This is a genomic window from Cytobacillus sp. SAFR-174 (assembly GCF_051964675.1).
Classification (GTDB): domain Bacteria; phylum Bacillota; class Bacilli; order Bacillales; family Cytobacillaceae; genus Cytobacillus.
The window spans coordinates 1-40,920 of record NZ_JBQCMZ010000034.1; the positions used below are offsets into that span (position 1 = coordinate 1).

Consider the following 40,920-nt stretch of genomic DNA (forward strand, 5'->3'; position numbering starts at 1 on the left):
TTCTCCATACATTCAAAACAGATAGTTTCATTTTTTTCATTATGGACTCCATTGAAGAATCCATCTAGACAGTATAGTTCTTTCCCGCAAACAGCGCAGCTGCCTACTAATTCATTCAATTTCAATCACTCCCCCTTTTTATTATTTGAGGGCTTCTCTTTTTTAAGTATATCGACATGCCGGACTGCCGTTAAGGCATTTTTTTATTTATTAGGCATGCTTATCCCAACAAATAACAGTATAATAAGAATTGCGTGAGAATAATTTGAGAGGAGTTTTTGAATGGCGTACCCGAGTACAAAAGAAACTATCAGCTTATTAAAAGAGATTGTTTCAATTCCGAGTCCTTCCGGAAATACAAATGAAGTGATTACATATGTAGAAAAGTTTTTGAACGAGCTTAATGTGGAAACGAAGCGCAACCGGAAAGGAGGGCTTATTGCCTCCCTTCCCGGAAAAGACGAAAATAATCACAGGATGCTGACTGCGCACGTTGATACTCTTGGCGCAATTGTTAAGGAAATAAAGCCCAGCGGACGGTTGAAGATTGATTTGATCGGCGGATTTAAATATAACTCGATTGAAGGCGAGTATTGTGAAATTGAAACATCATCAGGCAAAAAATTTACCGGCACTATTCTGATGCATCAAACTTCTGTTCATGTTTATAAAGATGCCGGGAAAGCTGAAAGAAACCAGGAAAACATGGAAATCCGCCTTGATGAAAAAGTACATAATGCAGAAGAAGTCTGTGAGCTGGGAATTGAGGTCGGAGACTTTGTATCCTTTGATCCTCGTGTGCAGACGACACCTGCAGGATTTATTAAATCACGCCATCTGGACGACAAGGCTAGTGTGGCGATCCTTCTTCAGCTGATTAAACAGCTGAAAGCCGATAACACTGAGCTGCCGTACACAACCCATTTCCTCATCTCAAACAATGAAGAAATCGGCTATGGCGGTAATTCCAATATCACGCCGGAAACGGTTGAATATCTGGCTGTGGATATGGGGGCGATGGGTGATGGCCAATCCACTGATGAATATACGGTATCCATCTGTGTGAAGGATGCAAGCGGTCCTTATCACTACGAATTAAGAAAGCGTCTCGTGCAGCTTGCCGAGGAAAATGGAATCGAGTACAAGCTGGATATTTACCCATTTTACGGCTCTGATGCATCAGCAGCCATCCGCTCCGGCCATGATATCGTACACGGCTTGATCGGCCCAGGAATTGATTCATCACATGCTTTTGAGCGTACACATGAGGATTCGATTGAAAATACGGCCAAACTGCTGTATCACTATGTACAATCTGAGATGATCATTTAAAAATAAAGAAACTGCACTCGAGTGCAGTTTCTTTATTTTCATTCAACTTCAGGCGGCCTCTTCCCTCTCTGAAGCTCCCAGATAGAAAGACCAAAATCCATTTGAAGATGAGGATAGTCCTTGAATTGTGTCCAATCCCCTCCCCATTTAAACCCCAGGTCCTTTGCTATTTCAACGACCTCCATCCAATCGGCCCTGCTATTGCCGTTGCCATCATAATTCATGTCCCAGATCACCTGGCCATCTACGGACATCAGTGCGAAATCAAGTGCCAGGCCAAAATTATGGTAGGACTCACCGCCTTTTGCATGGGTAACAATATTTCCCTCAGCAGTTCGGCCTTTTTCATATAAAGCATCCTGTTCTTCAATGCTTCTGAAATCCTGGGTGATGACTACGTTAATGCCTTTGTCGGCAGCCAAAGCAATAAGTTCCTCTTTCTTTTCAGCAACAAGAGGATGAAGTGCTGTAGGGGGCGGAACTTCTTCAAAATCTGCCGGCTTTAAGTATTGGTAAATGATCATCGCGAAAATGCTTGCTATTAAGATCGTCAGCAGCAGCCTATTTATTCTTTTTAACATACAAAATCAATCCTCAACCTTTATTTCCTGCTTAGTATTCTAGAATACTACAAAATAAAAAAGAGAATCCAGAATAATGGATTCCCTCAGCCTAAAAAGAGAAGCTTATGTCATTCATAGCCTTAAATGTTACATCTTGTTCTCTGAAATAAACAAATGCTTCAACTGTACATGTTCCTTTTTCCAATTTATCAAAATTTAAATGAAATTGATAAATGCCATCATTTTCTTCAGGATTAATGGATAAGGTGTTAATAGGCCTAATCCAAAACTCTCCTTTTTCATAACCTTCCTGAAGCCAATCGTCATTAGCATACTGCCAGCCCAGTGCTCCTTCTGTTCCCTGAACTGCCAATACTTCCACCATCTCCGGCGGGAGGATCTGCCCGCCAATTTCTACCTGAGCCGGGGGATTAACCCTAAGGCAGACAATCGGGTTATGAAGCGCCGCCGTACCCGTATTTTTAATGACGAGGTCTGTAATTAATGTATATTTTTCGTTGCTGGAATGAGGACGGATTGTATAATTAAAGTAAGCTTCTCCCTCAGCTTTTACCTGTGGCTTCACCTCAGCCGGGCGATTGTCTGGAGTTCTTTTTTGCTGCCGGTGTTTTTTCTTCTCAGACGTCCCGCTGCTGAAAAGCTCCACTACGGTTTCAAGCCCCACCCAGTTCAGCAGCTCACTGCTGCCGATAAAATGTTCCAGAATAGCAGCCTGCAGCTGTATTAGGAATTCTTCTAAACCAGTAAAATTGACTGGGATTTCACAGAAGATTGAAGGCCCGCCTTTATGTGGTGCTCCATCTGTTTTAAAAAAGACATATGGCCGGCTTGAAACTTTTTTCCTGCAATGCTTCTGAATAACCGGAATGATCTCTGATTTTTTGCATGTAATGACAATATTTTCACTATTGGTAAATTCCAAATGAACATGGAAAGCAGTTCCCTCGGACTCCTGCTGGTCAGTTTCAGTTTTAAGTACAATTCCTGAATTCTTCAGCAGTTCCTTCATCATAGATGACGTTTCCTGCAGCACATCTGAATCTTCCCCTCCTTCCATTGTCAGAAGAAGAATTTGATTTTTTTGAGGGTTATCAATGTATAGTGTTTTTTCTTCCCTTGACCAGGTCGTATCCAGCCCATGTCTGGAACAATATAAAATCAATGATGGCAAAGAGGAAAAATCAGCTGTTCCTTTTTCTTTACCCAGATACGATACATTCACTTTCATTCATATCACCTTTTTCCGTAGTTTCATTCCTTTCTCATTGTATGAGTTCAGATAGGATGGATATGACAAAACAACCCTTAACCTGCGCCGTTACCATGCTGCTTGCACAATCATATGATACAGAAAAAGATGTCAATGATTTTTGTAAGGAGTGAAGATTGTGTCGGCGACACCACAAGTGTCTATCATTTTCCCTGTCAAAAATGAAGGAGCGAATGTTAAAAGCACTTTAGATTCCCTGTTTTCAGTAAAAACCCCTATCCCATTTGAAGCTATTGTGGTAGATGATGCATCCACAGATGGATGCTGCAAATTCATAGATACCTATAAACATAAAGTAAAGCTTATTCATACAAAAGGAATTGGTGCTGCAAGAGCAAGAAACCTTGGCGCTGAACATGCTAAAGGAAAATACCTGGCCTTTTGTGATGCGCACTTGGAATTTGAACATTATTGGCTTGACGGGCTTATATTACCTCTTGAAAAGGGACGAACCGATGCTGTTGCACCGGCAATAGCGGCTATTGGAGATTCTAATTTTATTGGGTATGGCATGTCCCTGAGCCGTAACCTAAGAATAAAATGGAATAAAAAAAAGCGGGGATTATTTGATACAGCGATTATACCTGGTGGCTGTTTTATCATCACGAAGAAAGTATTTAATGAAATTGGAGGATTTGAAAAAGGCTTTAAAACCTGGGGCCATGAGGATGTGGAACTCTCCATCAGACTTTGGCTGTTTGGATACCGCTGCAGTGTTTTGCCCGAGGTCCGTATTCTCCATCTTTTCAGGAAATCACACCCTTATAAAGTTTCAAATGAAGAAGTTTCCTATAATCTTCTAAGAATGGCTTATTCACACTTCAATTATGAAAGAATTGAGAAATGCAGGAAATTAATTACTGGGGTAAGGCCGAGCTTAATTGAACAGCAAGTAAAACAAGACGGCGTTCTTAGACAGCGGCATAAATTTATAAAGATAAGAAAATACGATGATGACTGGTATTTTAGCAAATTTCGAATTCAATTTTAAGAATCCCGCAATCAGGATTCTTTTTTTTCTGGCCTCATTCAATCATGTCACTAGTCTATCTTTTATGCCGGTGGGTAGCAAACCATACATACCTTGTTTAATAGCCATATATTAAATAAGAATAAATATAAAAAATAGGTGATGACATCATGAAACTATGTGTAATGGGATTAGGCTATATCGGCTTGCCTACTGCTGTCATGTTTGCAGAACATGGACTGCAAGTTCATGGAGTGGATATAAACCCAGAGGTAACCAAATTACTCAATGAATATAAAGCTCATATTGAAGAACCAGGTCTGCAGGATAAATTAGTTAAGGTAATGGAAGAAGGAAAGCTGACTGTATCAACATCTCCTATTGAAGCAGATGCATATATTTTGGCAGTCCCGACACCCCTGACTCCTGACAAAAAAGCAGATTTAACTTATGTTTACTCTGCCTGCAGCTTAATTTTGCCTTATCTAAAGAAAGGCTCATTAGTTATTTTAGAATCTACCGTGCCGCCTGGGACCGTAGAAGATATCTTAATCCCCATCCTTGAGAAATCAACCTTTAAAATAGGAGACGAAATATTCGTTTCTCACTCCCCTGAAAGAGTACTGCCAGGGAAATTATTCGAAGAACTCTTAAATAATGATCGAATCGTCGGTGGAATTAATGAAGAATCGTGTCTTCGCACCGTTTTTTTATACAAGCATTTTGTTAGAGGGAATATTTATATGACAGATGCCAGAACAGCAGAAATGGTAAAACTGATTGAAAACACCTATCGCGATGTAAATATAGCGCTAGCAAATGAACTCGCTATTATTGGAGAAAAATACGGAATCAATATGCTGGAAGCCATTACTCTTGCAAATTATCATCCAAGAGTAAATATTCACGCCCCTGGCCCAGGTGTTGGAGGACACTGCATCGCTGTTGATCCATGGTTCATTATCGAACAAGCTCCCAATGAAACAAAATTAATAACAGCAGCAAGAGAAATTAATGAAAGCATGCCAGACCGAATTGTGAATTTAATAGATTCAGCTACACAAGGCATACAATCTCCTATTATTACTTTATTGGGGTTGGCTTATAAAGGAAATATCGACGACCTCCGTGAGAGTCCTGCCCTGATCATATATGATAAAGTTCGCAAAAAAGGCTATGACATTAAATGGCATGATCCATACGTACAAAAAGAGCTGGAAGGAAAATGCGGTACCATAGAGGAGGCAGTTAATGGGGCTGATTGTGTGGTTATACTGACAGACCATAATTTATACAAATCCACTGATTTTGATACCCTGTCACATCTCTTCAAGACACGTATTATTGTAGATACACGCAATATTGTTAACAAACACGCCCTTAACGAGAAAGGATTTAAATGTCTGCAAGTCGGAACACCCATACCCTAAAGAGGATATTGAAGGAGGCATAGAAATGGCAATAAACTTGAAAGATCTAAGAGTTGCCTGCATTTTAGACGAATTCTCATATGAATGCTTCAAACATGAATGCACTTTGATTAAATTCGGGCCCAATGACTGGAAAAAAACTTTAACCAGAGAGCGCCCGCATTTCCTTTTCGTCGAATCTGCATGGAGAGGAAATGATTCCAGCTGGCAATATAAAATCCGTGGATTATCTAAAGAAATTATCAGCCTGGTGGAATGGTGCAAGAAAAATAATATCCCAACTGTTTTTTGGAACAAAGAAGATCCTGTCCATTTTGATAACTTTATCCAGACTGCTAAGCTATTTGACTATGTATATACAACGGATGAAAATATCATCCCAAAGTATAAAAACGAGCTATCACATACTAATATTTATACTCTTCCTTTTGCTGCCCAACCCCAAATCCACAATCCCATTTCTAGGTCAAAACATAAAAATAAAAATATTTGCTTTGCCGGGAGCTATTACGGAAATCAGCACCTGGAAAGGACAATTGATATGGAGAATATGCTCAGTATCTCCAGTAAATATGGTTTAGATATTTACGATCGAAATTACAGTATAAGAAATTCTCCGTTTAAATATCCTGGTAAATTTCAGAGGTATGTAAAAGGCTCTCTTCCATATTACAGACTTATTGAAAGAAGTAAATCTTACAAAATATGCCTAAATGTCAACACTGTCAAAGAGTCACCTACCATGTGTTCAAGGAGAGTATTTGAGCTATTGGCTTCAGGCGTATATGTCATTAGCAACTATTCAAAAGCAGTCGAGCATTACTTTAGCGATATTGTGTATGTAGCACAAGATCAATTGTCATTATCTCAGGGAATTGAAAAAGCATTAAATAATTCAAATTGGAGAACTAAAAAGGAGCTGCAGGGAATCCGGAATGTGCTGGAACACCATACGTACTCTCACCGCCTCTATACTATCGCCAAAAATTGTAAACTGCGTGTAAAGCCACTGACAATTCCCAGGATTAAAGTATTCAGCCTGGTAAATACGTACAGGGAGGCTATTAATACAATAAATTCTTATAAAAGACAAAAATATAAATATAAGGATCTAACATTATTTATTCCCTCAAACAGTATCAATCAATCCATCAAAACATTGGCCAAAGAGAACGATATTAATTTGATTATTAGAAAAGGAACCAATATTCAACTATCTAGTTATGCCAAGGATTATGAATATGTTTCTTATATGAGCTGTACAAATTATTATGGACCACATTTCTTAACAGACTTAGTGAACGGACTTAAATATTCAAATGCACCTATAATAGCGAAAAACAGTTACTTTGAATTAAATGATAAGGGTTCCTTACAAATTAAAAATAATGGCAATTCATTTTTCAAAACATTAAACAATTCTGCATTCATTATACCCACTTCCATCATTAGAAATAAGAATATATTAGTCAGTGATTTTCTAAATTTAGGAGCGTTACAGCAGAAAACTGTTTCTTATAAAAAATTCAGCGTGAATCCATACAATTTTATACCAAATATCCCCTTAGGCAAGGTTCCTTCTGAATCTATCCTGAATGAAATAAATCTCTAAGAAAGGAACTGTTTATTTTATGGACATGTTAAAAAAAGCAAAAAAGGATGGTCCATCTGGTAACCCCGTAAATGCTGAATATCTTAAAGGAAAAGCTAAATATGCAGATATGGATTTTAGGAACCAAAGTCAAGACGAAAAAAGCAGCTACCTATTATCGGTAGTAATTCCCGTTTATAATAATGGAAAATATTTAAAAAATATATGTATGCGAAGTTTAAAAAGAAGCAGTATTTTCACAAAGATGGAAATTATTATAGTTGATGATGGATCTTCAGACAAAGAAACCCTAAGAATCATTGACATATTAGCGAGAGAAAATCCTAATATCCGGACCTATTATTATCATAATGGGGGAAGCGGCAGTGCTTCCAGACCGAGAAATAAGGGAATTGAATTAGCCAGTTCAGAGTATATTACCTTTTTAGATCCTGATAACGAAGCAGTTAATGATGGCTATGCAATGTTATTAAATGAACTAAAAAAAGATAGAAATCTTGATTTATCTATTGGAGATATTCTTAAAGTTTCTGGAAGAAAGGAAGAGCATTTTCAATATTATAATTTTTGCACAAAAAGAAATAATGCTCAGGTTACAGTACACCCTAGAAATTGGCTTATTAATACAGATTTAAAAACACACAGTATTCAAGCATTAATTATAAAAAAGGAAGTAATTCTAAGGAATAATCTAAGGATGATTGAAGGGGCAGGAGGCCAAGACTCGCTCTTTTTTCTTGAACTATTATTACATTGTAATAAATTAAAAGTAGTAGATTGTATAATTCACATTTATTACGCTGAAATTCCTGGTTCAATTACAAATACTATAACAAAATCATTCTATAATAAATGGCTGCTTCTGGAGAAGCATAGACTGCCTTTTCTAAGGAAACACCGTTTACTCGACCTTTATATGAATAAAAGATTTAATTACTATTTTAAAAATTGGTATTTAAAAAAACTTGGAAAGGTTAAGGAGACACATATAAAAGAATCCATAGACACAATTTATAGAATTTACCGCTTGTACAGTAAATATTTAAATAATAAAGATCATGACCTAATTGTATTTGAGACTTTGTATAAACAAAAATCCTATAAAAAAATATACAACTACTTTAAAAAAGTCCTCTAAGTGATACACTTGAGGACTTTTTTATGTTAATTTCTTATGAATCACTTTTTCATTAGAATTAAATAACGTGTTGGTTATTATACTTTTATTTTGATATTTAGGGCTTCATTTGTAACAGTTAGAATGTTTGTGTGTTCATTAAAATGAATTTTTTCTTTTCTTTCACTGACAGTTTTGTCACCCATTCTAATTGCTGTAAGAAATATTCCTTTTTTAGACTGCTTGCTAAATTCTAATTGCTTTGTGCTGATAATCCGCGAAAATTTTTCGGAAATAATAGCCCGATTTTTTTCTATTTCGCCATAATATTTAGATAGTTTTTGGAAACCAGCTAGTTGTTCAATTTGAATATGGCTATTATTAGACTTTAAGGTTATTTTATTTCCATTTTGGTCTATGATTTTCATCTGAGGAGATAAATTAAAATTCTGAAGGTATTTCTTTTCATTTGCACCTTCAAATTTATCAAGAATAATCAATAGTGAAGGTTTTATAAAGAGTAAGGATCGTTCCAATTTACTGTTTTCATAAGAGTAATTTATTCCCTTAATAAAATCATACTTGTCATTACTAGTAAAGTTTGCTATTCCCAGCTTTCGATAATCGGCCCTATCTGTCTCAATTTTATAGGAATCACCCTCAATTGTAAGTGTATTGTGAGCTAGAGGAGAAAGCATATATTTTCTTATTGGGTCGTTCCTGTCATAATTATACTTACCTGAATCTACAAAAATATCATCAGAATTGTAATACAAAGTAAATGATAGATCATCAAGGTGTTTGTGAGTCTTATTTCCATAACCGCAAATAAAAGAAATCCATGTGGAATCAGAAATATTTTCATTGCTCTTCCACTGAAGAATTCCGATCCCAGCTTCTTTATCACAGAAACTATCAAATACTTTGTCAATTTTCTTCATGTTACCCAAGCTTGTATCCCCAATTAAAGGGAAGCTTAAATCAGGCTTTAAAATATATTTATAATATTCTGTTCCAAGTTTTATCTTATTTTTAATATCTTTTCCTAAAGAATAGCCATGTTTATTTAAAAAATCCTCTGTTTGTAAAAACAGCTTTCCATGTACAATCCTATGATAATCAGGTGAGTTTTCCAGGTGCACTCCTTTATTGCTGAAGTCTCTGCTATAAGCTTCTTTTAACCTTCTTATGGACTTCTTTATCCAACTTTTTGAACGGGGGTTTTCCTTCATTGAAACGGCTAATGCAGCCAATGCCCGGTCAGACATAATTCCATGATTATTTTTCCTATAGTTTGAATCTTTCTCTAAGAAATTTGCGTGAGCTACCAACAGGGCCGGGATATTTAATTCCACTAAATCAATAACCCCGGCACTAAGATTATAAAAATAGATGATATTGATTGCCCTGCTTGAAACAGAATGGTCACACCACACATAATTAGATTTCTTTCGTTTAGAATTATTGAACGCAATCCATTGAACCAAGATATCTTTTGCCTTTGTTAAATACTTTTTATTTTTACTGACCTCATAACCATTGCACAGATAACTAATAAGATTTAAGGAATGAAGGTACAGCTGATAGGTGTTGGAACTATTCCTATGCTTATAATTCCAATTAATTGAATCACCCAGATGAAAAACATCTAACCCGCTGCTATGGTAAAATTTATCCTCCATAATTATGTTAGCAATATTTTCACTATTCGGGCCGCAGGAAGTTAACTTTAGGAGATTATTTACTCCTATTCTTGTAAGATGATTATTCCTTCCGCTCACTTCCATGCTCCTCCTGTTCTTTTAACTTAACTAATTCTTTATTTAAATTCCGTTTAATCTTAAGATGCCTTTGTTCCATTTGATAGAAACCTTTTTCTGCCTCTTTTATGACTTCTATAGGTACATAAATGTCAGCAATATTCTTCTGGATGTTTTTCTTTTTATACCCGGTAAACCCTATCCAATTTTCTATAAACTTCACTTCCTTTAGGGAAAAGAAAGGGTAAAGTTCCTCATAAATTTCACTAAGATAAACTGTCCTTTTATGATCAGGATGGGGGTTGATTCCAAATGGAACAGTTATGATAACTTTTCCGCCATTATTAAGATGAGAATAAGCTTTTTCTAGAATTTCGTTAGATTTTTGATAGTGTTCTAAAACTTCAGTTATAATTATCGTGTCAAATCTGCTTTTTGTATTCCAGCTTAAAAAATCCTGCTTGATCAATGTAACCATATTTCTGGTAGTTTCATTTTCACTAGAGAGATCTTTTTTTCCATAAAGTATTGCTTCTTCGGAAATATCAATGCCAACAACTTTCTTCCCCGCTCTTCCAATAAGAATAGGAATAATACCTTGACTGCATCCTACATCCAGTACATGACTGCCTTGGATATTTTTTATGATCCAATCAATTCGTTTCTTTTGTTTTTTCATTGCTGAAGTTCCATATTCCCCTTTATAAAACTCAGATATTCTGTCTTTCATTATCATCCCCCTAACTTATTTTCTGTGAATCTCTGATATTACAAAACATTTTGAAATTAGAGTTTCCATCAAGGATTGGTATCTACTAATACAATATGTATTTTTTTTCTTAATGCTTGGACAAAAACGGTAAACAAACTGGCTTTTCTTCATAAGATAAGTTGAAAGAACCTCGAGAGGTAATTAATTCAAAAGGTGATGGTGAATATGATTTCAATTATTATGCCTTTTTATTCTGATGATGGCCAAAGGAAACTTGCTTTTAAATGGGCATCTCAATATTATAAAAAAATATTGCCAAATTCTGAAATAATAATTCCCTCCTCAACCATTCCTTTCAACAAAGCGAAGGCTGTAAACCAAGCTGCGAAAAATGCTAAAAGTGAAATACTAATTATTGTGGATGCTGACATTATTTGCTGCCCACAGAGCATATATAAAGCTATAAAAATGCTTGAAAATACACCTTGGATAATTCCTTATAATAAGGTCCTTGATCTAACAAGGAAAAGCACCAGGGCCTTACTTCAAACAAAAGCTGATTGGCCTTTGTCTTTAAAAATTGATGCAATCCCAAGGGAAACAGGAAAGGTTATTCCAGTTGGAGGAATCAATGTGATGAAAAGAGCTTGCTTCGAAGCTGCAGGAGGGTTTGACGAGCGTTTTCAAGGCTGGGGCGGTGAAGACGATGCCTTTGCTGCTGCAATGAATACCTTCTGCGGTCATTTTTCAAGAATTAACAAAAGCATCTATCATCTATGGCATCCCCGTTCAAAACCCTCTGAAAACCGAAATTATAAAGCAAATCTTGAGTTGGCAGTCAGATACTGCAGAGCTCAAGGAAATAAACCTGAAATGAGAAAGATCTTACAAGAAAGGGATAATAGTTAAACGGTCAACAATATCGTTGACCGTTCTTCTTTAGGAAGCAATTGGTTTAGAATGGGATAAAGAATGGTTAATCTGTTAGGATGATTCTGATAGGCAGAACTTTACCTTTATTAATCTTATAACATTTAATTGTTGGCTTTTTTTTAGCATAAGAGATGATAAAGTAAACTTTATCTGGAAATGCATGGCGTATATCGTCATTGGAGGGTATTGGTGGTGCTGTTGGATGAGAATGGTAAATGCCCATAAAGCATTCCTTCTTTTTCACCATATCGTACAAAATTGATGTGAACTGTGCTTCATTTATTTCGAAAGAGTTTCTTTTACGCTGATTATTAATCGCTTTCCATACTGTCTTTATAGATTCCTTTGAACCTGATAATAACCCGCATGCTTCATAGGGCAATTCTTTTTCACCATGACCCAGCATTTGGCCGTATAATTTCCTCGGCAGCCGAATTCCATGGCTAAAAGGGAATTTATCTCCCGCAGCACCTTTTATATTGGGGCTGTGCCGGTTTAGCAGCTGCTTTTTTCTTTCTTCTGCCGCTGCCAGCAGCTACCGATTTTGCTTTCTTGTACATTTCCTGAATTTCCTGACGTTTCATTCCTATACACTCCTTGTCTATACACTGTTATTTTTTCGAATATTTAAAAGGGTTAAACATCGTTGTCGCTGATTGTGGAGGAACAGGCAGCGAACCATGCATTTCAAAATCTTGATTTCTTTCAATCTCCGTCTTTCTTTTTACTTGCGGTGATCTTTGCATTTGAGATGAACGCTGCATTTTAGCTTCCTTCGGCTTTGAAGGTTTTACAGCAGATTCTTTATTAACTAAATTTTCATTTTCTTTTAACCGCAATTCATGCAGCTCAGATTCTAATTGTTCGATCTTTTTTTGACTTACTATGTCCTTTTCCCTATATTTAGCCAGCATGTTATTGAGTTCTTCCGACTCTGAATGATATTTCTTTTCCACTTCAATAAACTGACGGTAAATATCATTTAATTCCTTTACGCTGCTTTTAAATTCGTTTTCCGAATGTTCCTTTTCCAGTAATCGATCATATACCTCTTCGAATGTTCCTTTATAATGCACAAGTTCGTCCCTCAACTGAGAAATTACTTCCTGCAGCTCAGTAAGTTTTGCTTTGTACTGCTCTTCCTTTTCTCTGCTAAAAAATAACCAGCCCATTTTTTTCAACCACCTTCCTATAATATTCATATTCGGATCCAACTCTTCTTGTCTGTGCGTTACACCAGCATTCTCATTTTCTTCAAGTAATTGGTCTATATGTTTTATTGAATGCTCTATAACAGTTTTAATGTCATAAAAGTCTGTTAACCAGCTGAATATTTCTGCAAGGGATAGTTGTGTTTTCTGTATTTCACCCTTGACTTTTTTCTTATTGCTGTTAATAAGATCTATTTTAAAAGTGTCTTTAGCAGCTGATAACTTTTTAAGCTGCGCATTTAAATATTCGATATAAATAGCATATTGATTGAAATTTATCTGTTTTGATTTTAATTTATTTATCTCAAGTTCTTTCTCATATGCAAGCTCTCTAAGCTTTGCTTCCCTTTGAAGAGCTGTTTGTTTCATTTTTATCATTTCATCTTTTAGACAAAGAAAAGCAGGAGAAAATTCGGTAAAAAAGTCAATCCCCGCCACATTCTTTATGGCTTCCCGATCTTTCCTTATCCCTTCCAAAAGCCCTTTTAAAGTATTTATATTCTCTTTTGCGCCGGCTAATTGATCTTGTAAAGTATTAATCTCTGGCATCTATCTCCCTCCTATCGCGATTATTATGTATTTCTGACATGCTTTATTTTATTTAAAAAGGAGGAGAAGTGAATCCCCTCCTCCTAAGCTTAGTCGTCGATATCCTCCAAAAGATCAGCAAAAGTATCGCACTCTTCAAAGTTAACAGCTGCTTCAACAAATCCGCTATCGAATACAACTGCATTTGTGCTCATATCTCTTAGAATCAGCTGGAAGCCTTCTCCTTCAATATAATCCTCACTATAGATATATAATTCGAAGTTAAGACTTTCTTTTAATCCATCCCAATTTCTAATTCCACTGCCATATGCAACCAGATAGTCTTCTTCACATTCTACAAGTCTGAAAGATTTCGGCGTGTAAGTGAAGCTGAAATCAGGCTGTGTAGGTGTTGGTGTCGGACCATCAAATTCAGTATCATCGAACGAGTAGCTGAATGTGCTGTCACCAAGAGAACATTCTTGACAGATCTCAGCACGGATGTTGGAAGTACCTGTTACATCAACTGCATCTGCACCTGCTCCAATTAATGCTTCAGTTGCAGCTCCCCTAGTAATAGCAGTAGCCTGACACTCACAGTTATCTACAGGGAATAGAGAAGGACATTGCGGCGGGAATTCTAAAAGGTTTAGATCGCACTGCAGTTTTGGTTTTCTTGGTTTCAAATTATTTGGACGCGGGAAGCAGAATTTTGCTAGAACTTCAAGTTTAACTGGGTAATGAACTTGAACATCTTTACATAGTACAACTCTTAATGGAATCATAGGTCCAAATGGATCCGGTCCCATTAATACTCCACCTGAAGTCTGGCATATTACCTGATATGCTCTTAAGCGGATGTTATCTTCTGTGATGCCTTCCGGAACGCATAGCACAATTTCGTCTGTGAACTGTGTGCGAACTGTGAACGTACACACTGCAGCACCATTCACCAGAATAGTTACATCAACCGGCACTGTCCATACAATCATTACAAGGCCAGGATTTCCATTTTCCAAAATTGTTGCTGAAGATTGTACATCATCTACATCAGCCGAGCAGCGAACTTCTACTCTTTGCCCTGCAGCTAAAGCAGCAGCGACTGCAGCTCTGCAATCTTCATCTGGAATAAAGTTTTTGTTCTCATATTTGTTAGCAAAGAACACCCAGTCATAAACCTTTTCTACAAAGATACATTCTGGAGCTAAATCATTTGGATCAAGAGGAATCGGCGTTGGTGTCGGAGTCGGCTGTGAACCTTTAATCGTTTTACGCTTATTCTTCATGTTTTCCTTCCTTTCTTTCTAATGAGTATTTTTATCACACTATATCCTATGGAAAGAAACCAGATTTGGTATAGAACAAGTACCTATTTTTGTAAAAAAAGAACCTAATTTTAAAAAGTAGTAAAAGAGTCTATTTTTTTATAAATGTGTTCACTATAGGGTAAATGCCATTGTCCTTTCTTTACACACGGCATATAGTATAAGTAAGAAAGGTTAACGATTTAAATCTTTCCTTTCGCTTCACTATTAAATGAATAGGGATATTTCTGCTAGTTTAATAATAAATGTCAACTAAAAGTCTATTTACTATATCACTGGATCCTCGAATGGCGTTTCATGCAATACACGAATTTCCAACCGATTTTCAATGAGTATTTGACGAACGGATTTTTATCACACGAATAGGATCATTGCAATGATAACCTTATAATTTATACCTTTTGACATGAGGGCCCTCATGTCTTTTTTAATTCAAAGAAACTTTAAGGGCTAATTACATAAAATGAGGTAAATGCGTTTCTGAAAGGAGAATGAAAATGCTTCGCAACCATACTCCCAATAAAGAAATCCAGCTGCAGCAGAAGATTATCCATCTTAAATCGGAATTGGCAAGATACCAATCCCTGCTCAGTCCGGATTATGAAAAAGAACATACAAAAAGAATTAATGACATACATGAGCAGAATCAGGAATTGATTAGGAAAAATGATATCTTTAAAAAAAAATTGGCCCTGTTAGCAGAAGAAAATTTAAAGCAAAGATCTTATATGCATACTATGCAGGACTATCTGTACCGGACCTATAACCAGAAAGATCCAGTTAGTGTTGTTGTTTTTCAGGAAGATAAAGAACTTATTAACAGCTTATGGGCACGTATTTATGAACTGGAGGTAACTTACTGGGATATGTACTGTAAAGCAGAAGACTTATTGATGGAAAAGGAACAATTATTGGCTTTAAAGGCAAAAAATCTAAAGAGATCTAAAACATTAAATGTAGACGTCTCCTCTGGAGAATGGGAGGATCTGAAGAGGGAAAACCGGATACTTCAGGAAGAGCTGCTAATGGCAGCCAGATATAAAGCTTCTTCTGAATCCAGTATGAAGGAATTAAGGAAAGAAATTAAAGCATATAATGAAGGAAATGTGGTTTATCCCAGCGAAACAGAGAATAATAATGAAGCGAATAAGCTGAACTATTTTATTTCGGAATTTGAAAAAAAAGACGCAGAGCTTGAAAAGGCTTTAAAACTTTTAAGCCAATTAGAAAATAAGATTTCCTTGATTGAAAATAAAGTAAATAATGATTAACCATAAACACGCCTCATATTGCAGGCGTGTTTATATTATTTTACTGCAGCGTGTTTTTAATTATTTTTTGGGGGTAAACAAGAAGAAAGCTATTATACGAGGAGGAGTTAATAATGAACAGAGACCAGACAAATGGAAATGCAGATCAATTAAAAGGCGAATTAAAAAAGCAATACGGCAAACTGACCAATAATGAATCCAAAGAAGCTGAAGGAAATATGGATAAAGTAAAAGGACAGGCACAGGAAAAATGGGGAGATGCAAAGGAAGCACTGTCAAAGACATTCAATGACCGAAGAGATTAAGTAAAAAAGTACTCAGCGCCCATGTGGCGTTGAGTACTTTTTACTGATTAAAAAGTTGTTTTTGCTCCTAAATAACGAGGCTTCCAGTAGGAATTGTTCATGTCGCTGATCTCGACACCGCGTGAAGAACCGGCATGAATGAATTTGTAATTGCCAAGATAAATTCCGGCATGGGATGGACCGGATTTGTAAGTTTCAAAGAATACCAAATCCCCGATCCTTGGCGATGCAACATGTTTTGTCGCACTCCAAATGGATTCTACAGTACGTGGAATAGAGATTCCTACTTTACCATATACATAGTTCAGATATCCGCTGCAATCGAATCCTGCAGGTGTACTTCCTGCCCATTCGTAAGGTGAGCCAATATATTTCTTTGCTTCAGTAATGAGCTCATTCACTTTTGAAGTTGATTGGGATGCTACCTGTGTTTCTGCCGGCTTGCTTGCAGCAGTCCCAGATATCTTCAGTGTCTGGCCGGCATAAATTAAATCTGAAGATAGGCTGTTCATTGCCTTTAATTGTGAAACCGATAAGTTATGGCGAGATGCAATACCGGAAAGAGTGTCACCTCTTTGGATAGTGTAAGATCCAGTGCCTGCAGGAGCAGAAGGTGCAGCGGATTGAGCAGAACCTTTAATTTGCAGCTTTTGGCCAGGATATATCGCGTCACTGCTGATTCCGTTCAGACTCTTTAGTGTACTGACGGAAAGGCCGTGAGCTCTTGCAATTCCCCATAAAGTATCGCCAGATTTCACTGTGTAGCTGACTGCAGCGCTTTGCGGCACACTTTTTGAAGCGTTATGGCTGTGCGGGGCCAGCAGAGTCAGGGCTTGTCCTTTATATATTGTCGAACCTGAGATACTATTCCAAGTCTTTAACTCTTCAATTGAAAGATTGTTAGAGCGTGAGATTTCCCATAATGTGTCACCAGACTGAACGATATATTTATTTTCATGAGCACTTGCTTCTCCATTGAACGGTGTAATTAAAAAACCAGCTGTCGCAGCCATTGTAAGTAGTTGTTTCTTCAAGTTGTACACTCCTTAAATTTCTTTGACATCCTAATATTAGTAATAATTCTAGTAAAATCCTATCTAAAAATAATGGTGTTTCTGGGTATATTTATGGTAAATTCATATATTTTCCTTATTTGAGCAATTAATAGACATATTATCCTAATTTATACAGGTTAACATTTCTATTCCATAACCATAATCAGGATATTTTTCACATTAATATTGAAAATTCGGAATTAAATTATTTCTTCACAAAGTAAAAGGCCAGCTCTCAGGCTGACCTTTTAAACATCATATTTACTCGCAGTCTGCTATAAAAGATTGAGGAGATGCCTGCGCACGCCACGGCACAATGGTTTCAAACCGCGTCGCTGTTCCGTCTGTTGCAAGAATTTGCCATTCAGCCACTTTAGTGACCGGATCAAGGGTCACCGTTATGGTAACTTCAAAGTCTCTGAACGGCCCATTATTTACTCTTCCGAGCATGTCACCTACTACTGTAGCTGATCTGCCATCATTACTGCAGGAAATAAAACGCCTTCTTCCTTGAGCAAATTGATAATTATCACCGTTGAGAGCGTTAAAGGTAAAGTTAAAACTATCGTTGGCAGGATTGCATCTTCCACTTTGACTTGCTCCGCATTGAGCCACATTAATATTCATTTGTCCTATCAAATCGGACGGCACTCCGAAACGGGTAACCCGAATCCTTGCACCTGGCTGAGGACCGCCTTCAGTATTAAGATTAAATTTACAAGGACACTCGGAAGGAGGACAATTCACATTAATAATTCGTGATGCCGAAATGAACTCCTGGCCTTCTACTTCAGCTCGTGCTCTGATTGTTCTTGGTCCTGTCGCTCCTTGTGCCGGGAGGATACGCGAACTGAAGCTGCCATCCGGTCCGGTGATTGCTGGATTCTCAATAAAGAATACATCCTGAGCACCAGAGATAATATCGATAAATACTGCAAAGTTTGGAAGACCTTCTCCTTCACAAGATAAGCGGCCTGTAAGCAGTGCGCCGTCACATCCTATTACACCTCCCGGGACATTCAACGTTAAGAGAGGATTCTCACACGCAATACATCCTGCTCTGACCCTATTGGTATTTGATATAATATCTCCATTAACTTCAGCTGTAGCAGTGTATTCCAATCCATCTGTCTGTGAAGTCGGGAAACGCACTCTTACTATGCTTGAGAAAACTCCGTTTGCATCTGTTTCAGGATTCTCATCATCAAATATTAAAGGACTGCCTGCCGGTGTAGATAAAGTGACTGTAATGCCAGGCTGTGGTTCATTTTGTCCGCAGAGAACCCTGCCTGTGATTAATGCTTCACAGCTGATCGGACCCGGGTTATCAAGCTGTATCCGGCAGCCTGGACAATCAACTGTTACAACTTGAGCTGGAGATTCAATGGGGATTCCTCCAACCGTGGTAAAGGCTGTAACAGTCACATTGCCTACTGCTCCAAAACCAGGTGTTATTCGTGTAGAATAGAATCCTTCCGCATCTGTTACATCTGGTAAAACAAATACAGGGCCTGCAGACGATTCCACCCTAAAGGATACGGTCACATTCTCAATACCTTCTCCATCACAAGTGACTCTTCCAGTTATAGGGGCTCCATTACAAGTGACTGTACCTGCAGGTGTGAGTATGGTCAATAAAGGATTTCTGCATTCCAGACACCCAGCCCTCGTAAACTCTGTATCCTCAACAAATCTGCCATTCACAATTGCAGATGCATTAATTTCTACATCCTGTATCTCTGTACCTACTCGAATGGTTACAGGCGTTTCAAAGATGCCATCCACACCTGTTCTGGGATTGTCATCAGCGAACCGCAGTATAGAAGATCCTCTTAAATTAACGATCGTGTTGGGAACAGATAAACCATTACAAGTAACGCGCCCTCTTATTAGCCCGGAACAGCTGATTTGGCCAGGATTAAAGAGATCAATAGCAGGATTAACACAGGTATGGCAATTCAGTTCAACCGATTGAGGATCTGTTTCAACTGTCGTTCCTCCAATTGCAGCTCTTGCGCTAATGGTTACCGTTTCGGTTATTCCAAAAACCGGTGCAAAATCAATCGAGTACTCACCATTGGCATTTGTTGTTGTAGGATTTTCCTCGAGAATAATACTTCTCGGATCTGATACAAAAAAAGAAACCGACGCATTCGGAACAGGCACGTTATCGCACGTAACCACTCCTGTTAATTGCCCGCCGGAACAGCCAACAACCCCCTGAGGAGTAATAAGTGTTATCCGAGGATTTCTGCATGCAATACAGCCGGCACTGGTGGTTATTGAATCTGATACTTCAATTCCAATAACAGTTGCTGAAGCGGATATTATTACACCTTGCTGTATTGGAGTATTTCTTGCTACGGTGGCGATGGTTGTAAATCTTCCTCTGTTATCTGTTACAGGGGTATCATCCTCGAAAATTACGCCGGCAAAAGAGCTGGTAAGCTGCACAGTCACACCTGAGACCGGCACCAAATCACAAATGACTCGTCCTGTAATCGTGGCTTCACAGCTGATAGGGCCTGGATTATCAAGTATTATCGAGGGATTTGTACATAAACTCGGAGGGAATAAACCTGGACAGCCATTCGGGGGCCGCTGTATCCGGCAGACAATTTCCCCTTTTTTTCTCCTTCCTTTCAATTCGTTCACCTCAGTTATAGTTTTGTCCCTACTAATGTATGGGATTTCCCTTCAACTGAGCCGGCCTCTACCTAGCAATTAGACAATTTCTATAGATATAGTCAAAGTAAAAGAGCACCAGGATACATAATCCAAGTGCTCTTTTTATGAATTACATCCATATTCTTTTATTTTCTGTTCTCCGTGTTATTCCCAAAGAATCAAGTTTTTCAAGAAAAGGAATCATATACTTTCTGGAGAGACCCAATACTTCCTTTGCATGGCCTACTTCAAATTCAGCAGCTGTGCCATTTTTCAGTTTTTCTACTGCTGCTCTAAAATGATCACCGTGCCAATAGTTTTGTGCATCCAGCGATATGACGGTTTCCTGATCTTCTAAATATCGTTTTAGATCGCCTTTGAGGTTCTCAGGAATCCCGGCGGAAGCGTAATATTCTTCAAACGGTTCTACTTTATAGCCATCTTTTTTTAATTCAGCAAGAAGATTGTCCGTTCGTTTTTGCCAGCTTTTCGGTACATGAGGATGAAAACCTTTATTCTGCAAAAACTGTCCTTTTCGTTGAAATGCATTTTTTTCAATACCTGAATTTAAAACAAATTCAATCAGCATTTTAGGATATTTATTCTGCATTGCCTGCAGCAATTCTGCTTTATTAGCCCCTTGCCTCATTGGATTTTCCAGATGGAACTCATTCAGGCGGTCAGCTATTTCTGCCTCTATTGCCTCATGGATGGCTGCTAAAGTAAATTCCTTGCTGCTGGTGCCCTGGAAATCTTCTTCTTTAAGTATTTCTTGAACCATCAATTCATCCAGTGAAGTCTTTGCTGTTATCTCTGCAAGAGAAAGGACCTTATCTTCGAACAACACGGCTTTTATGCGATCTTTCGGTGTTCCTTCTTTTTTCCTGCTTAAATCCTCAATGGTTTTTTGGCCGAACCGGTACTTTTCTCCATTGGGATCGATAACCCAGCCCCCGCCGAGGGTCTCCTGGGGACTTGGCCGTCTTAAAATGAACCGGTCGCCCCTTTTGGCAACGATTTCTTCATCTAAACGAAGCTGGCAGAGAATTTCTCCTTCTGAATTGGATAATTCATTACGATCAAAGAAGACGATTCTTCCCATTACTTCTGCCGTGCCAATATGGCATTTAATCGGCATGCGCTGTTTGATGATATGCTCTAAATCTCCAACTATTCTTACAGCAACATCAATGGTTTTTGTGACGCTGAAATGCTCAGACGATACAAGTACCTCGCCCCGCTCAATATCCTCCTTCGACACGCCTGAAAGGTTAATGGCTGCCCTTTGCCCTGCAAATGCCGCTTTTGCAGGCTGATGATGCACCTGCAGCTGGCGTGCCCTGGTCTCGATGCCATTTGGCATGATTTTCAGAAGCTGTCCTTCTTCTACTTTTCCTTCATAAACAGTGCCTCTGACTACAGTACCCTGCCCTTTCACCGTGAATACCTGATCGATTGGAAGCCGGAAGGCACCTTTTGCATCCCGTGTATCCTGTTCTTTCAGGGTATGGATAATCAACTGCTTTAACTCTTCAATTCCTTTGCCTGACAGGCTATCTGTTAAGATAACTGGAACATCTTCAAAAATAGATCCTTTCAGTTCCTCAAGAATTTCTTCTTTTACAAGATCGGTGAACTCTTCATCAACACGATCAATCTTTGTTATGGCGACAATGCCATTACGGATCCCTAGGAAATCGAGAATTTCCAAGTGCTCTCTTGTTTGGGGCATTACTCCTTCATCGGCTGCGACAGCTAGGACGACTAAGTCAATCCCGGCAACTCCGGCTATCATCTGCCTGATAAAGCGCTCATGACCAGGTACGTCCACCACTGAAATTTGGATTTCCTCATCTTCATGTAAAGGGGCGAATCCGAGTTCTATGGATATCTGCCTTTCTTTTTCTTCTTTAAGCCTATCTGTATCTACATTTGTTAATGCCTTTGTCAATGTCGTTTTTCCATGATCGATATGGCCTGCCATACCGATTGTAAAATATCTTTTCATCAAATCTGCCACCTGCTTCTAATGCGTTCTTTTTCAACTTTATACTGAAAAAAAGAATCTTTCAATCATCTGGATTTATAATGACAGCAGCGCACCCAGTGCTCCACAGTATGCGCCGTTTTGAATAAAAACAGGTTTTTTGCCAGCCATAGCGGTATACTTCTCTAAAAGGTGCTTTAATGGGGCATTATGCCGAAGCGTGCTTCCTATATATATTATATCGTCGATTTGGTTCCGAACTGCTGCCTGAGCGCTTAGGAGTACAATCGTTTCCGCAATCATGTTAGTTAAGCTGGCGGCTTTGTCATCCTTACTTATCTCAACATCCTTAATCTTCCCAAAATTACTGGCAGTCAGGCTTCCATCTATCGGCGAATCGAATGGTGAATAAATATCCTTGACTATTATATCTGCATTCTCTGCTTTCCCGCTGCCAGCCAGCGAAACGAGCCTAGTGAAATCCTTTTCACCAGTCAGTAAACAACCCAGTCCCATCAATGTGCCCCCGCCGATGCCGGTTCCGGAAACCCTTGAGATTTCACCGCCGCTGTTCAGGCAAATCGATGTCCCTGTGCCTATAATACTTAAGATGAAATTCTCATATGATAATCCATCTTGCTTGATCAAATAGGATGCACCTATACCGGAAGACTCAAATTCAGGAAAGATCAGGGCATTTTGAAAAAATTCTTTTTTAAGGTATTCAGCCTTCCCGCCTGTCAAGGCAACTTCGGCATCAGCTGCAGTCATTTTAAGCCAATTCATTGAATTATCCAGCTCATCAATCCGATAGCTCTTATAATGGATTTGTCCTTGTTCTTCAAATGCCATCTTCAGCAAAGAACCTCCGGCATCCATTCCTATTTTTGCAGGTTTCATGCAGATTCCGCCTTTCCAGCTTTATTTTTGCCAATCATTTTAAATGGAAGCAATAACAATAAAAACAGGAATACTGACGCTATCTCCAGTGTCAGTATATAGTAAGGATAAGGACCGAAGTAATCTAATAATGAAGCATTTTCCGGCTTACGGGACAGGAACATATAGTTTCCTCCTGTCAGTTTGTTAGCGAAAAATGCCGCACCAGCGCAGATATTCAAAAAGATAAAGGAATGAAGCATGCCTTTTCCTGTTGGCCTGTATTGATGCACGAACACAAAATAAAGACTTGTCCAAATGATCAGATTATGAGTAATAAAAAATTGGAAATAACGAAAATGGGGAAAGCCTAAAAACAATTCTGGAGTCAGGATAGCCATTAAAGCGCCAGTAACTCCTAAATAATAGACTAACTGGAAGACGGCACTGGATTTCGTTGCTAATAATATCAAGCAAAGAACTAAGCTTATGGAGCAGAGCTGCAGCGGCAGAGTAAAAGAGATTTCCCAATAGCCGCCAAGATAAAGCCAAAGATGGTAAAGCAGTTCCAAAGTAAAAAGAAGCATAAACATATACAGCCTGAATTTCTGATCAAGCCGGAAAAGTCCTTTTCTGAAAATAAATAAAAGTGCGGCTGCTGCTGCAAATAACACAATCATGGCAATATGAGATGCGGAAAAAACCAAAAAAGGGAAAGCATTATAATCATGAGAAAATACTCCTGACAAACTACCCTCTCCCTTCTGTGGGGAAGACTGCTCTCCGTGCAAGGAGGATTCAGTCTCCATTTATTTTATTTATTAAACCATAGGGGGTCATCATTTTCTGCTTCCCCATTATAGTTAATCAAAACTTCTTCACCTGCTTTAATATCTTTATAGGCGAAAAAATCAAATGTATGGTTGTCAAAGTTAATATCATATACTGCATTTGGCTGGTAGGAATGGTTGAAAAGCATTCCATAGCCTAATAAAAGGGCACTGTGATTTTTCCCGTATTCAAATGCATAGTCTGCCAGAGCTGTTTTTTCAATATGCTGATGTTCATTATTTGGATACGGAAGCACCGGAGCCTCATGAATCAGTTCACCCTTCTTAATATCTCGAGTAGCAAAGACTCCTCTATTATGTTCGCCATCGCTTACTGCTGATGTTTTAATTTCAATCATTTCGTTACCTGCACATTCCCGTCATTGACGTTTATTATTAATTTTCAGCGAGCCTAAACTCGCCAAATTCCAATTTCTTTGTTGTCTCAAGCTGAATCACTTCAGGAGAGTCCAGCTGAATCCTCTTAGAAAATAGAGGACCGTCATACACAAATGTATGATATTCACCTGATTCACCCATTGGACAAACAGGTTCAGCTTCGATTCTGCTTACAAATTCATGATCAAGTTCTTTGCCGAGCCACGAGTCGTCCAACACATCTTCCCTGACACGTATGACTTTGGCTTTATAGCCTGAAACCACAAAGGCACTTAAAACCTTAAGACTATCTTTCTCCTCCATCCATAGAGGATATACCGCATCCAATCCTGCTTCAGCCGCTGTTTTTTCTCCCCATTCACGGTGTCCATCCAAGTAAAGATCCCCATATGCAATGCCTGTAATCCCATATGTATCTTTTATTTTTCTTAAATCACTCACAAAACGTTCAGAGTAATCTTCAAAGGTACAATAAATAAACTCTGCAGGTATGGATAAACTTTTAGCCTGAAGCTGGATTAATTCCTTTTTTTCCCCATGCCCAAAGGTTCTGCCAATTTCCTGCGGAACCGTTGTCAGAAGACATGCAACCTCGTACCCCTGTTTTACCAGCACATCCAGAGCCAGACAGCTGTCTTTGCCGCCGCTCCATGATAAAACCACTTTCTTCCTCAACAGTCATCACCAACTTTAATAGTATGGGAAAAAGGATAGGAGGTCTATCCTTTTTCTTCTGAATCCTAATTTAAAAATTGAAACTGTGTACGGCTTCCTGACTGGCTTGCAGTAACTTCCAGACGCACATCTATCCTTTCCTTCAGCTCAGGAACATGAGAGATGATGCCTACAAGCCTTCCGCTGCTCTGAATTTCGATCAAAGCTTCTATTGCCTGATCCAATGATTCGGGATCGAGTGTCCCAAATCCTTCATCAATGAACATCGTCTCAAGAGACACGCCTCCTGCGTATTGCTGCACCACATCTGCCAGACCAAGAGCAAGTGCAAGCGCGGCTTTAAAGCTTTCCCCGCCGGATAAAGTTTTAACATGCCTTTCCTGCCCAGTGTATTGATCAAACACAAGCAATTCCAGGCCGCTTTGTGCGTTGCCCTTTGAGCGGTCTGTTTTTCGAAGCAGCATATATCTCCCGCTGGTCATCTTCGATAAGCGTCCGTTGGCTTCCCTCAGTATATCATCTAAAAATGCCGCCAGGACAAAACGTTCAAAAGTAATACGGTAAGTGTTCTGCCCTTTGGAAATTTCATATAAGTGTCCGATTACTTTATACCTTTCCTCAAGGGTCTTCATATTTTCATTTATTTCTTTGACTTTTTGCAATGTCTCTTCATTTTGCTTTTTCTTCATAAACAGATTTGTATATTGTTCCTGCAGCTGTTTCAATTGATCATCCGTTTCCTGCAATAATAGCTGCAGGCTTTCCAGGTCAGGTTTTTCAATCCCTTCTAAGAGTCCCGCCAGTTCAGCGTATCTGTCATTAATAGAACGGACTTCTTCCCGATATTCCCGAAGTTCACCTTCAAGCTGACTGATTTGTTCTTCTGATTTTTTGGCATCCCGGTATTCTCCGTAGACTTCAAAACCCTGGTCCTTCATCCGCTGTACAAAATTCCGCCTTTCTGCTGCAAGCTTTTGCTCGATTTTAACAGCCTGCTTTTGAAGTGTCTCGAGCTTTGCCTGCTCTGCCATATGAACCGACTTTGCATCTTGATAAATCTGCTGGGCAGTTTCCAGCTGCCTTTGCATAATTTCAAGTTTTTCAGCCGCTCTTTTAAAACTTGATTCGTAAGCTTGAACAGACCGCAGGTTTTCAGGAATTGTGTCCGTCATCCTCGCTAAGTTGCTTCTCTTTTCCGCATGCATAACAGCAGCGTCATTTATTTGGCTTTGCAGAAGGTCAATTTCTGCAGCCAGAGATTCTTTCATCTCCTGTGAATTTTCTAACTCTGCAGTACAGTTTTCCAGTCTTAAAGATTTCTTCTTCAGCTCTGCATCAAGTGTCAGCAAATCCTTTTTTTGATCGGCAAGTGTATTTTTCAGCACAAGCAGACTTTCAGGTTTAAAATCAGGACGGTGCTTCTGTATTTGGGCTGTTAATTCCGCTAATCCACTTTCACTGGAATTCAGTTGTGACCGAGCTTCATAAAATGCAGACTGTGCTTTCGCTTTCTCTGCTTCCATTTCAGCAGCCTGTTTTTTTGCTTCCTTCAGATCTTTTTCATCAGGAATATCTTGAGGAGAGACAGCTGGGTTTGGATGGTGGTCTGAGCCGCAGACTGGACATGCCTCTCCGTTTTGAAGCCTTTCAGCCAAGATTGATGCCTGTCCATGAAGCCATTTGCCCTCCAGTTCATCTACAAGCATTTTGGCGTCAGTGAGCCTGGACGAAGTCTGCTCGAAATAACTTTTTTTCTTGCTGAAAGCATTCTGTGATGAGAGATGCTCTTTATGAAGCTCTTCATATCTATGAAGCCGTTCTATTTCGTCTGATAGTTTCTCCAGGTTTCGTTCATTCTCAAACTGTGTGAGCCTGCTCTTTTCAATGTCCTGTTTTTCTGCAGCAAGTGTTTTTATTTGCAGATCAGCGTTTAGGAGGGCTTCATCTTTCTGTTTTTTTTGAAGCCTGAGGTTTTCAAGATTTTTTTCAAGAGAACGGACAAGCTTTTCCACTTTTGCATACGAGAGAATATCTTCTTTCATACTTTGCAGGTGATTAACCTGTTCGGCAGCTTGTTTTCTTTCTTCCTCCCGGTTCTTTTCAGACTCCCATTTTTCCAGCTTTTCTTTTAGCAGAGATTCAAGAGTGCCTATTTTTTTCTGAAGTTCCTCAATATCGGCATGTGCCGCATCCAGATCCTTCTTCAGTTCATGACAGAGCTGCTCCTGCTGACTAAGCAGGGCTGCTTTCTGGGCGAGAGCAATGGCATTCTCATTGACAGTATATTGGTCTTTCAGTTCTTCAAGCTCTTCTTTCCGTTGCTTAAGCTCTTCTTTCGTCTTCAGCTGTTTAAGCACCATTTCAGCTTCATAGAGCTTTTGCTGAAGATGATCTCTCTTTTCCTTCTTTTTCCTGCCAGCTTCTGTCAGCTCGGCAAGACCTTCTGCCATCTCCTTAATTTCCTCTGTAAGAAGCGGCATGAGCAGTGTGTCATTGACACTTCCTGCTTCGAGGTATGATTTCAGCTCCCCGCTGTAAACAGCCTGCACATGATTAAAATACTGATCTCTCAATTTAATCTGTTCTTCTACCGTTCTTTTTAATTCAGTTGCATCTTCTTTAAGTTTTTCTTCGATGCGCTTGTATATTTGAGTATGAAATAACCGCTGCAGAATGATTTCCTTATCCTTGCTTTCAGAAGTCAGGAGCTTTCGGAACTCTCCCTGGGGAATCATCAGAATTTGCCTGAACTGATTGCTGTCAATGATCATAATTTCTTTTATCTTTTCATCAACATCCCTGACATTTGAAGCCAGGAGCTTTTGCTCTCCATTTTCATCATATATATACAGTTCTGCTTTTGCACTCACTGTTGTTGTCCCATCGCCCCGCTCTTTTTTCTTTTCCTGCTGAGGAGATCTTATAATATGATACCTTTTATTTCTTAAAATGAATTCGAGAGAAACCTCGGTTAGTGTATTATTTTTGGCAAACTGGCTCCGAAGTTCGGGGCCATTCCGATCCTCTCCGCTTGCCTTTCCATAAATGGCATAGCTGATGCCGTCAAAAATTGTGGTTTTGCCTGAACCCGTCTTTCCGGAGATGACAAACATGGTTCGATTTCCAAGTTCGGTAAAATCGATGTTTTCACTGTCTGCATAGGGGCCGAACGCCTGCATCGTTAATTTTAATGGCTTCATTTCAGAGCCTCCTCCCTAAGCACTTTTTCGATCACATCAGTCATTACCTGCTGTTTATCTTCTGTAAACTCAGAAGTGGTCATTTGTTCATAGAATTGTTTAAACAGATCAAGCTCCGACTTTTTCTCTTCCTTCATCGATAGGAAGGAGCTTTTTTTCTTCATATCTGTAACGGCTATTCTTCTTTCCAGGTGAAGAACATTGGGGTAGACCTGTCTCAGCTTATTAATTGGATCAAGCAATGCGCCTTCATCAAAAAGGGTGATTTTCAGATAGTCATCAAGATTCTGTTTTTCATAGAAGGCTGGATCCATCAATTGATCTAAATGCCCTTCGATTTCTCTCAAGTCTTTTTTGGGCTTCAGTGAACGGGTTCGTAAATCAAATTCGCCATTTTCCTTCATTTCTATAATAGAGATCGATTTTTCCTGTTTGGCCTCTGAAAAAGAATATTTTAATAGGGAGCCAGAATATCGAATCTTGTCATGCTTTATGGCATCAGGACTATGCAAATGCCCGAGTGCTGTATAAGAGAATGGATCAAAGCAGCTTGAATGGACACAGCCTGACCCGCCGACTGAAAGGGTCCTCTCCGAATCACTGGTAGAACCGCCCAGGACAAAAGCATGTCCGACAAGAACGTTCGGCTCATTTGGATTCAGGTGCTTTTCAATTCTGCTCACAATTGCCTTCATTGCATCATCATGTGAGTGTACACGGTCATCATCAAGCAAATGCCTGACCATTCCTGGTTCAGCATACGGAACCAGATAAAAGTTCACACCATTAATATGTATGGGCTTAAAATCATTTGCCAGTTTTCCAGACAAGTAGAACTTGCTTTGTTTGTACCAGGAGCTTCCAAATGACAGCCTTTCTGCACTATCATGGTTTCCTCCGATGGCAACCACAGGTGTATTAAGCTCTACATTTATTTTAAAAAGAATTTCATTCAGCAATTCTACAGCATCAGTAGGAGGTACGGACCGGTCATATAAGTCTCCTGCAATGACGACTGCATCCGGCTTTTCTTCTTCTACCACATCAATAAATTGATTCAAAAAATGGCGCTGATCTTCGGTCATATATACACCATGGACCAGCTTGCCCAAATGCCAATCAGCTGTATGGATAAATTTCATATCTTACACCCTCTTTTCCTTGCCACAGATTCTTTCTGCAATATTACCATTATACCAAATCAAAAAACGGCAGAGGCTCAGCAATATTTTACAGAACATTCGTTCTAATTATATCATCAATTATTTTTAAAACACAGCATTGTTCAAAGAAAAAAGAGCCCAGCAGGCTCTCTCATTTATTGCTTTTTTAACTTAGGAAAGTTGATCAGAATGGCAATAATACCGCAAATGCCAATTAATATTGGATAAATGGAATATGCCATGATGCTCACCGGCGAAATGGCAGCGAGCCCCGAAGCAGCTAGCATCTGTGCTCCATATGGGATAGTCCCTTGTACAAAGCAGGCAAATATATCAAGTATACTTGCTGATTTACGCGGGTCAATCTCATATTGATCTGCAATTTTTTTAGCAAGCGGCCCTGCAATAATAATGGCAATAGTATTATTGGCTGTAGATAGATTTGTCAGAGAGACAAGTGACGCAATACCAAATTCAGCTCCCCTGCGGGATTTTATTTTGCTGGTAGCCATGTGAAGCAAGTAATCTATTCCTCCATTAACCCGGATGATCTCCACCAATCCGCCAATGAGGATGGCAATAATCGCAAGGGTCTGCATACCGGCCATTCCCTCAGCAATCATCTGCAGGAATGAAACAAACGTATAGCTGCCGTCAGCAATTCCAATCAGGCCTGAAAGAAGGATTCCCCCGCTTAGCACAAGAATAACATTCATGCCAAACAAAGCTGCAGCCAATACGCCAAGATAAGGGACTACTTTTAAGAAGCTGAAATCTCCGCTAGTCACGACGCTTTCCTGACCTGCTGTTAAAATCGCAAGAGTCACAGCAGTAAGAACGGCAGCAGGCAGTACGATTAAAAAATTCACACGGAATTTGTCGGTCATTCTCGTTCCCTGAGTCCTGACCGCTGCAATCGTTGTATCAGAAATGACAGAAAGATTATCGCCAAACATTGCACCGCCAATTATTGCTGCCATGGCTAATGCTACTGAAATATCTGTCTCTGCTGAAATGGCTACACCAATTGGAGCAAGAGCGACAACTGTCCCCATGGATGTTCCCATCGATAATGAAATAAAGCATGCAATGATAAAAATTCCGACCATTAGCAGATTCGGCGGGATAAAAGAGAGTGCAAGGTTCACAGTCGAATCAACCGCCCCCATTCCTTTAGCCGTACCAGAAAAAGCCCCTGCCAGGATAAAAATGATGGCCATTAATATAATATCAGGATGTCCGGCCCCTTTTGTGAATATCTCTACTTTTTCCATGAATGGCTTTTTTCTGTTCATTGCCAGCGCAATTCCGGCTGCTGCGGATACAATGACAATAATTGGTATGCTGTTAAAATCACCCGTTGCTATGCCGCCGCCAATAAAAATAAGCAGGAAAGCGGCTAGCGGCAATAAAGCCCATGGATTGCCCCTGTTTTTCATTGAATTCTCCTTTATAAATGGATTTTCCAAGCAAAATAAAAAGACCCCTTCAAGCAAGAAGAGATCTTGATCTATCAATCGTTCTCTTCTTATCTGCCAAGCATCTGTGCTTGCTGGATTTGGCACAGCGCTCTGCAGAGCCCGCTGCCGAGACATCTTCGGGCCAGCCCCTCCGTCTCTCTTGATAAGTGAATAGTATTAAATTATTCTAAAATAACTCACGTTTGAACATTATACAGGAAACTCGCCAAACTTCAAGTTTTTTTTATACTGTATTGATGGTTGAATTATGAAATTTTCCAATAAGTTATTTCTGTAAAAAATAAACAGCCTGACCTAATGGCCAGGCTGTTTTTGTATGGGTGTGTCGATTATAGTTTAGTTACGTTAGCTGCTTGAGGTCCGCGTGCACCTTCAACAACTTCGAAAGAAACTTCTTGGCCTTCTTCTAAAGATTTGAAACCTTCAGATTGGATAGCAGAGTAATGTACAAATACGTCGTTTCCGTCTTCACCTTCGATGAATCCGAAACCTTTTTCAGCATTGAACCATTTTACTTTACCGTTTTTCATGAAAAAAATCCTCCTATTGGCTAGAAAAAGCCATGTGTAAATTCACCATATACACGCTTATTACTTTACGTTCATTACTCATCCAGACCATTGCCTAACGGTTGAAAAAGCAGCTAGCAAAATATAACACGATGCATAACGGCTGATTCAAATTTAGCACTTATAGGAATGAATGTCAACTATTCTGCGCGTCTTTGACAGCATTTTATCAAACTATTCCGTCTTTTTTGAACATAATAATTCCCAAGCTTATTAATAAAATCTCTTCTATTTTATAGACAAGCAGACAAACAACTTATAAGGGGATTTCATAAACTATATTAAAAACATTAGCCAGGGGGTGAGTGGATTGAACTTACTGGATTTTTTAAATCAGAATTATTACATGCTGGTCCCGGCTTTGTGGGTAATTGGGTATGCATTGAAACAGACACCCAAAGTTCCCGATTGGTCCATCGTATGGATTCTTGTAATGATTTCGGTTTCTGCAGGCAGTCTTGCATTTGGCTTTTCTTTTGAAGGGCTCCTTAATGGAATCGTTGCAGCAGGCGTGGCGGTGCTTGGACATCAAATGATGAAACAGACTATAGAAGGAGCATACAGCAATAAAAAGAAATAAGTAATATCAAAAAAGTTCATCCAATTGGGATGAACTTTTTATATAATCTATTATTTTAAGCCGGCCAGGACTTTTTCTATATCTTCGTTAGTCATTTCCTGTGCTTTTCCAAAACTGTATACATGATTCGACGCCCAGTAATCATAGAGCCTGGCAAGATCATTTCGGTCATATACTTTATTTGCAAACGTGCTGAAAAAATAAACGATTAGAACATTAACGACATTTGGCGGCAGCTGTTTTCTGTTTGCAAGCGTGCCCAAAGCGATTTTTTCCAATCCTCTAATGTTGCCGCCTGTTAAATACTTAACCATATCAAACGGGGAAGCAGTTTCACACTTTTGCACAAAATCAGGGTTATTTAATAAATTTAACATTGTTCTCTCCCCTCTATAACTTCTATTTATACACATTGGAGGAGATCAATAAACCCTTTTGGGTATTTTGTATCGAAAATGATATAAATAGCTATAATTTGTTAAGTAAATTTCACTTGCTTTCGTGTTAGCCGCGTATGAACCTTCCCTCAGAATGTATCACCTGTCCTGTTATCCACTTTGAATCTTCACCTGCCAGGAATGCTGCCAGATTAGCTGCATCTTCGGGCTGGCCGATTCTGCCCGCTGGAAACTTAGGCAAAAGGTGATTTCTTATCTCCTCATTCATCCATGATGAGTCAGTGGGTCCAGGGTTAATTGCATTTACTGTTATACCTAAATGGGCAATTTCTGTTGAAAGCGACCTGGTAAAAGCTGTTATGGCAGCTTTGGTAGAAGCATAAGCCAATTCGCCGGGCATTGGGCCAATCTCTTGGCCGGAAGTCATATTAATGATTCGGCCGTATGGCAAATTCCATTCTTGAAATCTTTTGGCGAATTCTGTGCAAAGAAGAAATACGGCTCTCATATTAACAGCATAGTGCGCATCCAGTGTTTTAGAATTAAACTCCAGATATCCATCTCTTGTTGAATGAGCTGCATTATTAACAAGTATCATCGGATTTCCAACTGTCAAGGCAGCAGATTCCAGCATCTTTTCTGCTGATTGAACATCCGATAAGTCAATTTCGAGACCTTTGCAAAGGACGCCAGTTTCCGATATTTCCTTGGTGAATACTTTTCCCCAAAGGGGCTCCGAATCCCAATAAGTAAAAAAAATATTAAAATTCTGGCTGGCTAATTTTCGGCAAATAGCTGCACCGATACCCTGATGGCTGCTGACACCTGTCACTATTGCAGTTTTATTCTGCTTTTCGATCATTCAGCGTTCCCTCCATTTAGGGCATGCCGGAACTGGCATGGAGATTAAATTCCAATAAAAATGCAGATACACAACAAGGTATCTGCGAATTTATGGTTTAAAATTCCACAGCAGACATTCCTTGTTCAATCATTTTATAAATAGACAAACCTCTCCCCAAAATAGCAGGCAGACGTTTATAAAATTAAAATGATTCAAGTTATGCCACATTTAGAATTTCAATTCCCCTTCCGTATATCTCCTAATTTGAGCATATCTGCAAGACTAGGAAAAAGCAACATAATTTTTCAATTGCTCTGTTATTTATGTCATTTTGTTTCCCTGTGCGTGGTATTTGGTTTTCTCTCCATCTCTGGAAGTGCCCGTGAGTATGGAAAGCATCTAATAAATCGTAATTGTTTCGATTTAAATCACATTAAAATTTTCATGCGATTGCAAGGATAAACTTTATATCCTTTTATCCTCCAATTCTCCTATCCTTTCAAAATGCTCATAATCCCATTTACAATATCATAAACTTAATATACAGTATAAAACGAAATCATTACGATTTTTAATTACAGGAGGATACTATGAACCGAGTTTTTCGCAGCCATATCATTGATATAACGGGCATTATGTTGATAGCCATTCTGGTATATTTAATATCTTTCAGCTCTGGATTAGGTTTATCTTTTGATATTCCGCCTTCCCTGTTAAACCTGAATGTAATCTTTATCAGCATTCTAATAGAAGCATTGCCTTTTGTGCTGATAGGTGTGCTGATTGCAGGGTTTATCCAAATTTTCATTACAGAAGACCATATAAAAAGGTGGATTCCAAAAAATAGAATGGCTGCTGTTGTCATGAGCTGTGTGGCTGGCGCACTTTTTCCAGCGTGTGAATGCGGAATTGTTCCTATCATCCGCCGGCTTATGTCTAAGGGTGTACCAGTTTATGCAGCGATTGGTTTTATGCTGACTGGGCCCTTGATTAATCCCATCGTCATTGCTTCTACATTCATGGCTTTTGGAAATGATTTTGAAATGGCTGGCTTACGAATGGGACTGGGATTTCTAATTGCCATTATCGTTGCCTTTAGCGTGAGCATCTTCTTTAAGTCGGGGGAATTGAAGAAAAATCTTCATTTACCCCACAGCAGCGAAAACCACCGTTCTTTCCTGGATCGGATTTGGTCTATGCTGACCCACTCGATTGACGAGTTTTTTGACATGGCCAAATATTTGATTATTGGCGCTTTATTAGCTTCCATTGTACAAGTCTATATGCCGGCAAAAACATTTCTGCAAAATGCTGATAATCCGGTTGCATCCTTACTGATCATGATGGGCTTTGCCTATGTTTTGTCACTATGCTCAGAGGCAGACGCTTTTATCGGTGCCTCATTCAGCAGCATCTTTCCTAAGTCTTCCATACTGGGATTCCTAATCTTCGGGCCCATGATCGACTTTAAAAATACAATCATGATGCTTAGTGTGTTTCGGATAAAGTTTGTTCTTGGCGTATTAGTTCTGACAGCTTCAGCAGTCTTTTTCACGCTGCTTTTTGTACAGAAATTCATTTAGGAGGATTGCTATGAAACTTCATTTTCAGCAGGCGTTGAGGGCGCTGATTCTTCTGGCTTTTTGCGGACTGATTTTTCAGCTTCATTATACAGGAGACATAACCAAGTATATTAATCCCAAATATGTCCGCTTAAGCCAATCGGCTTCCATATTGTTTTTATTTTTATTTTTTATTCAAATTACAAGAATATGGACTTTTAATAGAGAAACCGCTGTTCACGAATATCATCACGGTCAGGACTGCTCCCACCATGACGAGCATTCCTGTTCACATAATCATGATCATGGGGATACACCGTTTACAGTAAAAAAGCTGGTGTCTTGTTCCATTATATTATTTCCGCTATTAACAGGATTCTTCTTGCCTGCAAAAACGCTTGATGCTTCCATTGCTGAAAAGAAAGGTGGGCTTGCCCTACTTGGTAATCAAAAACAAGAGGTGAATACATCGGTTGGCTCTGATGAAAATGAAGATGTATCAGACTTTGAACTTGAAGACTTTTCTTTTGAAGAAGAGCTGGAAGAAGTCGAGGAGCTGGAGCATGACCTATCTGTAAATGAGGAAGCAGAGGAAATATCCAATGAAGAGTTTGAGCAATTAATAAAGGACCTTTATTCGGCTCCTGCTATTAAAATGGATGATAAAGTTTTTAGTTTGTATTATGAGGAAATCAGTAAAGATATTGATAAATTCATTGGCAGAGAAATTGAATTTCAGGGATTTATATATAAAGAAGAAGGACTTGTTTCCAATCAGCTTGTCATTTCAAGGTTTTTGATTACCCATTGTGTGGCAGATGCAAGTATGATTGGCTTTCTATCAGAAATGGAGGAAGCTTCGAAACTCTATGATAATATGTGGGTCAAAGTTAGCGGAGTCATAGATAAAGCAGCCTATAATGGAACAGAGATCCCGATGATTAAAATTAAGGAATGGAAAGAAATTGAGGAGCCGTTTATTCCATATCTGTATCCTTTAACCATTAAAATCTTGTAATAAATTTCAAAAGGGACTCAAAAAGGGACTCAGTTGAGTCCCTTTTATAATTTAAATCTCGAAACAAGTTCCTGCAATTCTTCAGAAAGTTTTGCAAGAGCCCCTGCTGATGAAGATACTTCTTCCATGGTGGCGAGCTGCTCTTCTGTTGCAGCTGAAGTTTCCTGTGAAGCTGCTGCATTTTTTTCTGAAATGTCCTGAACATTTGACATGACATCAATAATCTGGGTGGTTAAAGCAGTCAATTCTTCTACTGAGGATGAGACTTCTTCGACTTTATATGTTACATCACCCATTGAATTGGCGATCTCAGCAAAAGCCACACTTGCTTCCATTGTATCTTCGAGGCCATCCCTTACCTGTTCATTTCCTTTTTCCATTGCCAGAACGGCATGCTTTGTTTCTTCCTGAATAAGCCCTATCATTTGCTGAATCTGAATGGCAGATTGCTTGGATCCCTCTGCCAATTTACGGACCTCATCAGCGACAACCGAAAAGCCTCGCCCATGCTCACCTGCCCTTGCAGCTTCAATGGCTGCATTAAGTGCGAGCAAATTTGTCTGCTCTGCGATAGTGGTAATCAATTCCACGATATTGCTGATTTCTTTTGATCGGGATTCGAGGGTATAGATATGCTGAGCAGCACTGCCTACTGTAGTATTTATTTCATTCATTTGCCTTACAACATTATCGACTGAAATAGTGCCTTGTTTAGTTAAAAAATCTGCCTTTTCCGCTGCTTCAAGCATCAGCTCGCTGCTTGAAGAAATCTGCTGCATTCCGGAAGAAATCTCATCCATTGAAGAAGATACCTCTCTAAAACGGTAAAGCTGCTGTTCAGTTCCCAGAGCATTTTTCTGTGAAATAGCTGCTACCTGTTCAGAAGCCAAAGAACTTTCTTCTGCACTTGCAGCCAGCTGCTCACTGCTTGATGCAACTTGTTCTGATGTGCTTCTTACCTGGCTGACTACAGACCTCAAATCCTGGACCATCTTATTTAATGATAAAATAAACGTTCCTATTTCATCCCGGTTTTTTACATTAATAGAGGTCTGACTTAAGTCTCCTCCTGCCACTTTGTCTATCGCTGCTGCTGCCAGATTAATCGGCCTGGATATCATTCTGCTTATAAAATAAGCGATCAGCATGGCAGCAATAACGGCTGTAATTGTAATAATTAAAGTAATCGTCTGAGAGGATTTAACGCCCGAGACAGTTTCATTTATCCCGGCATCTAATTGGGATTCATAATATTTTACAAGTTCATCCGCTTTTTTGTTAAAATCCTGGCTGACCTGTTTATCGGAGGTTTCAACTAATGACATATAAGCATTATTTTCCTCAAGCTTAAACTTAATTTCTTTGTCAATAATGCTCTGGTAGCGATTATGGAGCAATTCCAGCTCTTTCGCCAATTCCTTCTCCTTCTTAATGCCGGCTAATTCATTCAATTTATTTATATGATGCTCCATCCTCTTGCGGGAACTTTCATAGTCACTCAGATATGTAGAGTCGCCTGTCAGGAGATAGCCGCGGATTCCCCCTGCTTCATTCATAAGCTCTGCCTTCAGTGTTTTTACAAGCATCACTTCAGAGACATTATCATCTATTAAACTTTGATAATTTCTGTTAACATTACCGAGTTCATAATTTGATAAACCGGCTACAAGACCAAATAATAAAAGGACAGACAAAAACCCGAGGAACAGTTTTTTTGCCACAGATAATTTCATGCCTTTTCCTCATTTCCAGATAGGATAGGATATTCTACTTATAATTTAACATGAAACTGCTGGTAAGTCAGGCACTTTTTACCTATTGGTTCATATATTTACAGAATATTCTCATCCTTTCGCAATCATTTGCATAATTAGACAAAAAATGCCGCTAATCCGGCTGGCAGATTAGCGGCGACTATGCAGACCAAAGATCCTTAGGGAGGAGATCTTCTATATTATTGTATTAAAAGTGACCGGAATGGTGTGGACAAACCCCTCCGCTATTTGCTTATTTTTCGTTAAATAAGTATTCAGTGCATTAAAAACAGCTAAGGCACCAAAACCGGAAATATGGCTTAGGTGCCTGATGCAGTTATACTGCTTTCTTCAGCATTCCCTCATATTTTTTTGCGGTTCTGATTTCAATTGTTAAGACACCATTTCCGAAGTTTGCTTTTACAAGAAGCGGGATGCCGGTTGTGTTTTCAAATCTGAAGTCTTTGCCTCCATAGGAAACGGTTGCATCCCGGCCCTTTGGGACATAACCCACCGTTACAGAATGGTGGTGTTTTTCTACATAACTGACCCCGACTTTATCAACTGCGTTGTATAGAGTGGAGGATGTTTGGCAAATACCGCCCCCAATCCCCATTACGAGCTTGCCATTAATGGCTTCCTCTGCAGGCTGATATCCATGCGCTTCATCACTGGGCCCCACTGTTGTATTAAAAGAAAAGTGATCTCCCTCACCAAGAATGATATTATTGATGGCTTCTGCTGAGAGTTCAATGTTTTTTGTCCTGCCTGCCACGCCGCTGTTAAAATTGGTAGTATAGGATGCGACGACTACTTCTCCTAAATGAGGTACATCAGCAGGATCATAACCGCTTTCTGAAACATAAAGCGGCAGCTCAACATCCCCGCCGCTTACAGAAGCAGCGAAGATCTTATCCACTAATTCGCTTTCTTCAAGTATAATCTCAGGCTGCCCTTTAATGATATTGCCATCGGGACCAATTTTGTCAAGGGTCATCCTTTGATCAAAGCCTTTTATTGTATCTGTTCCGCGCGCTATTTCCTTGGCCCATTGGGCAACATCTGCTTTATATTTTTCATCATCCTCACCAAATCCCATTTCAGCAGGCCTGAAGGTCTTTAGCACTGCTTTTGTATCAGGATCAATGACATTAACCACAACCGGCTTTATTTCTTCCTTCTTTTCCTCCTCTTTAGCCTGCTCCTCTGCCGTTGCCTCCTCTTTTGTCTTATCTTCTTTAGACTTCTCTGCCGCGGCCTTTTTCTCCGGCTCATTATCGCCGGCAGTTTTTCCTGAACACCCGGCTAATCCTATGAAACAGACAATTAACAAAAGTGCTATTCCCCATTTTCGCTTAGTCATTTTTCCCCCAGCTTTTTTAAATATTAGCTTCCTTTCTCTATGCAGGAAGCTGTTTCCATTTTCTAATTGTATTCACCGACGGATAGGGGTATTCCTGCAACTCTGCAAGTTAAGTTGTACCTTTTTACCTATTTTGAAAAACGCCTGCGAACTGCAGACGTTTTTCCAGACTAAGTTTAACAGAAGAGAAATCAATTCTGGAAAATAACTCACTGAGCTCACAGCTCTTTAAAATTCACTCTTGTGATAGGTCATTCCTACAAACAAAAAAGAAACAAGCTAATATTATAATAGAAAAAGGAGGATTGAGTTTTATGTGTTCCAGCTGTAATAGCATGTGCTGCTGTTGTCCGGATGAGAATGGGGGAAATGGCACTGCAGGCCGTCCCATATTAAGCGAAAAATTTTGCGGGACATTTGAATTAGACTGTGGTAATCAAGCGAGCCCTGACCGTATTGTTTGGAGGTCGATACAAAATAATGTACTCGCTCCAGTCGTAGGGACTATGACTATCACTTATAATGGAGGATGCGCTGACACTTTAGTTGCTAATTTGCTCAGAAACGGTGTAACTGTAGGTTCTTTAACAATTCCTGAGCCGGAAGGACAAGGCAGTGTTCCAAATAGTAAATCCCTTACAGTGCAGAATTTATTTGATTCCCTTGAAATCCTTTGCCTTGGACAAGGTGCTAATGATTGCGAAGGGCAATATTGTCTAAATATCCACTATCCTTCCCCATTTAACCAATAACTTCTTTAAATTTAAAAGGAGAACCACTGATTCTAAATTCATTGGGGCTCCTTTTTCAATATTATGGAATTAGCCTTTTATATAGAGTAATGCAGAATTTTCCCGAAGCATTTGGCGGTGCTGTTATAGTAAATTCACTTGGAGTGATAACAGCCAATGCTGCTGAGTTGCCGGGAGGTACAGGACCAACTCCCGGACTGCCGGGTGCCGTAATATTCCCTGTTACGGAACCTGGACTGCCTGTAGAATTAAATATTTCAAAAGTGCCTTCTATATAATCTTCTGCCGGAGCCCGCCATACAGAGAGTCGGTTAATCCCGCCTGTTCCTCCTGAAAAATTCCCGCAAATTTTCTCCTGAAAAATTACAGCTGCAGGACAGCATGGGTTATTCGAACTTTTTGAACAGCTCATATACATTCCTCCTAACGATACGTATTAACATACTATTTCATAATGAAGGGATAAACAGTAAGTTCCTCTGCAAGTAATTCCTTCATTTCCTGAACAAGCAAAACCAATCCGTGCCAAGACTCCGATTGTAGCAGACTTTGTCTGACCTGCTGAAACTGTAAAGATCTCTTCTAAATCTCCTCTTAAACTGGGGGAAGCAAGGACACTTATATCACATGATCCTTTGTTAACAACAGAAATAGTTGCTGCAGGTATGTTTCTGATCCCTCTTGCAGTCCAATATATTTCAGCGTCGTCTCCACAGATTTGTTCTATATTACCGCAAACTTCATCATGAACAAGCTCCTTTTTGAGGAAAGAAGGACCAGGAGGCTTTGGATAATGATTATGATCAGGTCTTCCTTGATCTCTATGGCTGTGCTGGTCATGCGGATGGGGAATTTCATTAACATGATCTTCACATCTGCACAAATCCTCCCGATAGTTACATGAGGTACAAAATTCCATACTCATCACATCCTTGTAGTCATTTCTCTACTATAGTATTAAAGGAGCGGACAAGATGCCTGTGCTTTTAACTGTGTTTTTGAATGGCACCTAATTAAGATCTTACCAAGATTTCCTCAATTCCTACTTGACTAATCGGATAAATATGAATTAAAATATAACTAACAATAAGGGAGGGTTCATTACATGCCATTAAACAGAGAAACGTTAATCAGCAAATTATTATCGCTTTCTAAATTCCAGCATAATCACAGCTTGTTTAATTTAAGTGACCGAAAGCTGGAAGCTCTGTATCTGGATCATATTCTTTTTTCTCCTCACCCTCACAGCGGACATCAATCAATTAAATTAATTGGAAAAAATAGATAATAAAAAAAGAGGGAATCCTATAAACTGGCACCTATTTCAAGGACAATATAAAAAAAGAGGTTAAGCAGCTAGAAGATGATTCCTATATTGAATGGG

At 39.2% G+C, this 40,920-nt stretch carries 38 protein-coding genes and 1 riboswitch; of the genes, 13 read left to right on the top strand and 25 right to left on the bottom strand.

Translation table 11 applies throughout. The annotated features are described in order from the left end of the window. The first annotated feature begins 282 nt into the window (after window positions 1–282). Complete coding sequence (locus tag ACTHRG_RS22455; RefSeq protein WP_076256218.1) at window positions 283–1,332, top strand: M42 family metallopeptidase; 1,050 nt, start codon at window positions 283–285, stop codon at window positions 1,330–1,332. Window positions 1,333–1,370: 38 nt separating this feature from the next. On the opposite strand, the gene ACTHRG_RS22460 is transcribed toward ACTHRG_RS22455, so the two are convergent. Then, window positions 1,371–1,913, bottom strand: a complete 543-nt coding sequence (locus ACTHRG_RS22460) for a M15 family metallopeptidase (protein ID WP_076256216.1) — start codon at window positions 1,911–1,913, stop codon at window positions 1,371–1,373. Window positions 1,914–2,004: 91 nt separating this feature from the next. Further along, window positions 2,005–3,144 carry a hypothetical protein gene (locus tag ACTHRG_RS22465; RefSeq protein WP_076256214.1) on the bottom strand — a complete coding sequence of 380 codons (1,140 nt, stop codon included), beginning with the start codon at window positions 3,142–3,144 and terminating at the stop codon, window positions 2,005–2,007. Window positions 3,145–3,304: 160 nt separating this feature from the next. Here ACTHRG_RS22465 and ACTHRG_RS22470 point away from each other — a divergent pair, with 160 nt between their 5' ends. The 4 genes from ACTHRG_RS22470 (at window position 3,305) to ACTHRG_RS22485 (ending at window position 8,336) form a co-directional block, all read left to right on the top strand. Next, complete coding sequence (locus ACTHRG_RS22470) at window positions 3,305–4,177, top strand: glycosyltransferase (protein WP_440232075.1); 873 nt, start codon at window positions 3,305–3,307, stop codon at window positions 4,175–4,177. A gap of 149 nt (window positions 4,178–4,326) precedes the next feature. Further along, window positions 4,327–5,586 (top strand): nucleotide sugar dehydrogenase, encoded by a 1,260-nt coding sequence (locus ACTHRG_RS22475; RefSeq protein WP_076256212.1) that lies wholly within the window; start codon window positions 4,327–4,329, stop codon window positions 5,584–5,586. 25 nt (window positions 5,587–5,611) lie between these two features. Then, window positions 5,612–7,198: a CgeB family protein gene (locus ACTHRG_RS22480; protein WP_076256210.1), complete on the top strand. Its 1,587-nt coding sequence runs from the start codon at window positions 5,612–5,614 to the stop codon at window positions 7,196–7,198. A gap of 19 nt (window positions 7,199–7,217) precedes the next feature. After that, entirely contained in the window at window positions 7,218–8,336 is a 1,119-nt protein-coding gene (locus tag ACTHRG_RS22485) for a glycosyltransferase family 2 protein (protein ID WP_076256208.1), read from the top strand. A gap of 77 nt (window positions 8,337–8,413) precedes the next feature. Here the strand turns inward: ACTHRG_RS22485 and ACTHRG_RS22490 are convergent, their stop codons facing one another. Continuing rightward, a complete protein-coding gene (locus tag ACTHRG_RS22490; protein WP_440232076.1) occupies window positions 8,414–10,096 on the bottom strand; it encodes a heparinase II/III domain-containing protein in 1,683 nt (560 codons plus the stop codon). After that, window positions 10,080–10,805, bottom strand: coding sequence for a class I SAM-dependent methyltransferase (locus ACTHRG_RS22495; RefSeq protein WP_076256204.1), 726 nt, complete (start codon window positions 10,803–10,805; stop codon window positions 10,080–10,082). The genes ACTHRG_RS22490 and ACTHRG_RS22495 overlap by 17 nt, the downstream gene beginning before the upstream one ends. A gap of 207 nt (window positions 10,806–11,012) precedes the next feature. On the opposite strand from ACTHRG_RS22495, the gene ACTHRG_RS22500 reads away from it, so the two are divergent. After that, a complete protein-coding gene (locus ACTHRG_RS22500) occupies window positions 11,013–11,696 on the top strand; it encodes a galactosyltransferase-related protein (protein ID WP_175609040.1) in 684 nt (227 codons plus the stop codon). Window positions 11,697–11,763: 67 nt separating this feature from the next. Here ACTHRG_RS22500 and ACTHRG_RS22505 read toward each other — a convergent pair whose 3' ends face one another. The 4 genes from ACTHRG_RS22505 to ACTHRG_RS22520 form a co-directional block, all read right to left on the bottom strand. Beyond that, window positions 11,764–12,222, bottom strand: a complete 459-nt coding sequence (locus tag ACTHRG_RS22505) for a Mov34/MPN/PAD-1 family protein (protein WP_440232086.1) — start codon at window positions 12,220–12,222, stop codon at window positions 11,764–11,766. After that, the gene (locus tag ACTHRG_RS22510; RefSeq protein WP_286147632.1) at window positions 12,176–12,304 is read right to left on the bottom strand and encodes a hypothetical protein; all 129 of its coding nucleotides are present in this window, start codon (window positions 12,302–12,304) and stop codon (window positions 12,176–12,178) included. The genes ACTHRG_RS22505 and ACTHRG_RS22510 overlap by 47 nt, the downstream gene beginning before the upstream one ends. 27 nt (window positions 12,305–12,331) lie before the next feature. After that, entirely contained in the window at window positions 12,332–13,480 is a 1,149-nt protein-coding gene (locus ACTHRG_RS22515; protein ID WP_076256198.1) for a hypothetical protein, read from the bottom strand. Between the two features lie 89 nt (window positions 13,481–13,569). Beyond that, a complete protein-coding gene (locus ACTHRG_RS22520) occupies window positions 13,570–14,745 on the bottom strand; it encodes a hypothetical protein (RefSeq protein ID WP_076256196.1) in 1,176 nt (391 codons plus the stop codon). Window positions 14,746–15,281: 536 nt separating this feature from the next. Here ACTHRG_RS22520 and ACTHRG_RS22525 point away from each other — a divergent pair. Continuing rightward, window positions 15,282–16,055, top strand: a complete 774-nt coding sequence (locus tag ACTHRG_RS22525) for a hypothetical protein (protein WP_083675277.1) — start codon at window positions 15,282–15,284, stop codon at window positions 16,053–16,055. 113 nt (window positions 16,056–16,168) lie between these two features. After that, window positions 16,169–16,360 carry a CsbD family protein gene (locus ACTHRG_RS22530; RefSeq protein ID WP_035330463.1) on the top strand — a complete coding sequence of 64 codons (192 nt, stop codon included), beginning with the start codon at window positions 16,169–16,171 and terminating at the stop codon, window positions 16,358–16,360. Between the two features lie 47 nt (window positions 16,361–16,407). Here the strand turns inward: ACTHRG_RS22530 and ACTHRG_RS22535 are convergent, their stop codons facing one another. The 11 genes from ACTHRG_RS22535 to ACTHRG_RS22585 form a co-directional block, all read right to left on the bottom strand. Further along, window positions 16,408–17,394 (bottom strand): LysM peptidoglycan-binding domain-containing protein, encoded by a 987-nt coding sequence (locus tag ACTHRG_RS22535; RefSeq protein WP_440232078.1) that lies wholly within the window; start codon window positions 17,392–17,394, stop codon window positions 16,408–16,410. Window positions 17,395–17,676: 282 nt separating this feature from the next. Then, window positions 17,677–20,061 (bottom strand): hypothetical protein, encoded by a 2,385-nt coding sequence (locus tag ACTHRG_RS22540; protein ID WP_440232079.1) that lies wholly within the window; start codon window positions 20,059–20,061, stop codon window positions 17,677–17,679. 151 nt (window positions 20,062–20,212) lie between these two features. Continuing rightward, the gene (gene selB, locus ACTHRG_RS22545) at window positions 20,213–22,090 is read right to left on the bottom strand and encodes a selenocysteine-specific translation elongation factor (protein WP_440232080.1); all 1,878 of its coding nucleotides are present in this window, start codon (window positions 22,088–22,090) and stop codon (window positions 20,213–20,215) included. A gap of 75 nt (window positions 22,091–22,165) precedes the next feature. Then, entirely contained in the window at window positions 22,166–22,969 is an 804-nt protein-coding gene (gene coaW / locus ACTHRG_RS22550; RefSeq protein WP_076256187.1) for a type II pantothenate kinase, read from the bottom strand. Beyond that, a complete protein-coding gene (locus ACTHRG_RS22555) occupies window positions 22,966–23,697 on the bottom strand; it encodes a YwaF family protein (RefSeq protein WP_076256185.1) in 732 nt (243 codons plus the stop codon). The genes coaW and ACTHRG_RS22555 overlap by 4 nt, the downstream gene beginning before the upstream one ends. Window positions 23,698–23,762: 65 nt before the next feature. Then, entirely contained in the window at window positions 23,763–24,137 is a 375-nt protein-coding gene (locus ACTHRG_RS22560) for an SET domain-containing protein (protein ID WP_035330469.1), read from the bottom strand. A gap of 37 nt (window positions 24,138–24,174) precedes the next feature. After that, the gene (locus ACTHRG_RS22565) at window positions 24,175–24,852 is read right to left on the bottom strand and encodes a diphthine--ammonia ligase (protein WP_076256183.1); all 678 of its coding nucleotides are present in this window, start codon (window positions 24,850–24,852) and stop codon (window positions 24,175–24,177) included. 65 nt (window positions 24,853–24,917) lie between these two features. Beyond that, complete coding sequence (locus ACTHRG_RS22570; protein WP_076256181.1) at window positions 24,918–28,052, bottom strand: AAA family ATPase; 3,135 nt, start codon at window positions 28,050–28,052, stop codon at window positions 24,918–24,920. Further along, window positions 28,049–29,194, bottom strand: a complete 1,146-nt coding sequence (locus ACTHRG_RS22575) for an exonuclease SbcCD subunit D (RefSeq protein WP_076256179.1) — start codon at window positions 29,192–29,194, stop codon at window positions 28,049–28,051. The genes ACTHRG_RS22570 and ACTHRG_RS22575 overlap by 4 nt, the downstream gene beginning before the upstream one ends. Before the next feature lie 176 nt (window positions 29,195–29,370). After that, complete coding sequence (locus ACTHRG_RS22580; protein WP_440232082.1) at window positions 29,371–30,654, bottom strand: Na+/H+ antiporter NhaC family protein; 1,284 nt, start codon at window positions 30,652–30,654, stop codon at window positions 29,371–29,373. 86 nt (window positions 30,655–30,740) lie between these two features. Continuing rightward, window positions 30,741–30,845: riboswitch (SAM riboswitch) on the bottom strand. Between the two features lie 180 nt (window positions 30,846–31,025). After that, entirely contained in the window at window positions 31,026–31,226 is a 201-nt protein-coding gene (locus ACTHRG_RS22585; RefSeq protein ID WP_009334826.1) for a cold-shock protein, read from the bottom strand. A gap of 340 nt (window positions 31,227–31,566) precedes the next feature. Between ACTHRG_RS22585 and ACTHRG_RS22590 the strand changes: the two genes are divergently transcribed. Next, window positions 31,567–31,845: a phage holin family protein gene (locus ACTHRG_RS22590; RefSeq protein ID WP_319003799.1), complete on the top strand. Its 279-nt coding sequence runs from the start codon at window positions 31,567–31,569 to the stop codon at window positions 31,843–31,845. Between the two features lie 50 nt (window positions 31,846–31,895). Here ACTHRG_RS22590 and ACTHRG_RS22595 read toward each other — a convergent pair whose 3' ends face one another. Both ACTHRG_RS22595 and ACTHRG_RS22600 read right to left on the bottom strand, forming a co-directional pair. Then, window positions 31,896–32,222 (bottom strand): hypothetical protein, encoded by a 327-nt coding sequence (locus ACTHRG_RS22595; RefSeq protein WP_076256174.1) that lies wholly within the window; start codon window positions 32,220–32,222, stop codon window positions 31,896–31,898. Window positions 32,223–32,349: 127 nt separating this feature from the next. After that, complete coding sequence (locus ACTHRG_RS22600; RefSeq protein ID WP_076256172.1) at window positions 32,350–33,105, bottom strand: SDR family oxidoreductase; 756 nt, start codon at window positions 33,103–33,105, stop codon at window positions 32,350–32,352. 572 nt (window positions 33,106–33,677) lie between these two features. On the opposite strand from ACTHRG_RS22600, the gene ACTHRG_RS22605 reads away from it, so the two are divergent. Together ACTHRG_RS22605 and ACTHRG_RS22610 are read left to right on the top strand one after the other, a co-directional pair. Beyond that, window positions 33,678–34,670: a permease gene (locus ACTHRG_RS22605; protein ID WP_440232083.1), complete on the top strand. Its 993-nt coding sequence runs from the start codon at window positions 33,678–33,680 to the stop codon at window positions 34,668–34,670. Between the two features lie 10 nt (window positions 34,671–34,680). Then, on the top strand, window positions 34,681–35,667 hold the full coding sequence (locus ACTHRG_RS22610; protein ID WP_440232084.1) for a TIGR03943 family putative permease subunit: 987 nt from the start codon (window positions 34,681–34,683) through the stop codon (window positions 35,665–35,667). 44 nt (window positions 35,668–35,711) lie between these two features. Here ACTHRG_RS22610 and ACTHRG_RS22615 read toward each other — a convergent pair whose 3' ends face one another. Together ACTHRG_RS22615 and ACTHRG_RS22620 are read right to left on the bottom strand one after the other, a co-directional pair. After that, window positions 35,712–37,400 carry a methyl-accepting chemotaxis protein gene (locus tag ACTHRG_RS22615; protein ID WP_076256166.1) on the bottom strand — a complete coding sequence of 563 codons (1,689 nt, stop codon included), beginning with the start codon at window positions 37,398–37,400 and terminating at the stop codon, window positions 35,712–35,714. A gap of 358 nt (window positions 37,401–37,758) precedes the next feature. After that, on the bottom strand, window positions 37,759–38,784 hold the full coding sequence (locus tag ACTHRG_RS22620; RefSeq protein WP_076256165.1) for a VanW family protein: 1,026 nt from the start codon (window positions 38,782–38,784) through the stop codon (window positions 37,759–37,761). Between the two features lie 335 nt (window positions 38,785–39,119). On the opposite strand from ACTHRG_RS22620, the gene ACTHRG_RS22625 reads away from it, so the two are divergent. Next, window positions 39,120–39,536, top strand: coding sequence for a DUF3992 domain-containing protein (locus ACTHRG_RS22625; RefSeq protein WP_076256163.1), 417 nt, complete (start codon window positions 39,120–39,122; stop codon window positions 39,534–39,536). Between the two features lie 61 nt (window positions 39,537–39,597). Here the strand turns inward: ACTHRG_RS22625 and ACTHRG_RS22630 are convergent, their stop codons facing one another. Both ACTHRG_RS22630 and ACTHRG_RS22635 read right to left on the bottom strand, forming a co-directional pair. Then, window positions 39,598–39,948 (bottom strand): S-Ena type endospore appendage, encoded by a 351-nt coding sequence (locus ACTHRG_RS22630; RefSeq protein WP_076256161.1) that lies wholly within the window; start codon window positions 39,946–39,948, stop codon window positions 39,598–39,600. Window positions 39,949–39,972: 24 nt separating this feature from the next. After that, window positions 39,973–40,455 carry a DUF3992 domain-containing protein gene (locus ACTHRG_RS22635; RefSeq protein ID WP_076256158.1) on the bottom strand — a complete coding sequence of 161 codons (483 nt, stop codon included), beginning with the start codon at window positions 40,453–40,455 and terminating at the stop codon, window positions 39,973–39,975. Window positions 40,456–40,641: 186 nt separating this feature from the next. Between ACTHRG_RS22635 and ACTHRG_RS22640 the strand changes: the two genes are divergently transcribed. Further along, window positions 40,642–40,824 carry a hypothetical protein gene (locus ACTHRG_RS22640; RefSeq protein WP_076256156.1) on the top strand — a complete coding sequence of 61 codons (183 nt, stop codon included), beginning with the start codon at window positions 40,642–40,644 and terminating at the stop codon, window positions 40,822–40,824. Window positions 40,825–40,920 lie beyond the last annotated feature (96 nt).

What these genes read in the sequence shown, in the direction of transcription:
- ACTHRG_RS22560 (WP_035330469.1), bottom strand. Translation starts at nt 24,137, where the DNA reads ATGATTGAAATTAAAACATCAGCAGTAAGCGATGGCGAACATAATAGA.
- ACTHRG_RS22595 (WP_076256174.1), bottom strand. Translation starts at nt 32,222, where the DNA reads ATGTTAAATTTATTAAATAACCCTGATTTTGTGCAAAAGTGTGAAACT.
- ACTHRG_RS22575 (WP_076256179.1), bottom strand. Translation starts at nt 29,194, where the DNA reads ATGAAATTTATCCATACAGCTGATTGGCATTTGGGCAAGCTGGTCCAT.
- ACTHRG_RS22475 (WP_076256212.1), top strand. Translation starts at nt 4,327, where the DNA reads ATGAAACTATGTGTAATGGGATTAGGCTATATCGGCTTGCCTACTGCT.
- ACTHRG_RS22585 (WP_009334826.1), bottom strand. Translation starts at nt 31,226, where the DNA reads ATGAAAAACGGTAAAGTAAAATGGTTCAATGCTGAAAAAGGTTTCGGA.
- selB (WP_440232080.1), bottom strand. Translation starts at nt 22,090, where the DNA reads ATGAAAAGATATTTTACAATCGGTATGGCAGGCCATATCGATCATGGA.
- ACTHRG_RS22495 (WP_076256204.1), bottom strand. Translation starts at nt 10,805, where the DNA reads ATGAAAGACAGAATATCTGAGTTTTATAAAGGGGAATATGGAACTTCA.
- ACTHRG_RS22625 (WP_076256163.1), top strand. Translation starts at nt 39,120, where the DNA reads ATGTGCTGCTGTTGTCCGGATGAGAATGGGGGAAATGGCACTGCAGGC.
- ACTHRG_RS22630 (WP_076256161.1), bottom strand. Translation starts at nt 39,948, where the DNA reads ATGAGCTGTTCAAAAAGTTCGAATAACCCATGCTGTCCTGCAGCTGTA.
- ACTHRG_RS22610 (WP_440232084.1), top strand. Translation starts at nt 34,681, where the DNA reads ATGAAACTTCATTTTCAGCAGGCGTTGAGGGCGCTGATTCTTCTGGCT.
- ACTHRG_RS22530 (WP_035330463.1), top strand. Translation starts at nt 16,169, where the DNA reads ATGAACAGAGACCAGACAAATGGAAATGCAGATCAATTAAAAGGCGAA.
- ACTHRG_RS22485 (WP_076256208.1), top strand. Translation starts at nt 7,218, where the DNA reads ATGGACATGTTAAAAAAAGCAAAAAAGGATGGTCCATCTGGTAACCCC.
- ACTHRG_RS22600 (WP_076256172.1), bottom strand. Translation starts at nt 33,105, where the DNA reads ATGATCGAAAAGCAGAATAAAACTGCAATAGTGACAGGTGTCAGCAGC.
- ACTHRG_RS22580 (WP_440232082.1), bottom strand. Translation starts at nt 30,654, where the DNA reads ATGAAAAACAGGGGCAATCCATGGGCTTTATTGCCGCTAGCCGCTTTC.
- ACTHRG_RS22635 (WP_076256158.1), bottom strand. Translation starts at nt 40,455, where the DNA reads ATGGAATTTTGTACCTCATGTAACTATCGGGAGGATTTGTGCAGATGT.
- ACTHRG_RS22480 (WP_076256210.1), top strand. Translation starts at nt 5,612, where the DNA reads ATGGCAATAAACTTGAAAGATCTAAGAGTTGCCTGCATTTTAGACGAA.
- ACTHRG_RS22520 (WP_076256196.1), bottom strand. Translation starts at nt 14,745, where the DNA reads ATGAAGAATAAGCGTAAAACGATTAAAGGTTCACAGCCGACTCCGACA.
- ACTHRG_RS22620 (WP_076256165.1), bottom strand. Translation starts at nt 38,784, where the DNA reads ATGACTAAGCGAAAATGGGGAATAGCACTTTTGTTAATTGTCTGTTTC.
- ACTHRG_RS22465 (WP_076256214.1), bottom strand. Translation starts at nt 3,144, where the DNA reads ATGAAAGTGAATGTATCGTATCTGGGTAAAGAAAAAGGAACAGCTGAT.
- ACTHRG_RS22510 (WP_286147632.1), bottom strand. Translation starts at nt 12,304, where the DNA reads ATGAAACGTCAGGAAATTCAGGAAATGTACAAGAAAGCAAAATCGGTA.
- coaW (WP_076256187.1), bottom strand. Translation starts at nt 22,969, where the DNA reads ATGAAACCTGCAAAAATAGGAATGGATGCCGGAGGTTCTTTGCTGAAG.
- ACTHRG_RS22460 (WP_076256216.1), bottom strand. Translation starts at nt 1,913, where the DNA reads ATGTTAAAAAGAATAAATAGGCTGCTGCTGACGATCTTAATAGCAAGC.
- ACTHRG_RS22640 (WP_076256156.1), top strand. Translation starts at nt 40,642, where the DNA reads ATGCCATTAAACAGAGAAACGTTAATCAGCAAATTATTATCGCTTTCT.
- ACTHRG_RS22525 (WP_083675277.1), top strand. Translation starts at nt 15,282, where the DNA reads ATGCTTCGCAACCATACTCCCAATAAAGAAATCCAGCTGCAGCAGAAG.
- ACTHRG_RS22455 (WP_076256218.1), top strand. Translation starts at nt 283, where the DNA reads ATGGCGTACCCGAGTACAAAAGAAACTATCAGCTTATTAAAAGAGATT.
- ACTHRG_RS22605 (WP_440232083.1), top strand. Translation starts at nt 33,678, where the DNA reads ATGAACCGAGTTTTTCGCAGCCATATCATTGATATAACGGGCATTATG.
- ACTHRG_RS22500 (WP_175609040.1), top strand. Translation starts at nt 11,013, where the DNA reads ATGATTTCAATTATTATGCCTTTTTATTCTGATGATGGCCAAAGGAAA.
- ACTHRG_RS22570 (WP_076256181.1), bottom strand. Translation starts at nt 28,052, where the DNA reads ATGAAGCCATTAAAATTAACGATGCAGGCGTTCGGCCCCTATGCAGAC.
- ACTHRG_RS22515 (WP_076256198.1), bottom strand. Translation starts at nt 13,480, where the DNA reads ATGCCAGAGATTAATACTTTACAAGATCAATTAGCCGGCGCAAAAGAG.
- ACTHRG_RS22615 (WP_076256166.1), bottom strand. Translation starts at nt 37,400, where the DNA reads ATGAAATTATCTGTGGCAAAAAAACTGTTCCTCGGGTTTTTGTCTGTC.